The 47,357-nt window shown below is 56.4% G+C and carries 44 protein-coding genes and 1 tRNA gene (1 of these 45 cut by a window edge); 29 read left to right on the forward strand and 16 right to left on the reverse strand.

The window, feature by feature from the left end:
• From VB780_RS16445 to VB780_RS16465, 5 genes are all read left to right on the forward strand, one after another.
• Positions 1 to 1,328: the 3' portion of an ABC transporter substrate-binding protein gene (locus VB780_RS16445; RefSeq protein WP_416349241.1), read on the forward strand. Its footprint begins 244 nt before the window's first position; only the last 1,328 of its 1,572 coding nucleotides appear in the window; the start codon falls outside the window, past its left edge; the stop codon is at positions 1,326 to 1,328.
• 95 nt (positions 1,329 to 1,423) lie between these two features.
• Positions 1,424 to 2,263 carry a nitrate ABC transporter permease gene (ntrB, locus tag VB780_RS16450; protein WP_323352251.1) on the forward strand — a complete coding sequence of 280 codons (840 nt, stop codon included), beginning with the start codon at positions 1,424 to 1,426 and terminating at the stop codon, positions 2,261 to 2,263.
• Positions 2,264 to 2,274: 11 nt separating this feature from the next.
• The gene (locus tag VB780_RS16455; RefSeq protein ID WP_323352252.1) at positions 2,275 to 3,156 is read left to right on the forward strand and encodes an ABC transporter ATP-binding protein; all 882 of its coding nucleotides are present in this window, start codon (positions 2,275 to 2,277) and stop codon (positions 3,154 to 3,156) included.
• A 245-nt stretch (positions 3,157 to 3,401) separates the two neighbouring features.
• Complete coding sequence (cynS, locus tag VB780_RS16460) at positions 3,402 to 3,845, forward strand: cyanase (RefSeq protein WP_323352253.1); 444 nt, start codon at positions 3,402 to 3,404, stop codon at positions 3,843 to 3,845.
• A 248-nt stretch (positions 3,846 to 4,093) separates the two neighbouring features.
• A complete protein-coding gene (locus tag VB780_RS16465) occupies positions 4,094 to 4,561 on the forward strand; it encodes a nuclear transport factor 2 family protein (protein WP_323352254.1) in 468 nt (155 codons plus the stop codon).
• 27 nt (positions 4,562 to 4,588) lie between these two features.
• Here VB780_RS16465 and VB780_RS16470 read toward each other — a convergent pair whose 3' ends face one another.
• The 5 genes from VB780_RS16470 to VB780_RS16490 all read right to left on the reverse strand — a co-directional run bounded on the left by VB780_RS16470 (position 4,589) and on the right by VB780_RS16490 (position 8,992).
• Positions 4,589 to 5,524 (reverse strand): c-type heme family protein, encoded by a 936-nt coding sequence (locus tag VB780_RS16470; protein ID WP_323352255.1) that lies wholly within the window; start codon positions 5,522 to 5,524, stop codon positions 4,589 to 4,591.
• A 284-nt stretch (positions 5,525 to 5,808) separates the two neighbouring features.
• The gene (locus tag VB780_RS16475) at positions 5,809 to 6,909 is read right to left on the reverse strand and encodes a hypothetical protein (RefSeq protein ID WP_323352256.1); all 1,101 of its coding nucleotides are present in this window, start codon (positions 6,907 to 6,909) and stop codon (positions 5,809 to 5,811) included.
• Positions 6,910 to 7,087: 178 nt separating this feature from the next.
• Entirely contained in the window at positions 7,088 to 7,780 is a 693-nt protein-coding gene (locus VB780_RS16480) for a Uma2 family endonuclease (RefSeq protein ID WP_323352257.1), read from the reverse strand.
• A gap of 127 nt (positions 7,781 to 7,907) precedes the next feature.
• Positions 7,908 to 8,195, reverse strand: a complete 288-nt coding sequence (locus VB780_RS16485) for a DUF4090 family protein (protein WP_323352258.1) — start codon at positions 8,193 to 8,195, stop codon at positions 7,908 to 7,910.
• Positions 8,196 to 8,284: 89 nt separating this feature from the next.
• On the reverse strand, positions 8,285 to 8,992 hold the full coding sequence (locus VB780_RS16490) for a GntR family transcriptional regulator (RefSeq protein ID WP_323352259.1): 708 nt from the start codon (positions 8,990 to 8,992) through the stop codon (positions 8,285 to 8,287).
• A gap of 244 nt (positions 8,993 to 9,236) precedes the next feature.
• Between VB780_RS16490 and VB780_RS16495 the strand changes: the two genes are divergently transcribed.
• The 3 genes from VB780_RS16495 to truB all read left to right on the forward strand — a co-directional run bounded on the left by VB780_RS16495 (position 9,237) and on the right by truB (position 12,658).
• Entirely contained in the window at positions 9,237 to 10,970 is a 1,734-nt protein-coding gene (locus tag VB780_RS16495) for a DUF4347 domain-containing protein (RefSeq protein WP_323352260.1), read from the forward strand.
• 68 nt (positions 10,971 to 11,038) lie between these two features.
• Positions 11,039 to 11,695 (forward strand): peptide-methionine (S)-S-oxide reductase MsrA, encoded by a 657-nt coding sequence (gene msrA, locus VB780_RS16500; RefSeq protein WP_323352261.1) that lies wholly within the window; start codon positions 11,039 to 11,041, stop codon positions 11,693 to 11,695.
• 75 nt (positions 11,696 to 11,770) lie between these two features.
• A complete protein-coding gene (gene truB / locus VB780_RS16505; RefSeq protein WP_323352262.1) occupies positions 11,771 to 12,658 on the forward strand; it encodes a tRNA pseudouridine(55) synthase TruB in 888 nt (295 codons plus the stop codon).
• Positions 12,659 to 12,836: 178 nt separating this feature from the next.
• On the opposite strand, the gene VB780_RS16510 is transcribed toward truB, so the two are convergent.
• The gene (locus VB780_RS16510) at positions 12,837 to 14,315 is read right to left on the reverse strand and encodes an alpha-amylase (protein WP_323352263.1); all 1,479 of its coding nucleotides are present in this window, start codon (positions 14,313 to 14,315) and stop codon (positions 12,837 to 12,839) included.
• A 310-nt stretch (positions 14,316 to 14,625) separates the two neighbouring features.
• Here VB780_RS16510 and VB780_RS16515 point away from each other — a divergent pair, with 310 nt between their 5' ends.
• Positions 14,626 to 15,228 (forward strand): SMI1/KNR4 family protein, encoded by a 603-nt coding sequence (locus tag VB780_RS16515; protein WP_323352264.1) that lies wholly within the window; start codon positions 14,626 to 14,628, stop codon positions 15,226 to 15,228.
• A gap of 243 nt (positions 15,229 to 15,471) precedes the next feature.
• Here VB780_RS16515 and VB780_RS16520 read toward each other — a convergent pair whose 3' ends face one another.
• The 3 genes from VB780_RS16520 to rmuC form a co-directional block, all read right to left on the reverse strand.
• The gene (locus VB780_RS16520; RefSeq protein WP_323352265.1) at positions 15,472 to 15,684 is read right to left on the reverse strand and encodes a type II toxin-antitoxin system HicB family antitoxin; all 213 of its coding nucleotides are present in this window, start codon (positions 15,682 to 15,684) and stop codon (positions 15,472 to 15,474) included.
• A 1-nt stretch (position 15,685) separates the two neighbouring features.
• Positions 15,686 to 15,934: a type II toxin-antitoxin system HicA family toxin gene (locus tag VB780_RS16525; RefSeq protein WP_323352266.1), complete on the reverse strand. Its 249-nt coding sequence runs from the start codon at positions 15,932 to 15,934 to the stop codon at positions 15,686 to 15,688.
• Between the two features lie 148 nt (positions 15,935 to 16,082).
• On the reverse strand, positions 16,083 to 17,600 hold the full coding sequence (gene rmuC, locus VB780_RS16530; protein WP_323352267.1) for a DNA recombination protein RmuC: 1,518 nt from the start codon (positions 17,598 to 17,600) through the stop codon (positions 16,083 to 16,085).
• A gap of 150 nt (positions 17,601 to 17,750) precedes the next feature.
• Between rmuC and VB780_RS16535 the strand changes: the two genes are divergently transcribed.
• From VB780_RS16535 to VB780_RS16555, 5 genes are all read left to right on the forward strand, one after another.
• Positions 17,751 to 18,239, forward strand: a complete 489-nt coding sequence (locus tag VB780_RS16535; protein WP_323352268.1) for a GNAT family N-acetyltransferase — start codon at positions 17,751 to 17,753, stop codon at positions 18,237 to 18,239.
• Positions 18,240 to 18,447: 208 nt separating this feature from the next.
• Entirely contained in the window at positions 18,448 to 19,806 is a 1,359-nt protein-coding gene (locus tag VB780_RS16540; RefSeq protein ID WP_323352269.1) for an N-acetylmuramoyl-L-alanine amidase, read from the forward strand.
• Between the two features lie 160 nt (positions 19,807 to 19,966).
• The gene (locus tag VB780_RS16545) at positions 19,967 to 21,184 is read left to right on the forward strand and encodes a SpoIID/LytB domain-containing protein (protein WP_323352270.1); all 1,218 of its coding nucleotides are present in this window, start codon (positions 19,967 to 19,969) and stop codon (positions 21,182 to 21,184) included.
• Between the two features lie 59 nt (positions 21,185 to 21,243).
• Positions 21,244 to 21,317, forward strand: a tRNA-Val gene (locus tag VB780_RS16550).
• Between the two features lie 142 nt (positions 21,318 to 21,459).
• Positions 21,460 to 22,554, forward strand: coding sequence for a tyrosine-type recombinase/integrase (locus VB780_RS16555; protein ID WP_323352271.1), 1,095 nt, complete (start codon positions 21,460 to 21,462; stop codon positions 22,552 to 22,554).
• Positions 22,555 to 22,723: 169 nt separating this feature from the next.
• Here the strand turns inward: VB780_RS16555 and VB780_RS16560 are convergent, their stop codons facing one another.
• The 6 genes from VB780_RS16560 to VB780_RS16585 form a co-directional block, all read right to left on the reverse strand.
• Positions 22,724 to 22,993 carry a hypothetical protein gene (locus VB780_RS16560; RefSeq protein WP_323352272.1) on the reverse strand — a complete coding sequence of 90 codons (270 nt, stop codon included), beginning with the start codon at positions 22,991 to 22,993 and terminating at the stop codon, positions 22,724 to 22,726.
• Positions 22,983 to 23,345, reverse strand: coding sequence for a hypothetical protein (locus tag VB780_RS16565; protein WP_323352273.1), 363 nt, complete (start codon positions 23,343 to 23,345; stop codon positions 22,983 to 22,985). Before VB780_RS16565 ends, VB780_RS16560 begins: the two co-directional genes overlap by 11 nt.
• Positions 23,346 to 25,880, reverse strand: coding sequence for a phage/plasmid primase, P4 family (locus tag VB780_RS16570; RefSeq protein ID WP_323352274.1), 2,535 nt, complete (start codon positions 25,878 to 25,880; stop codon positions 23,346 to 23,348).
• A gap of 554 nt (positions 25,881 to 26,434) precedes the next feature.
• On the reverse strand, positions 26,435 to 26,611 hold the full coding sequence (locus VB780_RS16575) for a hypothetical protein (protein ID WP_323352275.1): 177 nt from the start codon (positions 26,609 to 26,611) through the stop codon (positions 26,435 to 26,437).
• Positions 26,612 to 27,097: 486 nt separating this feature from the next.
• Complete coding sequence (locus VB780_RS16580) at positions 27,098 to 27,532, reverse strand: hypothetical protein (RefSeq protein WP_323352276.1); 435 nt, start codon at positions 27,530 to 27,532, stop codon at positions 27,098 to 27,100.
• A gap of 202 nt (positions 27,533 to 27,734) precedes the next feature.
• Entirely contained in the window at positions 27,735 to 27,965 is a 231-nt protein-coding gene (locus VB780_RS16585) for a ribbon-helix-helix domain-containing protein (RefSeq protein ID WP_323352277.1), read from the reverse strand.
• A gap of 196 nt (positions 27,966 to 28,161) precedes the next feature.
• On the opposite strand from VB780_RS16585, the gene VB780_RS16590 reads away from it, so the two are divergent.
• The 14 genes from VB780_RS16590 to VB780_RS16655 all read left to right on the forward strand — a co-directional run bounded on the left by VB780_RS16590 (position 28,162) and on the right by VB780_RS16655 (position 45,195).
• On the forward strand, positions 28,162 to 28,680 hold the full coding sequence (locus tag VB780_RS16590; RefSeq protein ID WP_323352278.1) for a hypothetical protein: 519 nt from the start codon (positions 28,162 to 28,164) through the stop codon (positions 28,678 to 28,680).
• Between the two features lie 63 nt (positions 28,681 to 28,743).
• Positions 28,744 to 29,406 carry a hypothetical protein gene (locus VB780_RS16595; protein ID WP_323352279.1) on the forward strand — a complete coding sequence of 221 codons (663 nt, stop codon included), beginning with the start codon at positions 28,744 to 28,746 and terminating at the stop codon, positions 29,404 to 29,406.
• Positions 29,390 to 29,623, forward strand: a complete 234-nt coding sequence (locus VB780_RS16600; RefSeq protein ID WP_323352280.1) for a hypothetical protein — start codon at positions 29,390 to 29,392, stop codon at positions 29,621 to 29,623. Before VB780_RS16595 ends, VB780_RS16600 begins: the two co-directional genes overlap by 17 nt.
• Positions 29,620 to 30,882: a hypothetical protein gene (locus VB780_RS16605; RefSeq protein WP_323352281.1), complete on the forward strand. Its 1,263-nt coding sequence runs from the start codon at positions 29,620 to 29,622 to the stop codon at positions 30,880 to 30,882. Before VB780_RS16600 ends, VB780_RS16605 begins: the two co-directional genes overlap by 4 nt.
• Complete coding sequence (locus tag VB780_RS16610; protein ID WP_323352282.1) at positions 30,882 to 31,430, forward strand: hypothetical protein; 549 nt, start codon at positions 30,882 to 30,884, stop codon at positions 31,428 to 31,430. Before VB780_RS16605 ends, VB780_RS16610 begins: the two co-directional genes overlap by 1 nt.
• 2 nt (positions 31,431 to 31,432) lie before the next feature.
• Positions 31,433 to 31,855, forward strand: coding sequence for a hypothetical protein (locus VB780_RS16615; RefSeq protein ID WP_323352283.1), 423 nt, complete (start codon positions 31,433 to 31,435; stop codon positions 31,853 to 31,855).
• Entirely contained in the window at positions 31,839 to 32,966 is a 1,128-nt protein-coding gene (locus VB780_RS16620) for a peptidoglycan DD-metalloendopeptidase family protein (protein WP_323352284.1), read from the forward strand. Before VB780_RS16615 ends, VB780_RS16620 begins: the two co-directional genes overlap by 17 nt.
• Positions 32,967 to 33,880: 914 nt before the next feature.
• Complete coding sequence (locus tag VB780_RS16625; RefSeq protein ID WP_323352285.1) at positions 33,881 to 34,291, forward strand: hypothetical protein; 411 nt, start codon at positions 33,881 to 33,883, stop codon at positions 34,289 to 34,291.
• Positions 34,291 to 37,323 (forward strand): DEAD/DEAH box helicase, encoded by a 3,033-nt coding sequence (locus VB780_RS16630; RefSeq protein WP_323352286.1) that lies wholly within the window; start codon positions 34,291 to 34,293, stop codon positions 37,321 to 37,323. The genes VB780_RS16625 and VB780_RS16630 overlap by 1 nt, the downstream gene beginning before the upstream one ends.
• A gap of 48 nt (positions 37,324 to 37,371) precedes the next feature.
• Positions 37,372 to 37,695 (forward strand): nucleotidyltransferase family protein, encoded by a 324-nt coding sequence (locus VB780_RS16635; protein WP_323352287.1) that lies wholly within the window; start codon positions 37,372 to 37,374, stop codon positions 37,693 to 37,695.
• Positions 37,692 to 38,042, forward strand: a complete 351-nt coding sequence (locus VB780_RS16640; RefSeq protein WP_323352288.1) for a DUF86 domain-containing protein — start codon at positions 37,692 to 37,694, stop codon at positions 38,040 to 38,042. The genes VB780_RS16635 and VB780_RS16640 overlap by 4 nt, the downstream gene beginning before the upstream one ends.
• A gap of 33 nt (positions 38,043 to 38,075) precedes the next feature.
• Positions 38,076 to 43,061: a hypothetical protein gene (locus tag VB780_RS16645; RefSeq protein ID WP_323352289.1), complete on the forward strand. Its 4,986-nt coding sequence runs from the start codon at positions 38,076 to 38,078 to the stop codon at positions 43,059 to 43,061.
• Between the two features lie 117 nt (positions 43,062 to 43,178).
• Complete coding sequence (locus VB780_RS16650; RefSeq protein ID WP_323352290.1) at positions 43,179 to 44,261, forward strand: type IV toxin-antitoxin system AbiEi family antitoxin; 1,083 nt, start codon at positions 43,179 to 43,181, stop codon at positions 44,259 to 44,261.
• A gap of 124 nt (positions 44,262 to 44,385) precedes the next feature.
• Entirely contained in the window at positions 44,386 to 45,195 is an 810-nt protein-coding gene (locus VB780_RS16655) for a nucleotidyl transferase AbiEii/AbiGii toxin family protein (protein WP_323352291.1), read from the forward strand.
• A 338-nt stretch (positions 45,196 to 45,533) separates the two neighbouring features.
• Here the strand turns inward: VB780_RS16655 and VB780_RS16660 are convergent, their stop codons facing one another.
• Positions 45,534 to 45,749: a hypothetical protein gene (locus VB780_RS16660; RefSeq protein WP_323352292.1), complete on the reverse strand. Its 216-nt coding sequence runs from the start codon at positions 45,747 to 45,749 to the stop codon at positions 45,534 to 45,536.
• A gap of 19 nt (positions 45,750 to 45,768) precedes the next feature.
• Between VB780_RS16660 and VB780_RS16665 the strand changes: the two genes are divergently transcribed.
• Positions 45,769 to 47,157 carry an ATP-binding protein gene (locus tag VB780_RS16665; protein ID WP_323352293.1) on the forward strand — a complete coding sequence of 463 codons (1,389 nt, stop codon included), beginning with the start codon at positions 45,769 to 45,771 and terminating at the stop codon, positions 47,155 to 47,157.
• The last annotated feature ends 200 nt before the right edge of the window (positions 47,158 to 47,357 follow it).

Raw genomic sequence — 47,357 nt, forward strand, 5'->3', positions numbered from 1 at the left:
TGTGCGAACAGGCGGGCGGCCTAGAAAATGCCTTTGCGGCGGCCTTTGGCCCCCAGGCCGGGCTGTTTTTTGCCGACTCGGTGCGCAACAGCGGCGCTACCCGCCGCGAGTTTCTCAAAAATATGGCGCTGGGGGCGGCCCTGGTCACCCTGGCGAGCTGTGCGGGCGGCAGTGAGGAGCCGGTGGCCGAAGAAACCGCTGCCCCCATCGACACCAGCAACCTAGAGAAAACCGACATTCAGGTGGGCTTCATTCCCATTACCTGCGCCACGCCGATCATCATGTCGGAGCCGCTGGGCTTTTACGAGAAGTATGGCTTTAACGCCTCGGTGGTGAAGATGCCGAGCTGGGGTGCGGTGCGCGATTCTGCGATCGCAGGCGAACTCGACGCCTACCACATGCTGGCCCCGATGCCCATCGCCATGACCCTCGGCTTAGGGTCTACGGCCTTTGGCGTCAAGCTGGCCAGCATTGAAAACATCAATGGCCAGGCGATTACCGTCGCTCAGCGCCACCTGGGCAACGTCAACGGCCCAGAAGACTTCAAGGGCTTTGTGATTGGGGTGCCCTTCCCCTACTCGATGCACAACCTGCTGCTGCGCTACTACCTGGCCTCCGGTGGATTGGATCCTGACGTAGATGTGCAGATTCGCCCCGTGCCGCCCCCAGACAGCATTGCCCAGCTGATCGCAGGCGACATCGACGCCATGCTGATGCCCGACCCGTTCAACCAGCGGGCGGTGTACGAAGAGGCCGGGTTCATTCACCTGCTGACCAAAGACCTGTGGGATGGCCACCCCTGCTGCGCCTTCACCGCCAGCGATGACTGGATTACCGCCAACCCCAACTCCTTCCGATCGCTGAATAAGGCCATCATCGAGGCGGCGGCCTATGCCCAAGACCCGGCCAACCGACCTGAAATTGCCTCCGCCATTTCCGATCGCGCCTTTTTGAACCAGCCCGTCGAGGTGGTCGAAGCGGTGCTTACCGGCAACTTTGACGATGGCCAGGGCAACACCCTCTCGGTGCCCGATCGCATTGGCTTTGACCCCTACCCCTGGCAGAGCTTCGCCAAGTGGATTTCTTCGCAGCTCGTACGCTGGGATCTCATGGGAGAAGGCAACACCCCTGAAACCGTGAGCAACAGCGATATCGACCAGGTCGGCCAAGAGGTCTTCTTAACTGACCTGGCCCGCGAGCTGGCCCTAGAGCTGGGCGAGCAGCCCCCCTTTGAGACCGATCGCCCTGAAACCCTGGCCTTCGACAACTTTGACCCGACCGCGTCGGCAGACTACGTCAAAGGTCAAGTTGACCAATTTGGTAAATAAGACCCTAGCGATCCAGACTAGCTCTGCCTTTGCCTGAGAGGTAGTCTGGGTCGCTGAATATTCGCAGTCGGCGCAGTTTTTAGGAGGTATTGATTATGGCGGCAAGTCACAGCACGCCTGGGTTGATCTTAGCGGAGCGGCAGACCCCGTTTTGGCAAAACGAAAATGTGAGGGCGTTCGCGCTGTTTATGCTTTCCCTCGGCATTTTTCTGCTGTTTTGGGAAATTGGGGCCAAGTCGGGCTGGTTTGTGAAGGGGGTGCCCACCGCCACTGAAACCATCAGAGAGTTTTGGTGGTGGGTGACTAACCCCTTCTTTGACAACGGCCCCAACGACCTGGGTATCGGCTGGAATTTGCTAATCAGCCTGCGGCGGGTGGCAATTGGCTATGTTGCGGCCTCACTGGTGGCGGTGCCCCTGGGCATTTTGATCGGCATTTCGCCCGTGGCGTTTAAGGCGTTTAACCCCTATATTCAGCTGCTCAAGCCCATTTCGCCCCTGGCCTGGCTGCCCCTGGGTCTCTATCTGCTGCGCGATTCTGAAAAGACCGGCATTTTCATCATTTTTATCTCCAGCATTTGGCCGACGCTGATCAACACCACCTTTGGGGTGGCCAACGTCAACCAAGAGTACCTGGATGTTTCGAAAACGCTGGGGGCTTCTCGCCTGCGCACGATCTGGAAGGTGATTATTCCGGCGGCGCTGCCCAATATTGTGTCGGGCCTGCGGATCAGCATGGGCATTGCCTGGCTGGTGATTGTGGCGGCGGAGATGCTGCTGGGCACGGGCCTGGGCTATTTCATCTGGAACGAGTGGAACAACCTGTCAATTCCGAATATTTTGGTGGCCATTTTCATCATTGGGTTGACTGGGCTGGTGCTCGATAGTCTGTTTGCTGCCCTCGAAAAATTTGTTGCCTTTGGTCGAAACTCATGAGTACTGTCCCCATGAATACCCCTGTAAATACGATAGATCCGGTAGACATGCGATCGCAGACGGCTCAGCTGTCGATTCGCAATGTGGCCAAGGTTTTCCCCGGCAAAAAAGACCTGTTTAGCAAGCTGACCGGCAAAACCCGCCGCGATTTCCTGGCTATTCAAGACATCAACCTTGACATTGAGCCCAATACCTTTGTGTCGATTATCGGCCCCTCGGGCTGCGGCAAATCGACCCTGCTGAATATGATTGCTGGCCTCAGCTCCATCACCAGCGGCGAGATTTTGCTCAACGGTGCCCCGATCACCGGGCCGGGGCCAGACCGGGGCATGGTCTTTCAAAACTACGCCCTGATGCCCTGGATGACGGTGGAGGAAAACCTGCGGTTTGCCGTGGAAACGGTAGATCCAAAGATTTCAGCGAAGAAGCGCGATCGCATCATCAAAGAGCACATCCAGCTGGTCGGCCTCACCGGGGCCGAGCGCAAACACCCCCACGAATTATCGGGCGGCATGCGCCAGCGGGTCGGCATTGCTCGGGCTCTGGCCATCAACCCCCAAATGCTGCTGATGGATGAGCCCTTCGGTGCCCTCGACGCCCTCACTCGGGGCTTCTTGCAGGACGAAATCGAGCGCATCTGGGAACAGCAGCGCAAGACCGTGATCATGATTACCCACAGCATTGAAGAGGCGCTGCTGCTGAGCGATCGCATCGTGATGATGACCCGTGGCCCCGCCGCCCGCGTCGATGAAATTCTGGAGGTGCCCTTCCCTCGGCCCCGCGATCGCGACACCATCCAGCAGCACCCCGCCTACCAGGGTCTCAAAGCTGAGATGGAGAGCCACCTGTTCCGCGAAACCCGAGCGGTAGAAGCAGAGCGGGTGGGGAAGTAGGGGAGTAAAGGGGTGGATGGGTAGAGGGTGGATGGGTAAATCTCCAACAACCCGTAGGGTGGGCACTGCCCACCATTCCACCGTGCCTTCGCCCAGGTCAAACCGGCCCCCAATGACCTTGGCCACTTTCCCATTCATCGAAGCGCGCAGGGATATCAGTTAACCGCGAAGGATATAGGTGGGCATTGCCCACCCTACCGGCATCTTTCTATTTGAGTAAATGACGTAATTAAGAGGATCCAACCATGACCATTTCCCCCATTACCGAAAAGCTGCTGGCCGCCAAGAAAGCGGCTGGCCTCAGCTTTGCCGACCTCGAAGCCAAAACCGGCTGCGACGAAGTGTGGATCGCCTCCGTCTTCTACCGCCAGGCCAGCGCCTCGGTCGAAGAAGCCACCAAACTGGTGGAGATTCTCGGTGCCGACACTGCGCTTATCGAAGCCATGACCGACTTCCCCGTCAAAGGTGGCCTTGACCCCGTCATCCCCACTGACCCGCTAATTTACCGCTTCTACGAGATCATGCAGGTCTATGGCATGCCCATGAAAGCGGTGATCCACGAAAAGTTCGGCGACGGCATCATGAGCGCCATCGACTTCACCCTGGATGTCGAGAAGGAAGAAGATCCGAAGGGCGATCGCGTCAAGGTGATCATGAACGGCAAATTCCTGCCCTACAAAAAGTGGTGATGTCAATTTGCAATTTTGGATTTGCGATTTTGGCTAGGACAGCTCCGCGATCGCAATCCTTACGCGGCAGCGATTTTTAGCCAGCAAGTCACCCAATTGGCATGACATTTCTTTCCCTGTCCTGACTCACAATCTCCGTAGGCTGTTGGCCAAGGCTGACAGCCTTTCCTACGCCCTAATGGATTGGTCGCATCCCCTCTCGCGGCCAATCCAAAACCCAAAATCACCAATCCAAAATCGATACTCCTATGCCCACGCCCATCGTGCCGCCGTTTACAAAAGAGACTGCGATCGCCAAAGCCCGTATGGCCGAAGACGCCTGGAACAGCCGCGACCCCGATCGCGTCGCCCTGGCCTACACCGAAGACAGCCACTGGCGCAACCGGGCCGAAATCTTCCAGGGTCGCGACGCCATCCGAGAATTTTTGCGCCGCAAGTGGGATAAAGAACTCGACTACCGCCTGATCAAAGAAGTGTGGGCCTTTGGCGACCACCGCATCTCGGTGCGCTTTCAGTACGAATGGCACGACGACGGCGGCCAGTGGTACCGCGCCTACGGCAACGAAAACTGGGAATTCGACGAAAATGGCCTGATGCGCCGCCGCGAAGCTAGCATCAACGATCGCCCCATTGCCATCGACGAACGCCGCTTTTTCTGGTCTGCCCCTGGCCCCCGCCCCCAAGACCACCCTGGGCTGATTGACTCGCCTGTTTAGCAGGTAGCTGAGTTATCTATAGCGCCCCTATTTGCCCGAAAAATCTCCCGAATTGCGTCGCCCTTCGCGGTAGCGCTCTAGGCGCTGCATGGCCATTTGCAGACTCATTTGCATGCGGTTAAAGGCGTCAGCTAACTTGCCCACCTCGTCGTTAGAATCTTGGCTAAACTCTGCCACTGGGTCGCCCATGCTGGCGGCCTCAGCGGCCATCGCCATGCGATTGAGGGGACGCACCACGTAGCGCTTGAGCCAGAGATTCACCAGCACGATCGCCAGCGAAAACGCAATTACAAAAATGCCAAGAATCAGCACCAGCGACTGACGCGCACTCTTCAGCACCTTTTCAGCGGGCACCGAGATCATCTGCGCCCCAACAATTTCATCCAGCTGCCAGCCAAAGCCGTTGTTGGCACCATAGCGCTCAATCATGCTGGCGGGGGCGGCGGCGGGAGTGCTGTGGCATTCTAGGCAGCTCGCTTTGGTAATTTTAATTGGGCGAGCAATGTAGTAGAGATCCCCCGCTGGAGTTTGCCGAAATCCACTGGTCTGTTGGGCAGTACTCTGCTGCTTAAACTGACCCACCAACTCGGCCTCAAAGCCATCGGCTTTATCCCTTAAATTGGTGGGGTTGAGGGTGGCTTCTTTATAGAAAAAATCGGCATAGATAGGGTTGCCGCGAAAGGTTTCAAACACTTCTCGTGCCGAATAGGCGGGCACAGTTTCGGGTAGAAATTCGGTATTTAGCCGCTCGACCAGTTCTGGGTTGACCTGGTTTGTGGTGTAGTCTCGCACTGAGTTCATGGTTTCCATGAGCATCAGTGCGTTGGTGGTGAGCTGGGCCTGGGCGCTCTGATTTAAAACCGAAGATAGGGCAATGCTGCTGGCAATAATGCCCCCCAAAAATACGAGCAGTAGCAGCAGGGTAAATTTTTGGCCGAGTTGCAGGTTATTGAGCTTCAGCATGGAATGGCGTGGGTGGAGAGTTCCGTCATCAAATACACTTGCACCCGGCCTGCTTCCGGAGATGCCGACGGTTTTGCAAAGAAGGGCAATACTCTATGCCCAAACCCGCTGTCTTCGGAGCAGATGCTGCTGATTGTAGGGTGAAGGCGGCTACACCCATGGCGATCGGTAACAGTTCCTCACCTGGGAGAAGTGAGTTGAGGGGTGCCCGTGGCCCTACCCTTAATTCTCCCTGCTGAACCATTACAAACCAGGCATGTCTAGGAACGGAGTAGACAGCGCCCCTACTTGAGTTGGGCCAGTTTTTGGTTAGCAGATCGAAGCATTTCGCTAGCCCGAGCGTGGCTGGTGGTGTTGGGCTGCACTTTTTCGAGATCGTTAATGATGTCTTGCAGCAGGCTGGCAATCTGGTTGCGATCCATACCCTCCAAGTTTTGGGCCAGCATGCGGGTGCTTTTCTCGGTGGCGCTGTCGAGGGCTCGGGCAGAGGCTTCTTCTTGGGCGGCTTTTTCTCGAATAATGCCGAGATTGGCCTGGTACTCGGCCAGCAAAATTTGGGCTTGACCATAGCCAGGGTCTTGAACGGGGATGTCGTTGAGGCGGGCGATCGCCGTTTCCCACAGCTCTGCCGCTCGCTCCCAGGTGGCGGCAGGGTGGGGTGGGTTTTGCCCGGCGATCGCCGCCTGATAGGCAAAGGCTTTGGCAGCATCGACGAGGGTATTGGAGCGATCGCCTCCCGCTACATTCCCCGTCACCTGCTCGTAGTCGCGCTCGTAGGCCTCCAGCTTGGTGTCCGACTGCCGCCCAGCCAGGGTTTCGGGCGGAATCTCATTCAGCTTATCCATACCGCGCTGCCAGGTGGTCAGGGCGGTAGCGCGATCGGCCCCAGATGCGGCGGTTTGAAAGGCCTGCTGAGCGCCCTCAACGGCTAAGGTGCCTTCTTGCAGCAGGTTTTGGGCGTTGCGCTCCTGAAACACCGCCGCTTCCATGCGGCCAATTTCGGCGCGGACGGTCTCGAATTCATCTAGGGTGAACTGCCACCTACAGCCTATGAACCCGCAGTAGGCCTTGGGATAGTAGCCCAAAAACCAAACCGGCAGCCCGTCTAAATGCTCTTGGGCCTGGGTGACTTTTTCTTCGCCCAGCTCGATGTCGCTAGCGGAGGTGGCCTGATTGACGAGCTGGTCGGCCTGAGCTACTAGGGACACTGCCTGCCGGTAGTCGTGATCCATCTTGATATAGCTGGGCAGCAAAATTAGGGGAGCCGTCTTAGCTACGGGCCAGCGAATCATGGGGTAGGGCAGGTTGAGCACCCAGGTCACCCCGGCCAGCCCCGCCACGGTAACTACTGCGGAGCCAAAGCATCCCAATGTTCTAGCAACCATAGCGTTGTGTTGTATCGAGCAGAAACGTACTGGTTTAGTCTTCCCAAGACTATGCAGGTTAAGTGCAGGTGCGGCCTGGGCTGTCGCACCACAGAGTTCTTCACCACGGCAGGTTGCCAAAGGTTGTGTCGGCCTGTGATCGTCGTATCAGTGATTGATTCAGGCTGAGCCCGATATCTCAGCCAATCAGATCGTCTGGGTTAATGCCGCGATCGCGCAGTCTTGCCTTCAGCTCTTCCAACTCTCGTTCTGCCGCCGCTGCCCGCTGTTCGGCCTGCTGTCGCAGCAGGGTTTCTTGTCTCAAAGCTGCCGCCAGTTCGTCAGGAATGAGTAACTTCTCACCCGTATCCTGCCGGTAGAAGGCGATTAGCCCCCCGTCAACCTCCAAACGCAGACCCAGGGGTTCGCTACAGCTGTCCCTAATTGGCTCATAGATCTCGTCTCGCAGGCGATAGCCCTTGAGCTGCTCAGCAATCCACTCGCCCTTGAGGTCAAAGAGCCAGTATTCCTGCACCCCCAGCCCTTCGTAGAGGGTCTTTTTTTCAACTTCGTCCTGCCGTCGAGTGCCAGCGGAGGTCATCTCAAAAATTACCGCTGGAACCTGGCCCTCTTCCCAAATTTTGTAGTTGTCGCGCCCGCCGGGTTCGACCTCAAAAATTACCATGACATCGGGGGCCACCCGCAGTTTGGGGAAGCCCTGGGCATAGTACAAAAACTGGTTGCCCAGCACCGTGGCTTGTCGCCCAGCGACGTACTGACGCAGTGCCTCTAGCGTAATGAGCAGGGCGTAGAGATGGGTATAGGTTTCGGCCACGGGTTCACCGTCGGAGCTGGGATAGGTGAGGGTGGCCTGGGGCCAGAGGGCGGTCATGGTTGCCTCCGTGGACAAGCGCTTACTGTGTAGGATAGCCCGTTGCGCCAACCTTCCCCGGCCGCCGCCGCAACCAAAACGGCGGCGGCCTACTCCATCGCCCAGGCCCTGCGAATCGATCTGGGACTTACTTACCGCCGTAGAAGTAGGCGATCTCTTTGTCTTTGAGGGGCGCGAAGTCGGCGGCTTGCAGCATGGCGTTGAGGTCATCGACGGCAAAGTGCTTGGCCCCAATGCGCACAATGCGCGATCGCATCGAGTTTGACACGCCGCTGCGCTGCCGCCCGGCTTCCTTGGCCATCACGGTGTGGTAGAGGTCGAGCTTGGCGGCGGGAATCGGGGTGCCGTCGAGGTCAATGCCCTGGGCGATCGCGGCATCTACGGCATCGGCCCCGGTGGTGGGAGTCTGAGACATGGTGGCGTTTCCTGCTGAGGTGAGTAGTCTCAAAATCCTACCAGAGAGCGATCCCCGCCTCGGTTGGGGGCTGGGGGATGAGCCAACCGCTATGGCTTGGCGACGACGACGGGCTGGCTGCCCTCAATTTCTTTGACGACGCGGGTTTTGCTGGCGCGCAGGTGGCGGGTAATCGCAGACACGGCGATGTCGGGGTCGCGGGTGAGAATGGCCTCGTAGATCTGGCGGTGCTCCAGGCGAATGTCGAGCACGTTGGGGTTCTGCTGAAGGGTTTGGATGCGCAGCAGGGCCATGGCGTCAAACAGCGAATCCAACAGTGACACCAGCCGACGATTGCCCGAGCTTTCGGCAATTAGGTGGTGAAACTGGTAGTCAACATCGAGCAGGCTCTCAGCGGAGAGACTGCCGTGGCTGTTGGCGGTGGCCCCTTCGGCCTTGGTGACGCAGGCGGCGATCGCCCCGAGCTGCTCGTCGGTGGCGTAGGTGCAGGCCCCGGCCACCGCCAGCGCCTCTAGGGCCAGGCGGCAGTCGTAGAGTTCTTCGGCATCGGCGGCGGTAATGGTGGTGACCCGCAGCCCGCCGCTGACATCGGCGGTGACCAGGCCGTCTTGCTGGAGCTGGCGCAGCGCCTCCCGCAGGGGGGTGCGGCTGACCTGGAGCCACTCGGCTAGCTGGGTTTCAACTAGGCGATCGCCGGGGGATAGGGCACCGGTCAAAATGGCCGATCGCACCGCGCAGTAAACCTGCTCGTAGAGAGACTTGCTGCGGTTGATGGTAGGGGGAGACGATAAAATCACAGGGGGCTTAACCTCTGGAGCAAGGGGAATACTGGCCCAACAGACTGCCATAACGCGCGGTGCGGCTACGACGGCAATACTTCCTAATCATACAAATTTGGTCAGTAATGGGGGCTGAAAAAGTTCTCAAGGTGCAGAAATGCCGTATTAAACCGGCAATAACTAAAGAATTGCTCAACTTAACCGGTTCGGGGCGATCGCAGACTAGTATTTTTACCGTTGGGGATAGTTTTCTCCTGAATTTATGGCTAAGCAGGGGCAGGGGACGGCAATCAAAGGGAGCAAACGCCTGGGAGCCTGGGGTCTGGTGCTGGCACTGGTCGCATCGCTACTGTGGCCGATTGCGCCAGCCGACGCGGTTGGTCTACCGGAAGTCGTCGCGATCGATCAGACGCTGCTGGATGGGGGTGGGGAGGCTGAGTGGCGATCGCACCTGGCCCCCCATCAACACCTGGTGATTGTCGATGGCCACCAGGGTCTAGCTCCAATCACCCGGGCTCTAGCCGAGTACCATCCCGCTGCCCTGCACCTGGTGAGTCACGGATTCCCCGGCCACATTGTTTTAGGCGATGCCGATCTCAGCGCAACAAGTTTAGACGCCTACCGTCAAGATCTGGTTCAATGGCGAGCGGCGCTGCCTGCTGGAGCTGACCTCCTCCTCTACGGCTGCGAGGTCGGCCAGGGAGGCCTGGGGCAAGCCTTTCTGCAAACCCTGCATCACCTTACCGGAGCGGATATTGCCGCTTCTACAACCCCTAGCGGCAACTCCGACCAGGGGGGCGACTGGCGATTAGAAACTGCGCTTGGCCCCGTGGAAACCCCCGTGCCTTGGCAATCTGCTCCCATCGCTGGGGTGCTGAAGCAAATCACCGTCACCTCCACCGCCGACAGCGGCCCCGGCACCCTGCGCGAGGCCTTAGAAATAGCGAACCAAACCCCCGAAGACGACCTGATTTCCCTCGAAACCGTCAGCGGCACCATTGCGTTGGAGAGCACCCTGCCCGCCATTCGCACTGGCCTGTTTTTGGTGGGCGACGGCGACGACATTCTCAGCGGTCAGCAGGCCCACCGGGTGCTGGTGGTGGAGTTGGGGGATGTCACCCTGCGCGACCTGACGGTGGCCGATGGCCTCGCCGCTGGCGATGACGGGCTAGCCGGAGCCGGGGGTAGCGCTGGCCTGGGGGGCGGCCTGCTGATCGACGGTGGCAAGGTCACCCTGACCAACCTGCGCTTTGTGGACAACCAGGCGATCGGAGGCAGTGGCACCCTACGCCAGGAGCCCGAAAACACCGCTATTCGCCTCGAAAAGCAGAAATATACGCTGAATCGAGGGGCGATCGCCGGAGTTAACGGCATCGGCATCCACCAGGCCGACGGGGTTCCCACCTCCCCCAAGGGTCTCACCATCGACACTGTAGACGATCGCTTCCACGCCAACCGGGGGGCGATGGCGGGCATTAACGGCATTGGCGTCGGTGGCATTGGCACTATTGCCTTTGCGGGCGGCGGCGGTTTTGGTGGCCTGGGCAACGCGGGCAACGGCGGCAACGGTGGCAACGGCGGGGCCGAAGGGGGCAACGGCGGCAACGGGGGCGACGGCGGCAATGGCGGTATCGGCATGTTTGGCGGCAGCGGCCCGGCGGGCGACCTGGGCACCATGGGGGTGGCCACCTTTAGCGGCGGCGGCGGGCTCGGCGGGGCCATCTTTCTCAAGGCGGGGCGGCTGATTTTGCACAACACGGTGTTTGAGGGCAATGGCGCGATCGCAGGCGACGGTGCTCACCCTGGCCAAGGCAAAGGCGGCGCAATCTTTGTGCCGGGCGAACTCGCTGCTAGCAACCCGCAGGTTTCCCCCCAGGTGCGGGCGCTGGGGCAACCGCCCACCTTTATTGACAACTACGCCGCCGATGCGGCCGATTCTGCCACCGACAACCCCGACTGGTATGGGGTGATTAGCCTCAGCACCGGGGGCGGCTAATGCCTTCAGGAGAATCTCAGTCCATTGTCGTAAGCTAATAATTGAGATCAACCGTAACGAGCATAACCATGCAAATTGTGCGCAGGCTGCTACTGGGCCTACTGCTACTAGCCACCCTAGGGCTGATTTGGGATGCCCTTCCCTTCTACGCCACCGCCGACTCGATGCCCGAGGCTACGGCAGTAGACGACCCCAACCTAGCCACCGCCACCTTTGCTGGGGGGTGCTTTTGGTGCATGGAAGGCCCCTTTGACAAGCTAGACGGCGTCATCTCGACAACCTCAGGCTACACTGGCGGCACCAAGGTTGACCCCACCTACTACGAGGTCTCTGCCGGAGGCACAGGCCACGTGGAGGCCGTGCAGGTGGTCTATGACCCAACCAAAGTCAGCTATGAAACGCTGCTCCAAGTCTTTTGGAAGAACGTCGATCCGTTGGATAACCGGGGCCAGTTCTGCGACAAGGGTAGCCAGTACCAGGCCAAAATCTTTGCCCACGGCGACGATCAGCAGGTCTTAGCAGAGCAGTCTAAGCAAGCGCTGAGCCGCCAGGCAAAATTTCAGAAAACTCCCATCGTCACCGCCATTGAGCCCGCCCAAACCTTCTACCCTGCCGAAGACTATCACCAGGACTATTACCTTAAGCACCCGCTGCGCTATAAGTATTACCGCACGGCCTGCGGGCGCGACCAGCGGTTGGCAGAGGTTTGGGGGAGTGGGGAATAGAAGAGCAGGGAGGGGATGTGCTGATAACCTTTGCCCCGCCAAAATCCAAAATCTAAAACACACCCACCGACTACCGTGCAGGGATTTTTGAACTTCTACAAGCCCCAGGGCATGAGTTCCCACGACTGCGTGGGGGCGGTGCGGCGGCTAACAGCCATCAAAAAAGTGGGCCACGGGGGAACCTTGGATCCCTTGGCTGAGGGCGTGCTGCCCATTGCCGTGGGCCGGGCCACCCGCCTGCTGCCCTACCTGCCCGAGGGCAAGGCCTATCGGGCAGTGATTCGTTTTGGCCTCACCACTACTACCGACGATTTGGAAGGCGAAATTTTGACCCAGCAAGCTGCCGATCGCTTGACGGTGGCGGATATTGCAGCTTGTCTACCCGAGTTCGAAGGGACAATTGACCAGGTGCCCCCAGCCTTTAGCGCCATTCAGGTGCAGGGGCAGCGCCTCTACGATTTGGCCCGCAAGGGACGGGTCGTAACGCCGCCCTCGCGCGTTGTGACGATCCACAACCTCACGGTGCAACACTGGCAGCCGGGGGAGCAGCCGGAGCTAACACTCGATGTAGACTGCGGGCCTGGCACCTACATTCGCTCGATCGCGCGGGATTTGGGCGATCGCCTCGGCACCGGAGCCACCCTGGCCCACCTCACCCGCACCCGCAGCGGCGGCTTTGACGCAGCCCACAGCCTGACGCTGGACGATGTGACGGATTTGGTAGAGAAGCAGGCGCTGGAGCTAGTGGAGCCGGCAGTGGCGTTGGGGCATTTACCGGCGATCGCCCTGCCCGCCGAGCTAGCCCTGCGCTGGCAGCAGGGGCAAAAGTTTCCGCCCACCATGGTGATACCGCCGCAGACTCCTTACCGAGTGCTCAACGAGTCTAGTGGCGAATTTCTCGGCATCGGCCAACTCGAAGAACGAGATGAAGGGCCGATCCTCAAAGCCAAAATGGTGCTTTAGGCCAGGGCAAGTCCCAATCTGTGGGTCGGTGGCGTAGGCTATGCATCCCCCGCTTCGCTGCCCCCTTAAAAAGGGGCTATAAGTACCCCAGCTCATTGCCCGTCTTTTCTAAGGGATCGTAGGGATCGCCTCCCAACCTTTTGCCCCCCTTTTTAAGGGGGTTTGGGGGGATCATCCTCTACTCCTTCGGCACCCACACTGATACAGACCCCGCCTCACAGCGAAACTCAGCCCAACCCTCGTCATTGGTGGTGACGGGTTCGCTGACGTGCTCGGTGATGTCGTAGTAGGTGCGGTTGGGATGGCCCACCTCCATCCACTTGCTGCCATCGTCGCCGTTGGTCAGCACCACGGCCATACCGCCGGGGTTTTCGTCGTTGCCGAGCCGAGTCCAGCCAATGGTGCTGGGGTGGTCGAAATAGTCATACTGGTCGCCAAAGGCGTAGGTGCGGCGCACGTGTAAAAACTTGTCGATTAGCCACTTGTGGCTGTCGAGCCAGATTTCGTATTCGCCACCATCGTTGCCGTTGTCTTTATAGTGCGCCCCATAGTAGTCGGCGTAGAAAATGCAGGGGTAGCCATCCTGGCGCAGCAGAATCAGCGCGTAGGCCAGGGGCTTAAACCAGGGTTCGACCACCGATTCCAGCGATTGCAGAGGCTGCGAGTCGTGGTTGTCAACCAGGGTGACGGCGAGGGCGGGCTGCTCTTTGACCAGGGTGTTGTCGAAAATCGTGGTGAGGTCGTAGTCGTCCCCGGCTTTGCTGGCCTCGCTGAAGTTGTAGTGCAGCGGTGCATCAAACAGGTGCACGTCGCCGTCGGTGACTTCAATAAAGTGGTGCAGCGCCTCAATTTCGTAGGACCAATACTCGCCCACCGCAAACAGCCTGCGTCCCGCCTCCTTTCGACAGTGCTGAAGCCACTGGGGAAAGAAGCCCGCCCGCACGTGCTTCACCGCGTCAAAGCGAAAGCCATCGACCTGGGTGGTGTCGGTATACCACGAGCCCCACGCCTTGAGGGCATCGCGCACCTCGTCCGATTCCATATCGAGGTCGCAGCCCATTAGGTAGTCAAACGCGCCTTTTTCGAGGTCAACGTTTTCGTCAAACGACTTGCCTTCGAAGAGGTAAACCGCGTCGTAGTCGGGGTCGTTTTCGTCGTAGTCAACGGCATCAAAATGCCACCAGTGCCATTCCATATCGGAATATTTGCCTTGGCGACCGGGGAATTTGAAGTGCGTCCACACTTTGACCGTGCGATTTTCGCCAATTTGCTCATGGCGGTTGTCGTGGCTCATGGGGGTAGCCATAACTTCCTCTGCCTCGTCGCCGCCCATCATATGGTTAAACACCACGTCACCATAGACCCGAATACCCGCTTCTTTCGCGATTTTGATAGCTTGAAGGTATTCTTCTTTGGTGCCGTACTTGGTACGAACGCTGCCTTTTTGGTCAAATTCACCTAGATCGTACAGATCGTAGACGCTGTAGCCTACGTCGTAGCCGCCAGCGTTGCCCTTGTAGGCGGGGGGGAGCCAAACGGAGGTGATGCCAGCTTCTGCCAGGTCTTTGGCGTTTTTGGCAAGCTCGTTCCACAGGTTGCCGTCGGGGTCAATGTACCAATGAAAATACTGCATCATCACGCCGTTAGGCTCTGACATACCCGTAGCATCCTTTTGGAAAATAATAGTGGCTTCGGAATTATGGCAGGTTGATTCAGATTTTTCGGTCTACCTTACGGCATATTTCGAAGGAAATGGAGGAACGTCGGGCCTGCCGAGGGTGATGTTGAGATGGCTATGATGCTAACTTTTGAGTTCTGGAATCGGGCGCCCCAGAAATTGTATTGTCTCAATTCACTCGCGGATTATGACTTCGAAGTTAGCGACTGGCAATTACTTAGGAGAAGTAACAGTCATAACTTTCGTGTGGGGAGCATAGCAGATAACAGCGAATGCAATGGTGCCAATTATGAAAAATGAAAGTATTGATAAATGGGTTTCTCTGCTATCTGAAGTAGAGATATTACGGAGTTCAATCGCCCAAGATGAACCTGCCTTCACAATAAACTCTGAAGACGACGATATTATTGCTTGCGAAGCCAGGCTAGGAATTAAATTCTCGGAAGATTACAAGGCATTTTGCAAAACTTTTGGCCAAGGTCGCTTTGGAGCTGGATGGATTTTTGTATATGCCCCCAACAAAAACACAATGGATAATCAAATCGCCGATCAGGGGGATGTATTCTATGCTTTTGAAGGCTATCTACATTATGGAGGCAACGCTAAATTTGTGTCTACCCTCAACGAGAGCTACTTTTTTGGTGCCTTGCAAGGCGTGATTTTCATATTTGGTAAAGATACTCTTAAAGAGGAAGGTTTACATTCCCGTATCTACGCTATCGATGAAGAGGGAGAGATATACGATTTCGGGAAAGATCTTTTCGACTTCGTAAAAAATTGCTGTCTTGATAAGGGAATAGAAAGGAGGTTTCCCGGTCTCTTAGTTCACATGGTTCCTATTGATAGGACGATTGATCAACTTGTAGCGCCTACATTTACCCCTCTAAAGTGAGCATGATGGGTACCACCCACCACCCAGTCTTTACATTCCTACACCCAACCGCTTCCCTACTAAATTGTGTCTCCTCAGAACCACCGAAAAAACGTTGCCAGGGCAGTCGAAACAGCACCGAAGAGGGTGTAAGGCGACAATAATTGAGTTATGCCAGGGCTAGGAGAGTCAGATTTAGAGTTCCGTCTGGTTGCTGAAGGGAATTGTGGCAGTGCCCACCCTACAATTACGATTGAAGTGATTTCAGGCAAACAAAAGACGGCCTTTGGGTTCTGGAGTCGGGCGACCCAGAGATTGTGCAGTCTCAATCCATTCGTGAATTACGATCTCGACATTGGCGACAGCTTCCTGATAGGTTTCGCCATCGGCAGCACACCCCGGCAGCTCAGGAACCTCAACCACAAAAGACTGATCGTCTTCGCTCCAGTAGATAATCAGTTCGTACTTAATCGGCATATTACTCTCCCAGCTTGTATCTCAAAATTATCGTTCTAACTTGCTTAACCTGATAGGCTTTGGCTTTACCTTGCTTTGGTTGCAAGTTCAAGATCTCTTCAATGCCTTCCTTCGAGAATATATGGTGACTGCCTCGTATGCGTTCCTCAAATCCTAAAGCAGCAAGTAACTGACATAGCTGCACAAATGAAATATTGGCATCCGATGTTCCCCGCAAAATTTTGACTAACAGCTTGTCTTGCTGACTCATCCTTTTGCCCTTGCTCCCTTCTAACACATTCACCATACCTTCCGGAAAGCCGTTGATGGGTTAACCAGATCAGTGACAGCTTGGTCAACTACCTAACAAAACGGTTCTCCCGATTGAATTTGTTTGCGCGTGCGATTCTTCAGCAACGCTATTCTTCTGAGGGTTCACCGTCAAGGCGGCGGGGGATGCGATCGCACCCCTCCAGCGTTTCAATCGGTTCTCCTCCCGCGGCCCCTAGCTCTTTGAACTTGCGGGTCGTCACCAGCACCCGGCTCTCCAAACAGCCCGCCGTCTGGTTAAAGGCTTTCACCGAGGCATCGAGCCCCCGCCGCAGCTTGACCATGTGGTTGGTGAGAATGGCCATGCGATCGTAGAGTTCGCGGCCCAGCGCACTAATCGCCTGGGCATTTTCGGCCATCTTTTCGTGCCGCCAGCCGTAGGCGATCGCCTTTAGCAGCGCAATCAGCGTGGTCGGCGTCGCCAAAATTACGCTCTGGCTGACGCCGTACTCAATCAATTGTGGATCGTGCTCTAACGCCGCGCTAAAGAAAGTTTCACCGGGCAAAAACAGCACTGCAAACTCGGGGGAATTGTCGAATTGATCCCAGTAGGCCTTGGCTCCGAGCTGGGTGAGGTGGGTGCGCACCTGGCGGGCGTGGGCTTGCAGGCGATCGCGCCGAGTCACCTCATCCGGTGCCTCTAGCGACTCCAAGTAGCCTTGCAGCGGCGCTTTTGAATCGACAATAATCTGCCGCCCGTTGGGCAGCTTGATCACCATATCGGGCCGCAGCCGCCCACCTTCCGCCTCCACCGACGGCTGCTCCACAAAGTCGCAGTATTCGAGCATGCCCGCCATCTCCACCACCCGGCGCAGCTGCATTTCGCCCCAGCGGCCCCGCACCTGGGGGGCCCGCAGCGCTTTCACCAGGTTGGCGGTCTCGCCCTGGAGCTGGTTTTGGCTAAGGGCCAGCGATTTGACCTGCTCGGTGAGGCTGGCGTAGGCCGAGACGCGATCGCGCTCCAGCGATTGCAGCTTGGTATCTACCTTATCCAACGCATCTTTTAGCGGGCTGACTAGGGAATCGATCGCCTGCTGACGTAGATTCAGGCTGCCTTCGGCCTGGGTCTGAAAGCTCGACAGTGTGGCCTGGGCCAGTTCTAAAAACGACTGGTTGTTGCGTTGCAGCGCATCCGCCGAGAGTGCCTGGAAGGTGTGGGCCAGCCGCTGCTGAGCCTGGTCGAGCAGGGCGACTTTTTCCTGGGTGGCGGTGTGGGCGTGGGTGAGCTGGGTTTGCAATTCCGCTAGCTTGGCCCGCAGCAAGGAATTTTCTTGCTGGGTGTGGGCCAGGTGGGTAGCGCGATCGCTCAGCATTTTCTCCAGCTCCCCCAGCCGCCCCATCTGGGCCTCGGCGGTGGCACGGCGGGCTGCTTCATCGCGCAGCTCGTGACGGCTGTAGTCGAGCTGACCCTGCATGTCCCGCTGGCTAGCCCGCAGCTCTTCGATCTGCTGGTCTTGGTGGCGCAACCGCTCGATCAGGCTGGCGCGATCGCCCGCCATCTCGGCCCTGGTGCGCTCTCGCACCGTTTGCAGACGGCTGGCAAACAGCAGCGCCGCAATGCCCGCCCCCAGCACCAGTCCTAAAATAACGGCGATCGCCACTGGCATCCCCTTTCTCCTAAACTAGACCCCGCCACACCGATCTCAGCTAATTGGAATTTGGAATGCTGAGGTACACGTATACTACACGCAGACCACCCCTGCCGCCCCTCTCTCCACTACCCCACCCGCCCAAAATTTAAAATCCAAAACTCCCCCATGCCTACTCCCTCTCTCGAAATCCGCCCCGCTACCCCCGCCGATGTGCCCGTCCTGATAGCGCTAATCAAAGCCCTGGCCGATTACGAAAAGCTGGCCCACGAGGTCACGGGCAAGCCTGAAGACTTAGAGCAGGCGTTGTTTGGCGATCGCCCCTATGCCGAAGCCCTGCTCGCCTGGGTAGACGGTCAGCCAGTGGGCATGGCCCTGTTCTTCCACAATTTCTCCACCTTTTTAATGCAGCCCGGTATTTACCTGGAAGACCTGTTTGTGTACCCCGACTACCGAGGCCAGGGCATCGGCAAAGCCCTGCTGGTGCATTTGGGCAAGCTGGCCCTAGCGCGCGGCTGCGGTCGCCTGGAGTGGAGCGTGCTCGATTGGAACACCCCTGCAATCGAGTTTTACCAGCGCATGGGCGCTGAGATTAAGCCCGAGTGGCAGACCTGTCGGGTGACGGGGGAGGCGCTGGCGGCGTTTGGGGAAATGTAGGGGGGATAGGGAGGGTGAGGGAGATAGGGGTGATGGGGTGATGGGGTAATGGGGGACAAAAGCTGTCCTCTTCCTCACCTTCCTCATCTCCCTCACCTTTTTTATCTCCCTCACTTTCCTCATCTCCCTCACCTTCTCCACCCATCCCCTCCACTTCCCCATTTCATAGGTATGATTCTGGCCAGAGCGTCTAAGAATTCGGTTCTATATGGCACAGATTTTTATCTCGGCGGGCCACGGCGGTTTTGAAGATGGGGTGGTAGACCCCGGTGCTGTGCTGCCCAACACCACTGAAGCGGCGGAGATGATTCAGATTCGCGATTTGGTGGTGGCTGAGCTCAGGTCGCGCCAACTCGCGGTGCTGTCTGTGCCCGACGACCTCAGCGCCGCTGCAACCCTGGGGTGGATCAACGCCCGCTGTCGTCCTGAGGATGTGGCCCTCGAAATTCACGCTGGGGTCTTCAGCGACCCGGCGGTGCGGGGCTCGGCGGTGTTTTACATTGCTAAGAACGACACGCGCCGTACCCATGCCGAGATTGTGCTGCTGGCTCTGCTGCGCCGCATTCCCCAGGTGCCCAGCCGGGGCGTCAAGCCCGACACCGAGTCGCCGACCGGGATGCTGCCCTTTTGCCGCAACCTGGGTTGCCCCTCGCTGCTGATGGAGGTGGGCTACCTGAGCAACCCTCAAGATTTGGCCGTGATTCAGCGGCAGCGGCGTGATGTAGCCCTGGGCATTGCTGACGGTCTGGCCTCCTGGAGCCGAGCGGTGGGCAGCGGCACCCCTGTCGCCCCCGGAGACAACCTGCCCGAAATACGCATCAACCTCAACGGCGGCATTTATCCAGAAACCGGCATCATCGTCAACGGCAATGCCTATGTGCCCATCGACATTGCCGACCTGCTGGGGGTAGACGCGACCAGCTCTCCCAACATCACCCGCATTCGCTACGCCAATGTGGTCTACATCAAGGCGGTGGATCTGCAAAACTACAACGTGACGGTGACCTGGGATGCGCCGAGTCGCACAATTCGGCTGCGATCGCGCACAGGTGCCCAGTTCTGCCCTGGCTCGATGGATCGCATCATGGGCATCGGCAGCACGTCGGATACGCAGTTGACCCTGTTTTTGCAAAGCGTCAACCCAGGGGCCGTCAACACCTACCGCGACCTGCCCAAGCTCTACCGCGAAGAGGCGGCGATCGAAGGGGTCAACCACGACATTGCCTTCTGTCAAATGCTGGTCGAAACCAACTCCCTCAACTTTGGCGGCAGCATCAACCCGGCCCAAAACAACTTTGGCGGCATCGGCTCCCCCACGGGCGGCCCAGAGGGGTCGTCGTTCCCCAGCGCGCGCGTGGGGGTGCGAGCGCAAATTCAGCACCTCAAGGCCTACGGCAGCCTCGACCCCCTGGTCCAGCGCCAGGTCGATCCCCGCTTTCTGTTTGTGGTGCGGGGAATTGCGCCCCTGGTCGATCAGCTCAGCGGCCGTTGGAGCGCCGACCCCGAGTATGGCCGCAAAATTATGGCTTTTCTGCGAAGGCTCTACGATTCGATCGTGCCGCCCTAGGCAGCCACTTTGACCGCTGGCCCTCAGTAGGCAACCTGGGTTGTACCAGAGAAGTCATAGGGATGTATTGGATCCTAATGTGCCGGGCCGGGCCATCGGTGATACCGTGAAAAGTGCTGTCCGGTACTCGCATAAGTTCTTTTACCTTCTGCCTCAACCGATGACTCAACTTCGCCAATCCCTCGTTTTTGGGCTGCTGCTCAACCGCGCCCTCGGCTTTCTCAAGCATGGTCTTAGCCTGTCGGTGGTGTGGTGGTTGGCCACGCTGCCGGCCCAGGCGTTGGTCGAGATGCGGGTGGCCGTGGGCGATCGCCTCAATCAGGCGGTGGTGGGCAGTTCTACCCCGGCGGTGGTCAAAAACGGGGCCGGTCAGGGGGTGGGCCAAATTCCCCAGGGGCGATCGGTCACGGTCACTCCCCAGGGGGGCGGGCTGAAGCTGGCCGACTGGCAGGGCCAGGCCTTTTGGGTGGAGCCGACCGGCGGCGGCTATATCTTCATCAACGACAAATGGTATCGGGGCCGGGTGCTGGTGGTGCCCATGGAGGGCAAAGTGACCGCCGTCAACTGGGTGGATCTCGAAGCCTACCTCTACGGCGTCGTGGGTGGCGAGATGCCCGCTAGCTGGCCCCAGGAGGCGCTCAAGGCCCAGGCGGTAGCGGCCCGCTCCTACGCGCTCTATCGGCGCGATCGCACCCAGGGCGACCTGTTTGACGTAGGGGGCACCACGGCCCACCAGGTCTACGGGGGGCTGGCTGCCGAAGCTCCCTCGGTGCAGGCGGCGGTCAACGCCACCCAGGGCCAGGTGCTGACCTATGGGGGCCGGGTGATTGAGGCGGTGTTCCACTCTTCCTCCGGCGGTTACACCGAAAATTCTGAAGATATTTGGCAGCGCGCGACCCCTTACCTGCGGGCGGTAGCCGACTACGACCAAGAGGCTCCAGTGTTTCAGTGGTCTGAGACCTTTTCAACCCAGCAGGTTGCCCAGCGCATCACCGGCATCGGTCGCCTCACCGGAGTTGTTACTGAGCGAGCCACACCCCAGGGGCGCATCGCCTCCATTCGGCTCCAGGGCACCCAGGGCAGCCGCACCATGACGGGCACTGAGTTTCGCCAGGCGCTAGGTCTGCGCAGCTCGCTGTGTTCTCTGACCCTGGCGGGCGATACCCTGCGGGTTGACGGGCGCGGCTACGGCCACGGCCTGGGCATGAGCCAGTGGGGGGCGCGAGGTCTAGCCAGCCGAGGCCAAAACTATCAGCAAATTTTGGCCCACTACTACCAGGGCACGGCCCTCTCTAATCTGCGAGTGGCCACCACCGCCAAGCAAGATGGGCCGCTGCTGCTAGATCCCAACGCGCTTCGGCCCGGTTTGGCTCGCTAGACTTTCGGCGGTAGAGGTTGCGATCGCGCCCAGGGATATGCTAAATTCAGCGTCTGCAAGGACGTATAGCTCAGTTGGTTAGAGCACCACGTTGACATCGTGGGGGTCACTGGTTCGAGTCCAGTTACGTCCATCCCCTGAAAAGCCTGCGTTTTAAGGCATTTAGCGATTGCTCATTAGGTGTGATCGCACCCAAGCCTGGGTATGTGCTTAACGGATCTAAACGGAACAATCAGGGTTTTAGCGCTTCAATGGGTACAGAATGGGTACCCAAAATGGCTAGAACACCTAAAGGTGAAGTTTCAATTGAGAACATAGACGGCTGGATTCGCCTGAGATGGCGGCACCAGGGGCAGCGCAAGACGATGAGCCTGGGCCTCCGCCACGACCCGGTGAATCTGGCGGTAGCGCAGCAGCGGGCTAATCAGATCCACCTGGACATCATTTCGGGCAACTATGACCCAACGTTGTCCAAGTACAAGAGCGATCGCAGCCAGCAGCTCCAGGCGATCGGGGCGGTTGACCTCTTCAAGCGGTATAGCGAGTGGAAGGTTAAACAGGTACAAATTCGTACCCTTGAAAAGTACTGGGGTCTGGTGAACTGGTTAAAAGAGTATTTTGGCGATCGCGCTGCTGAAGAAGAAGATGCCCCGGAATTTATTGCCTACCTCATGGAGAACTTGGCACCCAGAACAGCTAAAGAGCGCCTGGATCTTTTGGATTCAGCATGGCTCTGGGGTATTGAGAAGGGGCTGCTAACAGATAACCCCTGGGCAGATATGCGACTCAGAAATCCGCCCCAGCAAAAGCGTAAGGCCTTTACCAAGGATGAAGTTCAGGGCATTCTCAAGGGTTTTGCAGAGAATTATTACTACTGCCACTACACCGACTATGTGCGCTTCAAGTTGTCGACCGGATGCCGCACAGGTGAAGCCAACGGTCTACGGTGGCGACACCTAAATGAGAATTGCACCGTGGTGTGGTTCGGGGAAACCCACACCCACGGCCAGTTTAAGGACACCAAAACGGGCAAGGCTAGAGAGGTCAAACTATCGGCTTCTCTGTCTAAGTTGCTGCGATCGCGCATGCCCGCCGAGGTTGACCCAGACGCGCTGGTGTTCCCTGGTCCAGAGGGTGGACCAATGACCGAGGGCAACTTCAGCAAGCGGGCATGGAGAAAGGTGCTGGAGGCCCAGGCGGTGACTTACCGGATTCCTTACAATACCCGCCACACCTTTATCAGTCATGCCCTTGAAGCAGGGATGAGCCCCGTTGAGGTGGCCGCCATCACTGGCCACAACCTGAAAACGCTGTATGAAAACTACGCTGGGCTGATCAAAACCCACCCCACCACGCCGGAGCTGTTTTGATTTTCTTTTTTCTCAGTGCTGGGGCAGTATGGGTAAACCCCCTACACGCCCTACACAACTCATGCACTGCAAGGATTTCAGGATTTATCTAGGCCTACGCAACTCCTACATAGGGCCACCCCAAACCCTACACAGGGGCAACAAAGAGGCTACGAGGCCTCGGTGGTGATCATCGCTTGCGGCTAAGGGGCCGTTTTTGGCCACTGGGAAGACTGCGCCTGAAGTTCTCGATCGCGGCCTGGTGGGTCTCGGGGGCCTCTTGGTTCACCAACCAGTCAAGGATCATCTCCCTGATGTAGAGCACGGGGGCCGTGGGGCCGCGACCGCGTTTAACGTAGTGAACGCCGTGGATCCAGCTATCGCGCAGGGTCTTGAGGGAGTCTGGCTTACAGCGCAACAGCTCACAGGTTTCATCGGTGGTGAGTAGGCTAATTTGCATGGTCAGCCTCCACAGGTATGAGCCAGGTGAGTTGGGCATCGATGCACCGCTGCATCCCTGGCACAATGACATCGGCTAGGGGCATGCCTTCAAGGCTGTAGATCCGGGTGATGGTGCCCTGTTGCCGATGGGCTGTATGCCAGGGCATGTTGAGACTTACTGTCTGGCCTCCGGTAGGTACCCAGCCCAGAGGACGGCATTGCGTGAGTGGGTATAGCACCCCGGCACAGAGCAGACAGCGATCGCCCGTCTGAGGATGCTTCACCCGGCGCTCTACAACCCGCACCTTAGGGCCAAACTCAGTGTCGATGCAGACGTAGTCGCCGGTTTGGGGAATGGTTTCGGTACCCATCTACCAGTCCTCCAGCGTGTCGGCATTAGCAGTCAAGGTACTGAGCACTGCAGGAGCGGGGTGCATGATCGGTGGCAGAGGTGGCGGCGGTGGTTGACTACTGCCAATATCCGCAGCGGTAACCGTGCCTGCCCTACCCTTCAGCGCAGTCTCGACGGTGCAGGGAATGGGTTCGTCAATGACTTCAGTGGGCAATGCAGTTGAGTCGTCGGAGTCGGGCTGAACAAGGGTTGTTTGAACCAAGCGGATGTTGGTCAGCCCGCTCCCAGAGCGTGAGTCTGCCCGTTTTCGTTTCACGTCTAGCCCGAGGGTTTTCTGGAGCAGGTTCTCCAGGGCAATCGAGAAATTCTGCATGCTGATGGGTTTCACCCCAACGGCGTCGCAGTATTTGATGTAGTTGGGGTAGAGGCAGTTTCGGGAAGAGTTGTTTTTGTCCCCGGTTTTAGTCCAGGCACCCGGCTCATAGACAATCCATTCGTTCACCCACTGGGCCAGGCTGTCGGTATTGAGCAGGCTATCGGCCTGAAACTGGGCCATGGCCTCAACCTTAGCCTGCGGATTTTTGATGTAGGCTTCCATCAGTTCGTCAGGCATGGCCATCACCCAGTTAAATACCCCAGGCAAAAATGGGGCCAGCTCCCCTCGCAGGCCGCCATCGGGGGCAAAGTCGAGTAGTGAGCGCCGCTCATCCTCTGGCACCACCTGCGTGAAATAAACCGGGATCCGCCGCCTAAATAGAGCATTGGTGCGATCGCTGGCGATGGTCTCCTTGTTGGTGGCCACCATGACCCAGCCTTCGAGGGTAAAGCCGTCGGTGTAGTCGGCATTTTCACCCTTCCGTTCCCAGGGGATGTAGTCTTCGCCGGTCATCTGCTTGAGCACATCGACGGCGGTGGGGTTGTAGTCGGCATCAGGGATGAAAATCAACCGTTTGCCCATAAACCGAGCTGTTTCAAACCGGCTGCTGGCGATGCGCGATAGGGAGGTGCTGACGGTGTTGGAGCGCCCCAGCAGCGCCTGGATTAGGCGAATCAGGGTGCCCTTGCCCGTTCCCCCAGGGCCAATCAACTCCAGGTAGCGCTGAAAATCCGTTCGGCCTAGCACCATGGCCTTGATACAAGCCCGGAGTAGCTGCACCACCAGCTCATCCCCGTTGCAGGTGGCTTTGAGCCAGTCGAACACTGGATCGCAGGTCGCGCCGGGGACGTAGTCGTAGGGCAGCTGCCAAGTGAAGCCGTAGGTAGGGCTGTGGTCTAGCAGGGTATTGTCGGCAATGCGCAAAACGCCATTTTGGAAAGGAATTAGGCCGTAGGACGTTGGCCATGAGCGCACCGATACCCGCTGACTGAAGAGGTTTACGGTGCTGTCTATCGCAGCCTGGCCATACTCACCGGCAGCACCAGCGGCATCCAGTTCCCGCTGTACCAGCTCCTTGACTTCGCGATCGCTGACCCGCTCCCACCGCCCTTGTTTGTAGGTATAGAAACTGGAAAAATCCAGCCGATACTTGAGCTGGTCGTTCCAGTGAGACTCCATCAGAGCGGCTAGTTTGCCCGCTGGGGGCAACGAAATTCCTTTGCGGCCAAAGGTCAAAGCCTCATCAAAGCAGTTGGTGATTGACCATGAACCGGCTAAGGCGTCTCTGGCCTCGGCTTTGCGGGCTGCAAGCCACTGCTGTCTTTCCGCGTCTCGAAAGGGCTGGAGGGCCAGCCTTCGAAGGAATTGAACATCAGGTTTCTTGAGTTTGGCGTCGTTCTCTTTTGAGTGGGCCAGGCAAAACGCTTCTACCCGGCTTCTCAACTCGGGACAGTTACGGTCTAGGTGCCAGGTGAGTCGCCACAGCTTTTTGTAGAGCTGGGTCAAGGTTTCGCAGTGCTTTGGCAGCGGTGCCCGGCTGAGGTAGTCGAGCCAATCGATCAAGAACTGTCGTGGGGCCTGAGCATTAGCCAGCAGGTTGTTAAATCCGCTCTGGTCGTAGCCCGAGTTAAAGAACTCAGTAAACCCAGCTTTATCGCCCGCATCTTCTGGGATGAGCGCAATCTTGCCTTTGAGATGCAGACCACCTTTGATGAGCGCTTGAGCCACATTGGCATTGCGCAAACCATCAGAGTCAAACACCAAGGTGAGCCCGAGCCCCTGGGGGAGAATGCTAGGAACGTGGGTGACCCCTGCGATGGCCCCTACTGGCTTACCGCCCCGGATGGTGGCCAAGAAAGCATCCTTCCACCCCTCGGTAACGGCTGCTAAGTCTGATAACTGGCAGCCGGAGGGCACCCAGATGCAGGGCTTGGCCATACCCTTGCGGGGGCTAAGGTATTTGGGAATGCCGGGGCCGGGGCTATCTAACCGCAGTTGACCAAAGCCGTTGCCAAAGGGGAACCAAATACCGCTGGTGACATTGTTGGAGTAGCCGAGCAGTGCGATCGCCTCGCGCTGGGAAACTGATCGCACACCGTAGTCTTTAACAGCCTGATCAATTTCTGCTGGTGTCCAGCCGTCGTCCCCGAAGTGCTGTTGGTGGAGAATGTTTAGCATAGCTGCACCTCGCGGAGGGGGCGAGCTGTGCAAAGCCCACTGTCAAGTCTTTTCTGAAGAGAAGAGAGTAGAGGTAATTGGTGGCCATACTGGATCCGTTTTTCTACTCGCGATAGAGTTATAGTCTCTCTGAGCGGTGCTAAACTTGGCGTAGGCATTCTGGTTGGCCTAAGGCCTCTAGAATTGCCATTACCAGCCCCCTGCCGGTAATATTTTTGGTTCATGGGGAATACCTCTAGTTTAGGGCGAACCCCTTGGAGGAGACCCGATTCACGTTCCCATTGCTTCCCGGCGCTGGACGTGAGTCGGGTTTTCTCTTTGGGGAAGGAGCGCTTCCATTGCTTCCCGGCGCTGGGCACTCCTGGTTACAGACCTCATCTCTTCGCCAAAGGCCGCAAAGCCTTGCAGGATATGCGGAGAGATTGGGTGGGGCAGTTGTAGAACGACTGGAAACCTCCTTTTTTAGGACGTAAACAAACCCTTCAGCGGATGGCCAACTACGGACTTAAAGTTGGTCATAGCCTGCTTTGAGCGAGATGCTTGCCCCCTGGCTACTACCCTTCCTTGTTCGTCTGAATATCTAGCCCTGCTGAGGGCTGCTGGGCTAACAGCAGCTTCAGAGCTGCTCGTACTGCTTTGGAGCGATCGCCGTAATGGGGCACAACCCGATCTAGGTCGGCAAGTTCGCTGTTGCTCAAACGCAAGTTGACAACATTGGAGAGAATTTGCATTTGCTTTTCACCAAGCGATGTAAGACATCATACACATTCAGATGAAGATTGAGCTGTTCTTGAAAGCTATAGAATTCCAATTTCAAAAACTATGCCCAAAAATGTCTAATCATGTCCAAAGTCACCCAATGTGAATACTTAAATCCTTGCCTTTCGGGGTCTTTGGGCTTTTCTCGCGATCCTAAAATCACCATCAAATCACAAACATGATGACAATAACTAATGATTCTTGATTGGCAAATTACCTGAGTCGCTGTAAATTATCTCGACAAAAATCAACTTCTTGATTGCAAGAAATGGCCTACTTCCAATCAACCCCAACAAGTTGAGCCACTGAAGGCCGGAAGTTCAAACTCTGTGATTGAATATCGCACCTCATGCCATAAGGTGCGACACAATTCAGCCTGTGGGTATCAACAGCTTGAGCCAGTATCGTTTTGGGCGATCAGCGCATTCATAGGAAAGGCCTATTGGCCTCTAGCAGAGTTAAACCGTTACGACCTGGCGAGACTTCCATGCCTCATAAGCTGCCACATCACCCCCAAAGGAATCGGGAGAGACAATAGCCGGAGCCGTTTCTACCCAAGGATTCTCATTCTCTGGCAGTGGCTCATAAGCACAGTAGACAATGACCACGTCATCCATAGTCTCTTGGCCGGTGTTGCCTACATACTCATCAACTCTGTTCACGCACCAGGCTGAAAGCCGTTGATGGGTCACCCCCCCACGATGGTCGAAGGTGCCCGTCACGTCATCGTGTTTAAACTCAGGCAGGCGATAACCCACCTCTGGAGCTGAGCCGTTGGAGTAGTCAAAGTGCTGCGCTAACAAGTCAGTGAGTGACCCACTGGGTTCCAGGGTGCGAGATTCCCACCCCGGAGCACTGGAATCTTCAGCTTTGAAAATAACTAGGCGGCTCATTGGTCACTACCTCCTGAGAAGTCCATCGGGCTCTTCGGGAATTGGGCATCATCCCTAAAGATACACTCCACCACTAACGGGTCACGAGCTACGATTCGTCGCCGTGCCTCTAACAGTGTCCAGCCATACTTGGCTGCCATCTTGCGACAACAATCCTCATTGACGGCGAAGTGGCTGGTCGTGCTGTGATCGCTGCTCTGGGTCATGATTTACCCCCTTTACCCGACTGAGGTTGGTCGGGTTCTAGGGTCTTAAATTCGTTGTTTGCTTTTGCCTGCCTGATTCCAGTCTCTATAAGGAATGCAGCCAGATTAGCTGTAGGACGGCCCTGGTACTGTGCCCACGCCTCAAGATCAGCAACGACTGTATCAGGCAAAGTGACCAGAACTCGTTTAGACACAATATTTACGTTCATAGCATTACGCACCTCCATGTTACGCAGGGTTAGTTCGTCCTGAACAAATGATATCTTTTAGATCCCTGTAGATATCTATTCGATATCAATTTATATCGTTCATATGCTATCACTGTAGCAGGCGAGTGGAACGAACTGGAACAAATCAGTTCCACTAGACCGCTCAAAGTATTGATGTACCGAAGTTCCAACCTGTAACAAGAGGTGTAACGACGTGGAACGTGAACTGCTATCGATTCGCAAGTTTGCCGAAGTCTGTGGGGTCTCCCACACCGAAATTGGCCGCAAGATGACCGCCCTGGGTATCTCAGGCACGCCTCAGGGCAAAGGATTACCCACGCTACTCAGCCCAGCTGAGCAAGACAAAATCGCCGCTGTGCTGTTTATCCCTGCCGAACCACCCACGCCCCCTGCGCAGCACGTCGAGGTATTGGGCAGTGGTTTATCGGTTTACACGCCCCCGCCGCTGGCGACGCGGGGCGTCAACAGCGAGCTTAGCCGCCACTTGCAACAGCGGCAGCTCACCCAGGCGCTGGGGGCGTTTAAGGGCAATCAGGCCAGTTTTAGGAACGCCCTGCTAGGAATGGCGGCTGAGTCGGGTCGCCAGTTGGGCCACGAAATGGCCGTTACCGAGATGAACACCGCCCTAGCCACCCACGCGCAGCTGCAACAAACGGTGGGAAAGGAGTTGGGCGTCGTCGCAGACACGCCCGATACCGCTGCTGCTGGTTAGGAGTTTTAGCCCTGATAACTGCTGTTTTCATTCTGTTAACGCCGTAACTCTGGTCATAACGCCATGGAAGCCAAATTCACTCCCCCTACCGTCCCCCTCGAATACCGTCGCGAGGTCGTTGGCGGTGCATCGCCTATCCAAAATATCTACCTGGCCCCGGTTCCCTGGTGGCAAAACCGTCGTTACTGGGCTGCCGGTGGCATTGCGGTGGCTGCCCTCTCCGGCATTGCCTTCGCGTTTGCTCAGTCAGGCCGAACGGGTGACGAGGGCACCTACCAAAGCGAACAACCCGCCCCCAACTACCAGAACGTTTTGGCCGCCGCTCAAGACCGACTCTCCGGCAACTACGAAGACAGCCGTCTGGTGCTGGCCGATGTGAACCGTGCGGTGCTCAATAACGAGGCCTACCGTTACCGCCAGCAGGCGGAACAGGCCGTCCTGAAGCCCACTGACCCCTGCTACCAGCAGCAGCTTATTTGTCCCCTCAACCGTTACCAGCGCGATGCCCAGGTGATGTTAGATGCCGCTAAGGGCGATCGCGATTGGCGGCAGGCCCAGGCGGCGCTCTTCCGGGTCGAGGCCGTGGAGGTGGCCCGCTCGTTGGCGGCGCTGCCCCAAGATCCACCGACCAATCTGGCCGTGGTCGCCATTGAAAACCTGGTGCAGTACCACGACCGACAACACTCCCTGTCTGAAGAGGTGCAGGCCCATGAAGTACGCGATTAACTACGCCCGCTTTGTCTGGTTTCTGCTGTGGCGTTCAACACCCAGGCATCTCCTTCAAACTGCCGTTGTCGCCCCCCTAACCGGCATTCTCCTAATTGTGGTCTTGACGCGCCTAGCAAATGTCCTGGTCGCGCTGCTGCTGGGCTGGGGGTTGTTTCTGCTGGGGCTATCAGCCGTTCGAGCCCTGGCGTTGCGTTTCAGGAGGGGCGTTCGATGAAGCAGAATTACTTGCTCTATGGCTCCATTGGAGCGGCAGCCTTAGGCCTGTTCTGTGGTCTGCAACGGCCCGCCAGCAATCTCACCCCCGCTGACCTAGAGGCCTTCGCCAATGGGGCTCAGATTCGCTACGAGAAAACCTATCCGTATCTGCCAGCGGCGATTGCCTTTGGAGCTGTGGCCGTCGGCTGTGGGGTGGCTTGGGCGCTGGGGGGAGAGCAACCTAAGGTCGCGATCGCAGGCCCCCAGTTCGCGCCAGAACCACAGAGTTGGAATGGGCAGGTGCCTTTCGCTGGAGCGACCGAGTCCTTTCGGGTGGGCAATCCTGCTGCCATTCTCGCGGCTCGTATGCGGCCCACGCTGATTTCAGCCAATCCTCGGGTCGGCAAGGGGCTCACAGTGGCCCATGCCTACCGGCAGGCCCAGGTGAAACAGGGCGCAGTGGTGTGGGTGATTCAGCCCAAGTACCATCCCAAGGAGCATGGCTACTGGGAGCAGGCTGACAACGTGCTCGGGTTCATGGCTGACTCGCTGGAGAGTAAGGAAGATATCGACGACATCTGCGAGCAGATGCAGCGGTTTATCTTCGCCTGGCGGCAGCTGCCCCAGCGGCCCAAGGTGCTGATCATCGACGAGCTGGCGATGATGAAGACCACCTTTAAGGCCTGGTACGAGGGGTTTCTCAAGTCGCAGCTCACGATGGAGCTGTCTTCGGGGGAGACAGACGAACGGGCGCTGTGGGCGATTACTCAGTCGTCGCTGGTGGGCGATATCGGGGTCAGTGGTGGCATGCGGGCCACATTTGACCTGCTCACCATTCAGACCCCCAGCAGCCAGAGCCATCTGGAGAGCCTGCGGAAGTCTGACACCAGCATTCCCCCGATTGAGGATGAGGTGATTTTTGAGAGATCGTTCTCGCCCAAGCAGGCGGTCTTCTACCACTCAGAAATCAAGGAATGGCTGCCCATGGTGGCCTATGAAGTGCCCGAACTAAGTTCGGCCTCGATAACCGGCGGTATAACTCGCGGTAACCACGGCACAGCAACGCATACAGCCGAATCGGTTACAAACCGAACCGAGTTTCAAAAGCCCTCCCAGGGGCCAGATTTGCCCCTGATCATCGCCGTAACTAACGCCCTGGCCCAGGGGATGTCGCGCTCCAAGGTGATCAAGGAGGTGCTGGGCTACCAGGGGCACAAGTACCAGGAAGGCTGTGACTTGTTTGACCGCATCAAATCCATCATTGAGGAAAATTCCTAATGGCTAGCTCCAAGAACAATCAACTCGCCAACGGCAACAACGGCCCCGAGATCATCGACGGGCAAATCATCGACATCACGCCTCAGCTCAGCTCGCCGGGTCGGGGCAGCGGTGTTCAGCTCGCGCCGCGCAATGCCATGCGCTCTAACGTGCAGGATGGCGGCTGGTTTGATGCCACCAGCGGAAAGCGCAAGCCGATCTTTGTTATCACGCCCAGCACCGATCCCTGGAGCGTGTTTCCGGTTATTCGGGCTGGCTTGAGCTGTCTCAAGAACAATCCTTTGCAGACGATGGGTGGAGCTTTTATCTCGGTGTGGGGTGGCCTGTTTGTGCTCTCGGCGGGGCTGAATGTCCTACAGGGTTCAGCGGTCAAAGCCGGGGGCGATATTTGGAATCCGGTGGTAGCGGGGACCAACTTTGGGGCCATGTTGGTGGTGCCGACGCAGAGCATCGCCGGGAGTGCTCACAAGGTCTTGACCGGGGAAGAGCGGGTAGGGCAGCCGATTGAAACCCGTCCTTACACCCGCGCTGTGAAGGTTGGGGAGTAGCGATGCTGTTCTGGCAAATCAGAACCCGGTACCTGCTGGCCCTGGCGGCGTTGTTCGTCGGGGCCGCGTTTTTAGACCTCAATCAGCCGGGCCGGGGGCGGTTCTACAACCCGGTCTATGGGATGAGGTCATGGTTCAACACCCACCAGCCTGCGGCGTGGCAGCTGGTGACCAGGGTGCAGGGTAACGATGGTCGTCTGCAAGCCTGTGTAGCAGTGGCTCCTGACCCGGTTGCCCTCGATGCCACTAAGGCGGAACTGCGCAAGGCGTTGGTGGGGGAGTCAGAATCTGTGGCCCTGGAGTGGTTGGGACAGCCTGCCTGTGCTTTGGGTAACGGGGTCTACCGCTGGGCTTTGGACAACGGCCTGGCCCTCGATGTGTCGGTGTCGGAGGGGGAGGTGACCCACAGTGAACTCAACCGTTAAGGACATCAAGCCCCACTGGTCAGAGTTGCCGCCGACCTGGCGCTATGTGATTGGCACGGCGATGCAGGCGGGCGAGCTGGTACTCAAGCTGGGCTGCGTGGGGGCGATCGCCACATCAGTCTGGGTGATGGTCGATCAGGAGACCAATGAAACTTGGGGGGCGAGGTTCAGGAAGATCAGCGCCGTGGCTGAGGCGGTGGCTGGGTTCTATGACGATGACTTCAAGGCCCTGATCAGCAAGGGTGATGTGATTGCGGGCTACACGGTCAACTCGGGCTTTGGCCTGCGGATGCACCCCATCCACCAAGAGATGCGGATGCACTCGGGCATTGACTTGCCGACGCCGGAGGGGGTGTCGGTTCATGCGATCGGCTACGCGGGGGATCGGGTGTCGGTGCGCTGCTGGAGCGACCCCAAGGGTTATGGCACGGTGGCGGATATGACCAGTTCGGCGTTCCCTGACATCACCTTTAGGGCGGCTCACCTGTCCCACTGCAAGGGGGGTGAGCATCGGGCCGGGGCGGTGGTGGCGAAGACGGGTAACACGGGGGGTAGCACGGGCCCTCACCTGCACTGGGAGCAGTTGCAAGGGGGCGTGGCTCAGGCTCCGCAGAAGGGTTATTTGGTCTGGGCGCTGAATGGCCGCAAACCGAATGAGCGGCTGGGGGATACGATTGCGCTCTACCGGGCGATTGTTGCCAAGGAGTCGGGCGGGGATCATACTGCCGTCAACCCTGACACGGGGGCATTGGGCCTGGGGCAGGTGATGCCGCAGAATCTCAACTGTTCCTGGGACGGCAAACCTAAGAGCAACTGCGGCTGGGATTACGATGTGCTGGGCCGCGATGTGTCACCCCAGGAGTTTTTGCAGAACCCTGAGATTCAGCAGCAGATCGTGGGGGCCAAGCTGGAGAGTGCTCTACAGCGTCAGATTCAAGCGGGCCACGATATGAATACGGCAGTGAAGCGGGTGGCGGCGGAGTGGTATTCGGGCAACCCTGAGCTGACCCACGATACTCGCCCCCAATCGGGCTATGAGTCGATCAAGAGCTATGCCGACAGTGCGGCGGAGAAATTCCACCGGCTCCGGCAGGAGAACCTGGAAAAGTAGCCTCGGCGATGATCGCGCCATCATGACAATCGCTGGAGCTCTGGGCCTGGGATCTGAGAATTCTCAATTAAGTCGTTTTTATTCACGACTCATTCACGACTTGATAACGACTTCATTTGAATTTGGATAAAAACCATCACTGTTTTGATGGTTTCGGATCATTAGGTCACTTTTATTCACGACTTGATAACGACTTGATAACGACTTGATAACGACTCTAAAGAGCCTGACAGGAGAGACTGCTGAGGATGATGGGCTCATTCACGACTTAACAACGACTTGATCACGACTTGCGCTATCCGGCCCCTCCATCGGTGCCTTCCTTCGAGCAGCAGGGGGAGCCGCCCTGGGGGCTACGCCACTTCACTCCGTTTCGTGGCTTCGCGTTTCACACACCACGCCCAGCCTTGGGGTAGGGGAATGGCGAAATGCAGCTATACCAAAGCTTTCAGACGTTGCGGGTCATGTTTGGTCGTTTGCAAATTATCGCTTAATTCCCGAAACCTCTTATGGGTAAAGGGTTTAGCGCCTCGCTGCCTGTACATAAAGCCCAATCACGACTCGGCGAATTGACTGAGACGGGAGCCTCATTGACTACCACAGGTGGCCACGCTAACCAAAATCAACCCACAGCCCTCAATTGCTTATCCCGCAAGGGTTTTCAAAATTTTGCCAAGATCTTGGCATACTGTGTGGCCTTTCCGCGAAGTCCCCGACAGGGGGCGTAGCATTGAGTACCGAGAGCAAAAGAGTATCCCAAACTATCCACTTGGAAAAAAACAGTTGATTGAGGCCAACCCATCTCCTCCGCGCTACAAAACCCTAAATTCAGCGGGTAATCTCCGGTTATTAACCTTGACCTTGGGAAAGCTAAGCAGGGGCCACTGCGGCCTTGCCGTCTTATATAAAATCCTATGCAGCTCAATCTATTGGTATTGCCAGATGGGCTTGATCGCACCCTAACCGATGCCCTTACCCTATGTGCTCAACAAGCAGACCCCATCGATCTGACCTACCTGGGCGATCGCGTTCAGGCTCATCTCCAGCGGGCACACTTTGCAGCCCAGGCTAACCCGATGGTAAATGTGGCCCTGGCAGAGGCGATCGCTACCACCTATACCCATTTACTCGGCCACTGGCCTACTCTGACCGATCTGGCGATGCCCTGGCTGAAGGGGGCCATGCTCTATTTTGTCGAAACCGACGACGATGACCCCGACTTTGACTCACCCATTGGCTTTGAGGATGATGTAGAAGTGCTCAATGCCTGCCTGCGTATGGCAGGGTTAGAGGAGCTTTGCCTAAGCCCAGAGGATTTTGATTAATGGCATCCCCCCTGTCCATTGCTCCCGGAATGCGAGTGCTCTGTCGAGATGCCGAGTGGCTAGTGCAGCGGGTCGATGCCGCGAATGACGCGGGCACCCAGCACGCTGTGCAGGTCGTGGGGGTGGATGACCTGGTGCGGGGGCATCAGGCGGTGTTTCTCACCCAGCTTGATCGCATCGAGCCGGTTGACCCCAGAAAGACCCAATTGGTCCCCGATGGCTCCAACGGCTTTCGCCGCGCCAAGTTGTTTCTAGAGGCTCAGCTGCGGCAGATGCCAGCGGCCAGCGAAACGCCAGATTTGGACGGGCTGGGGGCCTTTGACCCGATGGCCTTTCAGCTCACCACGGTGCGGCGAGCCCTGGAACAGCTCCGGCCCCGGATGCTGCTGGCGGATACGGTAGGCCTGGGTAAAACCATCCAGGTGGGCATGGTGCTGACGGAGCTAATGCGGCGGGGCCGGGCCGATCGCATCCTGGTGCTGGCGAAAAAGTCGATGCTGACCCAGTTTCAGGCGGAGCTGTGGAACCGCTTCAATCTGCCCCTGGTGCGGCTCGACTCCCAGGGCATCGCCAAGCTGCGGCTGAAGATTCCCACCAATAAGAACCCCTTTGAGGTTTACCACCGCATCATCATCAGCATCGACACCCTGAAGGATGCCGGGCGCTACCGCCACTTTTTAGAAGAAACCCGCTGGGATGTGGTGGTGATTGACGAAGCCCACAATGTAGCTGGGGCCAGCGTGCCGGAGAACCACCAGGCCCACCGCTTAGCGCGTCTGCTCTCTCGCCGCACCGACAGCATGCTGCTGACCACCGCCACTCCCCACAACGGCAAGCGGGAAACCTTTGGGCGACTGATCTCCCTGCTTGACCCTTCGGCCATTCCTGACCCCCGCTACCGCGAGTACGATGCCGACGACATCCGGGGCTTTTACCTGATGCGGTTCAAGGAAGATATTCGGGGGCAGATTGGTCAGCAGATGACCGATCGCATCGTTACTCCCTTGGCACAGACCACCACCCAGGCCACCTCGGCAGAAGAAGCGGTCTACGGCGTGTTAGGCGAAATGCGTCAGGCGGCGAAGGAGGCAAAGGCCCTGGGTAAGGGAGCCGACTGGCGCAACCAGCGGCTGATCCAGTACGGCCTCTACAAGCAGTTTCTTTCTAGCCCAGAGTCCTGCGCGGGCACCGTCACTAAACGACTCAATGGCCTGGCTCAAAAAGATCCTCAGAACGCCGAAATTCCTTACCTGAAGCAGTTGAGTACAGCCTTGAAGGGACTGGCTCTGACGGACTCATCCCGGTTTAAGCTGCTGCTGGAGCAGTTAGAAGCGATTGGTTGGACGGGCAAGGCCAACAGTCCGCGCATTTTGGTGTTTACGGAGTACGTGCCCACCCAGCAGGCGCTGGCCCTGGCGATCGCCGCCCATTTCAACCTCAAGCACAGCGAGAAATTTGAAGACCAGGCCAAACAGGCGATCGCATCCATCAATGGCGCTTGCCCCGATATTCACCTGATGGCGGCGGTAGAAGCCTTTGGCACCCAGTCGGCCCCGGTGCGGATCATGATTGCCACCGATGTCGCCTCTGAGGGCATCAACCTGCACCACCAGTGCCACCATGTCATCCATTACGACCTGCCCTGGTCGATCATTACCCTAATTCAGCGCAACGGGCGGGTAGACCGCATCGGCCAAATCCACCAGCCCATCCTCCGCTACCTGATGGTGGAGACTGCTAACGGTTTGCTCAGCGGCGACTCCGCTATCTTTGGGCGGTTGATTGAAAAAGTCGAAGAAATTAACCGCAGCACCCGTTCTGGCGAAAGCCAGCTGATGCTCTACGACCCCGAAAAAGAGGCCGAGTATATTGCTGAACAGGGGTTGCTAGCGGGCGATCAGAATGTTCTGGAGAAACGCACCGGCACTGATACCACTGTTAACGCTGAAGCTAACGCCCTAGAGTCGATTATTACTGCCGGTAACCTGAAGGACGACGATGACCTCTTGGCGATGCTTCTAGGTGGTGGAGAGGAGCCAGAAGACAAGGCAGAAGGAGAAACGGGCCAAATTCCACCCCCCTCCCTCACCCATCCACCCGCCCCCTCTTCCCGCATCCGCTTCTACCGCGACATGGCCTTTCTCAAAGAGGCCTACCAACTGCTGCGAGAGACCAAGCGCGACTACCCTGACCTAGAGGAGTCCGGCAAAATGGTCACCCTGACTGCCCCAGCAGACCTAAAGCGGCGACTCGGGTCGCCCTCCCAAAAGGAGAGCGTGATTTTTGGCGCGACGGCTATCCCCGAAGAAGCTTGGCCCGACCATGACCAGTTTCGGCTAACGGAAGACGTGGAACGGGTGAAGCTGGCGATTACCGCCGCCCGCAATACCTCGGGCTACTGGTCGAAGGAGCTGTTGTGCAGCGAAACCCACCCGATCATGCAGTGGCTGGTGGAGCGGCTGCTGATGGAGTTTGCCCGAGGCGAAGCGCCGATCATTACCTCTAAGCACCTAGCGGCGGGGGAGTTGGCCTTTTGCTTTATGGGGCAGGTGCCCTCAAAGGCGGGCACGCCCCTGGTAGTGGATGCCCATGCCGTGCGAATTTTGCCCAAGGGCAAGAGCGAAATCCTCAGCCTAGAGCAAACCCTCAGCGATGCTGGGTTTGAGACCCTGGCCAATATCAACCGCCCGGCGGAAACCCAATCGGCCCAGCTGCTGCTGTCGGCGGCGGTGGATGCCAGCCTCGAACACCTGAAAGCCCTGGAGCAGGATCGCCAGAGTCGTGTCATGCCCCTGCTGCGCCAGGAAGAACGCCGCCTGCGCGACTGGCGACGCAAGCGGCAGGAGATTATTGATCGCCGACTGACTGACCTCGACTCCACCAGCGCCACCGCTAAGCGCCTGCGCCAGGAACGTGACGACATGGAGAAATACATCAAGGACCGCAAGCAGCACTGGCGCGACATGCACCTGCTGCCAGGCGAATCGCCCATTACCCGCCTGTTGCTGGTGATTGAGGGAGTAGCTAATTAGCACAATAGAACTTTGAGATAGGCTGAAGTCACCTTGAGGAACTAGGGTATGCCCCCCAGTGAGATGCCACCCACAACGACACTACAAAGCATTCAAGCCATTCTGCGTCAGCACTTGCCCGAGGTGCAGCAAAAGTATCGCGTTCGGCAAATAGGGGTCTTTGGCTCCTTCGTGAGGGGTGAGCAAACAGAATCGAGCGATATTGATGTTTTAGTGGAGTTTGACCCAACGGCTCGGTTTGGGTTGCTGACCTTCTGCCAGCTGGAAAATGAACTCAGCGATCTACTCAACCGCAAAGTCGATCTAGTGATGAAAGACGGGCTCAAGCCCCGCCTTGGAGAGCGCATTTTGGAAGAGGTTGTTTACCTATGACCTCTCGGCAAATCGAAGATTACCTAAGAGACATGCTTGACGCCATTGATGCGGTTCAAGAGTTTACGGCGGGCATGAGTTTTGAAGACTTTGAAGTCGACCAAAAAACGGTGTATGCCGTAACCCGAGCTATCGAAATCGTTGGAGAAGCTACCAAGACGATTCCCCAGCCCCTGCGAGAGAAATATGCCCAAGTGCCGTGGAAGAGCATTGCTGGCATGCGCGATAAGGTCATTCATCAATATTTTGGGGTGAATCTCCAGGTCATTTGGGACACCATCAAGCAGGACTTTCCAGACCTTCAACCGACGATCGCCCAAATGCTCAACGACCTGTCTAACGATTAACGCTCCTTCACGGCCCATTCACCCCCACCCCCAATGCCTCTCGACCTAGCCATTCAAAACGTCGGTGAATATTACTCTTCCCACTACCTCGACACCACCTTTGGCCGAGATACCAAAAATCTGCTGAAAGAATGGCGAGAGTCTGGGGCCAACGCCACGCCGCGACGGCTAAAAAAACTGAGCCAGCGCTACTTTCGCGCCAAGGCCCAGGCGTTGGAAGAACTCAACCCGGCCCAGCGCCATACTGCTGGGCCAGAGATCGCTGCCTGGCACGGGTACCTGATGCAGGCCCTGGGCTACGACCACCTTCAGCGGCAAGACCTATTTGTAGAAGGGGGGCATGGGGTGGTGCCGGTGCTGGGAGTGCTGAAGCGGTTTGGCCAGCCCTGGTTAGTCATTTGCGAAAGCCTGTTCTGCATCCCCGATGGCAGTTTGCCCGATGGGGCCGCCACGGAAGACCCCCTGGAGGCCAGCCCCCGACCCGACCAGCGCATTGAGTCCAGTCAACCGCTGGTACAGGGCGACTGGACTAGGGCGATTGGCGAAGTCTTCAAGACCGAGGAGCCGCCCCGCTGGGTGCTGCTGCTGGGGGGCAGCCGCATTTTGCTGATCGATCGCAAAACCTTTGCCAACGGTCGCTGGCTGGCCTTTGATCTGGACGATGCCTTTGGCCGCAGCGAAACCACCACCTTTGAACAACTCGCTACCTTTTTGGCACGGGAGACCCTGGCCCCCGATGGCGAATCTGCCGACCTGATCCACGACACTCTGGAGGAGCAGAGCCACAAGCTGGCCCACGGGGTAACAGAAAACCTGCAAGCGGCGGTGCGGGAGGCGATCGAGCTGCTGGCCAACGAGTGGGTGCGCGATCGCCGCCGCCGCAAACGCTCCATCACCTCCGTCAACCCCGGTGAGCTGGCCCTCGACGACCAGGAGCTTGATGGCCCCCAGCGGGTCACCGCCGAACAACTGCGCCACGAAGCCCTCACCTACGTCTACCGCCTGATCTTTTGCTTCTATGCCGAGGCCCACGGGGCCGAGCTGGGGGTGCTGCCGATCAACGATGGGGCCTATCGCCTGGGCTACAGCCTAGAAGCCCTGCGGGATTTGGAACTGGTGCCCCTGTCGGAGCAGGCCGCCGAGGGCAGCTACTTTCAGACTCATTTGGATCGCCTGTTTACCTTGATCCACCAGGGATTCCATCCTCAGCAGGCCGAGGCCAACCCCGATCAGGGCCTGCTCTCCCTGGCGGGCACCACCCGCACCTTCACCATTCCACCGCTGACGGCCACTCTGTTTGACCCCAAGGCCACCCCCCTGCTGGCCCAGACCCAGCTATCCAATGACTGCCTGCAACGGGTGATTCGCTGCCTGTCGCTGAGCTACGACAGCGGCACCCGCACCACGGGCCGGGTCAACTATGCCGACCTGGGCATTAACCAGTTGGGGGCGGTGTATGAGGGGTTGCTGTCGTTTTCGGGGATGTTTGCCGAAAACGACCTGATTCAGGTGAAGCGGGCCAAGGATGACTTTGGCAAGACCAAGACCCAAACCTGGTTTGTGCCCCAGGAGCGCCTGGAGGAATTCAAAAAAGATGAAGTGGAACGTCTGCCCGATGGCAAACCCCGCATCTACCCTAGGGGCTCATTCATTCTGCACCTGTCGGGGCTAGACCGGGAGCAGACTGCCTCGTACTACACGCCGGAGGTGCTGACCAAGTGTCTGGTAGAAGAAACCCTGCGCCCCCTGCTGAAGGACTACACCCCCGCCGATGCCGACAAAATTCTCACCCTGACGGTGTGCGAACCGGCCATGGGCAGCGGCGCATTTTTGAACGAAGCGGCGAACCAACTGGCCGCCCGCTACCTGGAGCTAAAGCAGCAGCAGCTCGGCGTTTCTATCGACCCGGCAGACTACCCCGACGAGCTGCGCCGCACCCGCCACTACATCACCACCCGCAACCTCTACGGCGTAGACCTCAACCCCACGGCGGTAGAACTGGGGGCGCTGTCGCTGTGGCTGAATACGATGCACCGGGTGAGGAATGCGGAATTAACCGATGTAGGGGCGCACAACAGTGCGCCCCTACCGGAACAACGCTACACCCGTGGGGCTACGCCCTGGTTCGGCCTGCGCCTGCGACCGGGCAACAGCCTGATCGGTGCGCGGCGGGCGGTGTGGACGAAGGCGCAATTGCTGAGCGGCCAACACTTGAAAAGCGGCGATGAGGCGGTGGAGCCGCGCCAGCTCAAGCCGGGGGAAGCTCGTCAGCCTCACGAGGTGTACCACTACCTGGTGTTTGACCCAGATATGGTGCCCACGGCGGGGGATGCCCTGGTGCGGCAGTATCAGCGGGAGGAATCTGACCGGGCGAAGCTGTGGATTCGCAATGGGGTGAAGGCTCGTTGGACGGAGCCGGAGGTGGATCTAGCCCTGGCGGTGAGCGACCTGATCGATGCCCACGAGCAGTGCTACAGCGAAGAACGCCAGGCTGCCCTGGCCGAAACCCAGTGCCCTGCCAGCGTGTGGCCTCACCCGCCTACCACAGAACCCGGCCTCAAGTTGGCTCTACAAGAACAGGTGAAAGCCAGCCTGGAAGCGGCCTCCGGCAGTTTTCAACGGCTAAAGCTGCTGATGGATTCCTGGTGTGCCCTGTTTTTTTGGCCGTTGGATGAGGTGGGGGCGTTGCCCAGCCGGGAGGACTTTTTGGAAGCGGCGCAGTTGTTGCTTGGCCCTCATCCCCTAACCTCTTCTCCCCAAGGAGAAGGGGAACCGGAGCCCTTACCCCTAAACATCAAACAGTTTCGCCTCAACTTTGATGGAGCCGAACTACTACGCGCCACCGCCGCCGATGCCCTGGATGCGGAGGTGTTGGGGAATGCGGTACCCTGGTATCGGGTGAGCCGAGAGATTTCGGGTGATGTTCACCAACACCACAACTATCTAGCACTGTCCCCTAAGTTCAATCATTGGGAACTGGCGTTTCCAGAGATTTTAGGCAGATACGCTAACCAGTCAAAAGGCTTTGCTGTAATTTTGGGAAATCCGCCTTGGCTAAAAGTTAGTTGGGCAGATGCTTCGCTGCTGTGCGACTTTGACCCGCTACTAGGGGTGAGAGAAGCCCGCAGTGCCGACTTTAACCAAGACCGAACAACTCTGATCGACCCACCCTCCCAAAGAACTGAATACCTGAATGCCCAACGTCTGAGCCTGGGCAGCGTGGTGTTTTTGAATTGCCACCGCATGTATGAGGCGTTGCGGGGTAGCCAAACTAACCTCTACAAAAACTTTGTGGTACGAAGCTGGGGCTTGCTGGGCAAAAACGGTTTTGGTGGATTGCTACATCAAGAAGGGCCATATGACGACGCCAAGGGTGGACGCTTGCGAGATGCTTACTATCCTCGTCTTGAAGCCCATTTTCATTTCAAGAATGAGCATTTGTTATTCAAGGATGTGGGCGATCAAGCAGACTTCAGCCTAAATATTTATCGCAGTCAGCCCTCATATATTGATTTTCTACAGCTTGTGAATCTCTATTCGCCTACAACTATTGCAGGTTGTAGAAACCACAAAAATTTTGAAGATCCGATTCCTGGCCTGAAAACTGATGATGGTAACTGGGAAGTTCGAGGACATCAGGATCGCATTGTCACGGTTACAGAATCGACTTTACATACCTTCCATGCACTGCTGGAAAATGAGACAGTGTCTATCACCGAAGCCCGCTTACCCCAGGTTCACACAACACAACTGGTGTCGGTAATCGACAAAATTAGCCAAGCGCCCAAGTGGTTGCCCTCACTCAGCGGCAAATACTACGCCACCGTAATGTTTGACGAAAGCTACAGCCAGCGAGACGGCATCCTCACCCGGCAAGATAGCCCTAGCTTTGCCCCCACCGATACCTCGCAATGGGTAGTCAGCGGCCCCCATTTTTTTGTGGGCACCCCGCTCAACAAAAACCCTCGAACGCGCTGTAACTCTAAAGGTGCCTACGACGACATTGACCTCTGCGTCCTGGATGCTGGGTATTTGCCACGATCAGTCTACCGCCCTGGCAACAAAGACGGTGACTTTACGACCTTCAAACAAGAAATCCCCCGGTTTGAGGGTGAGCCTGTCACGTCTACCTACCGATTTATGAATCGCAAGATGGCAAGTATGAGTACCGAGCGCTCCATGATTACTGCTGTCTTGCCTCTAGGAACAACTCATATTGACGGTGTTTTTTCAGTCACTTTCCAAAAGCTAGAAGACCTTTTAGGCTTCACTGCATCTAGTTTTTCAATTCTGGATGATTATCTAATTCGGGCTACAGGCCGTTCCAATATTCGAGAAGCAGACCTTAAAATCCTCCCTAAAATCTCCGATCCCTGGCTCACGCCTATCATGCATCGCGGCCTACGACTCAACGCCCTCACCACCCACTACGCCGACCTCTGGGCCTCCGTCGCCCTCCCCGGCCTACCCCAAGACCAATGGGCCAGCCCAAGCGAGATATTGGTGAACGCAGCAGCAGCCTGGAAAATCCAAAACGAAGACCCCACCCCACCACCGCCTAAAACCTACCCCTACGAAGCCCCCTGGCCCGCCCTCACCCCCCACCAGTGGACATGGCACTCCCCCCTCCGAAGCGACTTCGCCCGCCGCCAAGCCCTCCTCGAAATCGACGTGCTGGTTGCGATCGCCCTCGGCCTCACCCTCGACGAACTTCAGACCATCTACCGCGTGCAATTCCCCGTCATGCGCCAATACGAAATCGCCGACGAGTACGACGCCCACGGTCGCCTCTTACCCAGCACCCACCGCAAAACCGCTGGCGGCAAAGAACTCCGCGACGCCCGCAAAACCTGGGACGGCGAAACCCCCCTCACCGTAAGCTGGGCGATAGACGACGGCCTCCAAACCGTCATCAAAACCTTCTATCCACCCTTTAGCCGTGTTGACCGCGAGGGTGATTACGAAGTGGCATATGGGTACTTCAAAGAGAAGTATGGGGTGAAGGGCGAAGAAGAGTAGAGCCTTGGGCCAGAGAGTATCATTTCTATATGGAAGTGTTTGATGTAATGCCCGCCTTCTGCGACCCGAAACACAAACGCCCTGATGACGTAGTCTTCACTCATCGAGATAATTTCTATGAGACGCCCTAAACACCCTCTGCTCAGGCGGGGCTTGGAATATCTCAATCGTCTTCCCCAGATCAAGGCTATTGCCGTAGAAGAGCCGTTCGCGTCAGAACGGCTGATCGCTGATGGCAAAGTCACACTTCACAGCCCTCAGGGAGAAATTGAGTACGTTGTTGAGGTAAAGTCCAACGTTAGCCTGGAAACATACGACGATGTATTGAAGCAACTTGAGATATATCGCCAGCGGCTAGAACCTGGTCAGCGTAACCTTCTAATTGGTGATGATTTCTCGCAATCGGTTATTGAAAAATTGATTGATTCCGGAATTGAGTTCATTGATGCCAGCGGTGCTGTTTATCTCAGCAATCCATTCTTGTATGTTCTAATTCAAAAAGACACCGCTAAGCCTCAACCTGCATCTAACATTAAAATTGGTTCTACCCATCTTAAAATCATTTACGTCATTCTTCAGCGACCCGAAATCCTGGAGAAAGCCCCAGGAAAAATCACTCAGCTCGCTGGCTTTAAGGGAGAAGGACATGTATTGCGTAGGGTTCGAGAGCTTTGTACCCTGAACTATCTTGAACGTTTACCCAACCAAAAATTTAGAGTCAGTGATTACGTAGGCCTTTTAGAAAGATGGGAAATCGGTTACGCCGAATCTTTACGAAACTATCTATTTGTGGGTCGGTTTCGTCATGCAAATAATCTGAGCCTGTCAGATTTTTTTGACAAAGCAATTGATCAAGCAGACCCTTTAGGGTTTCTAGTGGGTGGAGAATTGGGCGCTGGTCTAGCAACACAATACCTGAAGGGAATTAATGCTGTTTTTCATATTTCCCAAGAGGCAAATTATCGTACCATTGCGGCTCAGTTGCGTTTGATGCCAGATCCTAACGGGCCAATCACGTTTCTCAATCAATTCGGCACTTGTAACGCTTGGGAAAACAGCCGTTTTCCTCACTTAGCTGATCCCCTTTTGCTACATGCCGAACTCTCATTAGGAACTGACGAGCGGCTTAAGGAAACTGCCCAACGCCTCTTCGATGACCATCTGGCTAAGCGCATTTCTGCCTCAAAAAGGGCACTCTAAGCTTCTGGGCATCTAAATTGCACGATGACTTCTGCAAAGCCTTTGCTGAAAGGTTTTGGGAGCAATCGTGCTAGCACAGTTTGAATACCTAACAGCTTAACCCTGATGCTAGGGAGGACATTCCTTGGAAGAACCCAATATTTCGCTCTTATTTCAAGATATCTCTAGAATTGTCGAAGAATTAGGGATTCCGATGTTGATGATTGGAGCCAGAGCACGAATTTTTGTCTTTGACAACCAATTTGGAATTGAAGGCCGAGCTACTCGCGACTGGGACTTTGCTGTTCGATTAGACGAGTGGTCTAATTTTGAAGCACTAGTCAACGCCATGACCAATGGTAAAACTGCCCGATTCAAGAAGACTAACATTCAGCATCGCCTCATCCACAAAGGATCAGGTGCAGAAGTTGATCTTGTGCCCTTTGGGGAAATTAGCGATGTTAAATATCAAATTCGATGGTCTGACAACAATCTAATGAGTGTTTTGGGGTTAGAAGAGGCCCTAGAGAATTCAAGCCTTAGAGAGTTCGGAGGTGTTGAAATTCGAGTTCCTCACCTCGCCGTTGTCGTTGCTCTAAAGCTATTAGCTTGGCATGAGCGAATAGAAAACAAAGATCTCGACGATGTGGTGACAATTCTTAATAATTATCAGGACGATGAACGAGTGTTTAGCGAACTGCTCGACGAAATAGGGGCTGGGGGAATCGAGATGGAGGCCATCCCCGTAATGCTCATTGGTAAGGATATTCAACAGCTATTTGAGGACGGCCTGGCTTTAGTTAAAGTACGGAAAATTGTAGACGAAATATTGGAGGAGCAAGACCACTGTTTGCCAAGATTTGTGCCCACCAGCGAACCGGACTGGGATGATGCCTTTAATCGCCTAGTGCAAAGGTTTCGAGCCCTTCAATACGGGTTGGTGCTGAGCTCGTGATAATTACCCAGAAAATATTACGAGTATCTGTTTGTGAAATTGAATTCTATAAAAACTCTGGGTACCCTGACGGAGGAGCGAGATCCGTGAATACCCTAAGTAAACGCCCCCGGTTCAGCCCCCATGCTTCCAGACCACCTCGCCGACAACATCCGTCGCCAGGTCCTCTACTACCTGCAATCCACCTCCAAATCCCGTGACGAGCAGATAGCACAGGCCATATCGGCGTACTCGTAGCCCCCTAGCCCTCAGCCCTAACCCTCGACAAGCTATAGACCATCTACGTCCCTGGCAAGCACCAATACGAAATCGCCGACGAATATGACGCCCACTGCCGCCTACTGCCCAGCACCCAACGCAAAACCGCCGACGGCAAAGAGGTACGCGAAGCCCGCAAAACCTGGGACGGCGAATCGCCCCTGATGGTGAGTTGGCAGATAGACGATGGCCTCCAAACCGTCACCAAAACCTTCTACCTGCCCTTTAGCCAGTGCGATCGAGAAGCTGATTATGAGGTAGCTTATAGCTACTTTAAGGAGAAATTTTGATTTCAAAGCTATAAGGGGAACAATTATGAAGGCTAATTTTACAAGAAAAACTCTCTCATATAGTGCTTACCTAAAGCTTCTTGGAAGAACAGAAGCTCACTTGATTGATTTCAAAGATAAAAGGATTAAGCCTAGCAAGCTTTGTCAAACTGTATCCGCGTTCGCAAATGCTGATGGTGGTGAGATATATGTTGGCATTGAAGAAATAAAGGAAAAAGGCGAATTCAAGTGGAGTGGTTTTGCAAATGAAGAAGAAGCCAATCCATTCATTCAAGTTGTCGAGGATATGTTGTACCTCAACAGTCACTACGTAGCTGAATTTTTAGAATATGGTAAAGACGGACTTGTCCTCAAATTGATCATCAACAAAGCGAACAAGGTAATATATACTCCGGAAAAGAAAGTCTTCAAGAGAAGAAGTGCTCAAAATTTAGAATTAAAAACTCACGATGACATAAGACGTTTAGAGCTAAATAAGGGTGCTTATAGTCATGAAGATTTTCCAATGAATGTTGATCTGAAACAGGTTGAAGAATCTGACATAATTTATGAGTTTCTTGTTAATGCCGGATTCGAAATGGATCCAGAGGATTTTCTAAGAAAAAACAACTTAGTAGAGGAAGGTAAACCAAAAGTTAGTAGTATACTACTTTTTAGTGATTACCCTCAAGCATTTATTGATAGGTGCGGAGTGAAAATTATTCGCTACAGCACATCAGCTGATATTCCTGAAAGAAAAGATATGGTTGTCAATCCTCTATCTATAGAAGGGTGCTTATATAAACAAATCTATAAAGCAGTAGATATAGCTCAAGAGATGATAGAAAAAATACCTGATACCGATTCGGGAGAAAAGGTTCAATATCCCCTAGAGACTCTTCACGAAATCATTACAAATGCTGTGTTGCATCGGGACTATTCCATAAAAGACGATATCCAGATCCGCATCTTCAATAACCGAGTAGAAGTTCAAAGCCCTGGCATTTTGCCAGGTTATATAACCATTCAAAATATTTTGAGCCAACGATTTTCCAGAAATGGTACTTTAGTGAGGATCATTAATAAATTCGAGAATCCTCCTAATAAAGATATTGGCGAAGGTCTTAACACGGCGTTCGATGCAATGCGTGAATCTGGACTAATGTATCCGCGTATAAAGCAGCAAGAGAATAGTGTATTGGTTGTCATACCTAATGAGAAAACCCCTGACTCTACAGAGGTTCTATTGGATTACTTGGACAGGCATAATGAAATAACTTCTTACGAGATTGATCGAAGAAAAATATTTAAATCAGATTATTATAAAGCCAAAACCTTGAAAATATTAAAAGACAATGGAGTCGTTGAAAATGTAGCCGGAAAATCTAGCAAAGAAACAACCTACCGCTTGGTAAGCAGAAAAAATAGAATCTAGGTTTTTTCAAATAAAAATAATATATATGTTACTCAAATAGTGGTGCGAAAATTTAGGTGAAGGCTTCAGATAACTAAATAGGGTTTGCTGAAAAAATCAGCGAGGGCTGGACAGAGCCTTTTGGTTAGGCCATCGCCGGATCGCCCATCGCCGCCCGCCAGTGAGCACTGCTAAACGCCTTGAGTCGAGCGATTGCCTCG

The organism is Leptolyngbya sp. CCNP1308 (genome assembly GCF_034932455.1).
Lineage (GTDB): Bacteria > Cyanobacteriota > Cyanobacteriia > Phormidesmidales > Phormidesmidaceae > Nodosilinea.

Coding starts and splice junctions, on each gene's coding strand:
- ntrB (WP_323352251.1), top strand. CDS start 1,424: ATGGCGGCAAGTCACAGCACGCCTGGGTTGATCTTAGCGGAGCGGCAG.
- VB780_RS16455 (WP_323352252.1), top strand. CDS start 2,275: ATGAATACCCCTGTAAATACGATAGATCCGGTAGACATGCGATCGCAG.
- cynS (WP_323352253.1), top strand. CDS start 3,402: ATGACCATTTCCCCCATTACCGAAAAGCTGCTGGCCGCCAAGAAAGCG.
- VB780_RS16465 (WP_323352254.1), top strand. CDS start 4,094: ATGCCCACGCCCATCGTGCCGCCGTTTACAAAAGAGACTGCGATCGCC.
- VB780_RS16470 (WP_323352255.1), bottom strand. CDS start 5,524: ATGCTGAAGCTCAATAACCTGCAACTCGGCCAAAAATTTACCCTGCTG.
- VB780_RS16475 (WP_323352256.1), bottom strand. CDS start 6,909: ATGGTTGCTAGAACATTGGGATGCTTTGGCTCCGCAGTAGTTACCGTG.
- VB780_RS16480 (WP_323352257.1), bottom strand. CDS start 7,780: ATGACCGCCCTCTGGCCCCAGGCCACCCTCACCTATCCCAGCTCCGAC.
- VB780_RS16485 (WP_323352258.1), bottom strand. CDS start 8,195: ATGTCTCAGACTCCCACCACCGGGGCCGATGCCGTAGATGCCGCGATC.
- VB780_RS16495 (WP_323352260.1), top strand. CDS start 9,237: ATGGCTAAGCAGGGGCAGGGGACGGCAATCAAAGGGAGCAAACGCCTG.
- msrA (WP_323352261.1), top strand. CDS start 11,039: ATGCAAATTGTGCGCAGGCTGCTACTGGGCCTACTGCTACTAGCCACC.
- VB780_RS16510 (WP_323352263.1), bottom strand. CDS start 14,315: ATGTCAGAGCCTAACGGCGTGATGATGCAGTATTTTCATTGGTACATT.
- VB780_RS16515 (WP_323352264.1), top strand. CDS start 14,626: ATGAAAAATGAAAGTATTGATAAATGGGTTTCTCTGCTATCTGAAGTA.
- VB780_RS16520 (WP_323352265.1), bottom strand. CDS start 15,684: ATGCCGATTAAGTACGAACTGATTATCTACTGGAGCGAAGACGATCAG.
- VB780_RS16525 (WP_323352266.1), bottom strand. CDS start 15,934: ATGAGTCAGCAAGACAAGCTGTTAGTCAAAATTTTGCGGGGAACATCG.
- rmuC (WP_323352267.1), bottom strand. CDS start 17,600: ATGCCAGTGGCGATCGCCGTTATTTTAGGACTGGTGCTGGGGGCGGGC.
- VB780_RS16535 (WP_323352268.1), top strand. CDS start 17,751: ATGCCTACTCCCTCTCTCGAAATCCGCCCCGCTACCCCCGCCGATGTG.
- VB780_RS16540 (WP_323352269.1), top strand. CDS start 18,448: ATGGCACAGATTTTTATCTCGGCGGGCCACGGCGGTTTTGAAGATGGG.
- VB780_RS16545 (WP_323352270.1), top strand. CDS start 19,967: ATGACTCAACTTCGCCAATCCCTCGTTTTTGGGCTGCTGCTCAACCGC.
- VB780_RS16555 (WP_323352271.1), top strand. CDS start 21,460: ATGGCTAGAACACCTAAAGGTGAAGTTTCAATTGAGAACATAGACGGC.
- VB780_RS16560 (WP_323352272.1), bottom strand. CDS start 22,993: ATGCAAATTAGCCTACTCACCACCGATGAAACCTGTGAGCTGTTGCGC.
- VB780_RS16565 (WP_323352273.1), bottom strand. CDS start 23,345: ATGGGTACCGAAACCATTCCCCAAACCGGCGACTACGTCTGCATCGAC.
- VB780_RS16570 (WP_323352274.1), bottom strand. CDS start 25,880: ATGCTAAACATTCTCCACCAACAGCACTTCGGGGACGACGGCTGGACA.
- VB780_RS16575 (WP_323352275.1), bottom strand. CDS start 26,611: ATGCAAATTCTCTCCAATGTTGTCAACTTGCGTTTGAGCAACAGCGAA.
- VB780_RS16580 (WP_323352276.1), bottom strand. CDS start 27,532: ATGAGCCGCCTAGTTATTTTCAAAGCTGAAGATTCCAGTGCTCCGGGG.
- VB780_RS16585 (WP_323352277.1), bottom strand. CDS start 27,965: ATGGAGGTGCGTAATGCTATGAACGTAAATATTGTGTCTAAACGAGTT.
- VB780_RS16595 (WP_323352279.1), top strand. CDS start 28,744: ATGGAAGCCAAATTCACTCCCCCTACCGTCCCCCTCGAATACCGTCGC.
- VB780_RS16600 (WP_323352280.1), top strand. CDS start 29,390: ATGAAGTACGCGATTAACTACGCCCGCTTTGTCTGGTTTCTGCTGTGG.
- VB780_RS16605 (WP_323352281.1), top strand. CDS start 29,620: ATGAAGCAGAATTACTTGCTCTATGGCTCCATTGGAGCGGCAGCCTTA.
- VB780_RS16610 (WP_323352282.1), top strand. CDS start 30,882: ATGGCTAGCTCCAAGAACAATCAACTCGCCAACGGCAACAACGGCCCC.
- VB780_RS16615 (WP_323352283.1), top strand. CDS start 31,433: ATGCTGTTCTGGCAAATCAGAACCCGGTACCTGCTGGCCCTGGCGGCG.
- VB780_RS16625 (WP_323352285.1), top strand. CDS start 33,881: ATGCAGCTCAATCTATTGGTATTGCCAGATGGGCTTGATCGCACCCTA.
- VB780_RS16630 (WP_323352286.1), top strand. CDS start 34,291: ATGGCATCCCCCCTGTCCATTGCTCCCGGAATGCGAGTGCTCTGTCGA.
- VB780_RS16635 (WP_323352287.1), top strand. CDS start 37,372: ATGCCCCCCAGTGAGATGCCACCCACAACGACACTACAAAGCATTCAA.
- VB780_RS16640 (WP_323352288.1), top strand. CDS start 37,692: ATGACCTCTCGGCAAATCGAAGATTACCTAAGAGACATGCTTGACGCC.
- VB780_RS16645 (WP_323352289.1), top strand. CDS start 38,076: ATGCCTCTCGACCTAGCCATTCAAAACGTCGGTGAATATTACTCTTCC.
- VB780_RS16650 (WP_323352290.1), top strand. CDS start 43,179: ATGAGACGCCCTAAACACCCTCTGCTCAGGCGGGGCTTGGAATATCTC.
- VB780_RS16665 (WP_323352293.1), top strand. CDS start 45,769: ATGAAGGCTAATTTTACAAGAAAAACTCTCTCATATAGTGCTTACCTA.